This window comes from Lelliottia nimipressuralis (assembly GCF_004402045.1).
GTDB lineage: Bacteria > Pseudomonadota > Gammaproteobacteria > Enterobacterales > Enterobacteriaceae > Enterobacter > Enterobacter chinensis.
In genome coordinates this window covers 1-56,243 of record NZ_SOMG01000016.1, presented here as the reverse complement: position 1 = coordinate 56,243, position 56,243 = coordinate 1, and the positions used below count along the sequence as shown (strand labels likewise).

At 53.8% G+C, this 56,243-nt stretch carries 60 protein-coding genes, 1 tRNA gene, 4 pseudogenes and 1 riboswitch (1 of these 66 running past the window's edge); of the genes and pseudogenes, 30 read left to right on the top strand and 35 right to left on the bottom strand.

Annotated features, from left to right (window positions below; all coding sequences use genetic code 11):
- Positions 1-401, bottom strand: partial view of a 4,5-DOPA dioxygenase extradiol gene (gene ygiD, locus E3U32_RS10375; protein WP_134348723.1) — the 5' portion only. It extends 388 nt beyond the left edge of the window; the window shows 401 of its 789 coding nt (coding positions 1-401); the start codon lies at positions 399-401; its stop codon lies beyond the left edge, outside the window.
- A 196-nt stretch (positions 402-597) separates the two neighbouring features.
- Between ygiD and zupT the strand changes: the two genes are divergently transcribed.
- From zupT to E3U32_RS10350, 5 genes are all read left to right on the top strand, one after another.
- A complete protein-coding gene (gene zupT, locus E3U32_RS10370; RefSeq protein WP_134348722.1) occupies positions 598-1,371 on the top strand; it encodes a zinc transporter ZupT in 774 nt (257 codons plus the stop codon).
- Between the two features lie 201 nt (positions 1,372-1,572).
- Positions 1,573-2,130, top strand: coding sequence for a fimbrial protein (locus E3U32_RS10365; protein WP_134348721.1), 558 nt, complete (start codon positions 1,573-1,575; stop codon positions 2,128-2,130).
- Between the two features lie 73 nt (positions 2,131-2,203).
- On the top strand, positions 2,204-4,642 hold the full coding sequence (locus E3U32_RS10360) for a fimbria/pilus outer membrane usher protein (RefSeq protein WP_134348720.1): 2,439 nt from the start codon (positions 2,204-2,206) through the stop codon (positions 4,640-4,642).
- 5 nt (positions 4,643-4,647) lie between these two features.
- Positions 4,648-5,406 (top strand): fimbrial biogenesis chaperone, encoded by a 759-nt coding sequence (locus E3U32_RS10355; RefSeq protein ID WP_134348719.1) that lies wholly within the window; start codon positions 4,648-4,650, stop codon positions 5,404-5,406.
- A complete protein-coding gene (locus E3U32_RS10350) occupies positions 5,390-6,448 on the top strand; it encodes a type 1 fimbrial protein (RefSeq protein WP_134348718.1) in 1,059 nt (352 codons plus the stop codon). Before E3U32_RS10355 ends, E3U32_RS10350 begins: the two co-directional genes overlap by 17 nt.
- 43 nt (positions 6,449-6,491) lie before the next feature.
- Here E3U32_RS10350 and ribB read toward each other — a convergent pair whose 3' ends face one another.
- Positions 6,492-7,145 (bottom strand): 3,4-dihydroxy-2-butanone-4-phosphate synthase, encoded by a 654-nt coding sequence (ribB, locus tag E3U32_RS10345; RefSeq protein WP_023309208.1) that lies wholly within the window; start codon positions 7,143-7,145, stop codon positions 6,492-6,494.
- 106 nt (positions 7,146-7,251) lie between these two features.
- Positions 7,252-7,402, bottom strand: a riboswitch (FMN riboswitch).
- A gap of 119 nt (positions 7,403-7,521) precedes the next feature.
- Between ribB and ubiK the strand changes: the two genes are divergently transcribed.
- Positions 7,522-7,818, top strand: coding sequence for a ubiquinone biosynthesis accessory factor UbiK (gene ubiK / locus E3U32_RS10340; protein WP_013098757.1), 297 nt, complete (start codon positions 7,522-7,524; stop codon positions 7,816-7,818).
- A 95-nt stretch (positions 7,819-7,913) separates the two neighbouring features.
- Here ubiK and hldE read toward each other — a convergent pair whose 3' ends face one another.
- From hldE to E3U32_RS10325, 3 genes are read right to left on the bottom strand one after another with little or no spacing between them, the layout of a single operon-like run.
- Positions 7,914-9,344, bottom strand: coding sequence for a bifunctional D-glycero-beta-D-manno-heptose-7-phosphate kinase/D-glycero-beta-D-manno-heptose 1-phosphate adenylyltransferase HldE (gene hldE / locus E3U32_RS10335; protein WP_134348717.1), 1,431 nt, complete (start codon positions 9,342-9,344; stop codon positions 7,914-7,916).
- 40 nt (positions 9,345-9,384) lie between these two features.
- On the bottom strand, positions 9,385-12,240 hold the full coding sequence (gene glnE / locus E3U32_RS10330) for a bifunctional [glutamate--ammonia ligase]-adenylyl-L-tyrosine phosphorylase/[glutamate--ammonia-ligase] adenylyltransferase (RefSeq protein WP_134348716.1): 2,856 nt from the start codon (positions 12,238-12,240) through the stop codon (positions 9,385-9,387).
- Between the two features lie 21 nt (positions 12,241-12,261).
- The gene (locus tag E3U32_RS10325) at positions 12,262-13,563 is read right to left on the bottom strand and encodes an inorganic triphosphatase (RefSeq protein ID WP_134348715.1); all 1,302 of its coding nucleotides are present in this window, start codon (positions 13,561-13,563) and stop codon (positions 12,262-12,264) included.
- 229 nt (positions 13,564-13,792) lie between these two features.
- On the opposite strand from E3U32_RS10325, the gene E3U32_RS10320 reads away from it, so the two are divergent.
- A complete protein-coding gene (locus E3U32_RS10320; RefSeq protein WP_134348914.1) occupies positions 13,793-14,413 on the top strand; it encodes a TIGR04211 family SH3 domain-containing protein in 621 nt (206 codons plus the stop codon).
- A 60-nt stretch (positions 14,414-14,473) separates the two neighbouring features.
- Complete coding sequence (locus tag E3U32_RS10315) at positions 14,474-15,715, top strand: multifunctional CCA addition/repair protein (protein ID WP_134348714.1); 1,242 nt, start codon at positions 14,474-14,476, stop codon at positions 15,713-15,715.
- 10 nt (positions 15,716-15,725) lie between these two features.
- On the opposite strand, the gene bacA is transcribed toward E3U32_RS10315, so the two are convergent.
- A complete protein-coding gene (gene bacA, locus E3U32_RS10310; RefSeq protein ID WP_134348713.1) occupies positions 15,726-16,547 on the bottom strand; it encodes an undecaprenyl-diphosphate phosphatase in 822 nt (273 codons plus the stop codon).
- 105 nt (positions 16,548-16,652) lie between these two features.
- The gene (folB, locus tag E3U32_RS10305; protein WP_134348712.1) at positions 16,653-17,021 is read right to left on the bottom strand and encodes a bifunctional dihydroneopterin aldolase/7,8-dihydroneopterin epimerase; all 369 of its coding nucleotides are present in this window, start codon (positions 17,019-17,021) and stop codon (positions 16,653-16,655) included.
- 107 nt (positions 17,022-17,128) lie between these two features.
- Here folB and plsY point away from each other — a divergent pair, with 107 nt between their 5' ends.
- The 10 genes from plsY to ureG all read left to right on the top strand — a co-directional run bounded on the left by plsY (position 17,129) and on the right by ureG (position 24,924).
- On the top strand, positions 17,129-17,749 hold the full coding sequence (gene plsY, locus E3U32_RS10300; RefSeq protein ID WP_134348711.1) for a glycerol-3-phosphate 1-O-acyltransferase PlsY: 621 nt from the start codon (positions 17,129-17,131) through the stop codon (positions 17,747-17,749).
- Between the two features lie 84 nt (positions 17,750-17,833).
- Positions 17,834-19,300 (top strand): MFS transporter, encoded by a 1,467-nt coding sequence (locus tag E3U32_RS10295; RefSeq protein WP_134348710.1) that lies wholly within the window; start codon positions 17,834-17,836, stop codon positions 19,298-19,300.
- 144 nt (positions 19,301-19,444) lie between these two features.
- Positions 19,445-20,272, top strand: a complete 828-nt coding sequence (locus E3U32_RS10290; protein ID WP_134348709.1) for an urease accessory protein UreD — start codon at positions 19,445-19,447, stop codon at positions 20,270-20,272.
- Positions 20,273-20,282: 10 nt separating this feature from the next.
- Positions 20,283-20,585 (top strand): urease subunit gamma, encoded by a 303-nt coding sequence (locus E3U32_RS10285; RefSeq protein WP_134348708.1) that lies wholly within the window; start codon positions 20,283-20,285, stop codon positions 20,583-20,585.
- Between the two features lie 10 nt (positions 20,586-20,595).
- Positions 20,596-20,910, top strand: coding sequence for an urease subunit beta (locus tag E3U32_RS10280; protein ID WP_134348707.1), 315 nt, complete (start codon positions 20,596-20,598; stop codon positions 20,908-20,910).
- Positions 20,903-22,606, top strand: coding sequence for an urease subunit alpha (gene ureC / locus E3U32_RS10275; RefSeq protein WP_134348706.1), 1,704 nt, complete (start codon positions 20,903-20,905; stop codon positions 22,604-22,606). The genes E3U32_RS10280 and ureC overlap by 8 nt, the downstream gene beginning before the upstream one ends.
- A gap of 9 nt (positions 22,607-22,615) precedes the next feature.
- A complete protein-coding gene (gene ureE, locus E3U32_RS10270) occupies positions 22,616-23,074 on the top strand; it encodes an urease accessory protein UreE (RefSeq protein ID WP_134348913.1) in 459 nt (152 codons plus the stop codon).
- A gap of 9 nt (positions 23,075-23,083) precedes the next feature.
- Positions 23,084-23,623 carry a HupE/UreJ family protein gene (locus tag E3U32_RS10265; protein ID WP_134348704.1) on the top strand — a complete coding sequence of 180 codons (540 nt, stop codon included), beginning with the start codon at positions 23,084-23,086 and terminating at the stop codon, positions 23,621-23,623.
- Complete coding sequence (locus E3U32_RS10260) at positions 23,623-24,297, top strand: urease accessory protein UreF (protein ID WP_134348702.1); 675 nt, start codon at positions 23,623-23,625, stop codon at positions 24,295-24,297. Before E3U32_RS10265 ends, E3U32_RS10260 begins: the two co-directional genes overlap by 1 nt.
- Positions 24,298-24,306: 9 nt before the next feature.
- The gene (gene ureG, locus E3U32_RS10255) at positions 24,307-24,924 is read left to right on the top strand and encodes an urease accessory protein UreG (protein WP_014071813.1); all 618 of its coding nucleotides are present in this window, start codon (positions 24,307-24,309) and stop codon (positions 24,922-24,924) included.
- Between the two features lie 70 nt (positions 24,925-24,994).
- On the opposite strand, the gene tsaD is transcribed toward ureG, so the two are convergent.
- Positions 24,995-26,008, bottom strand: a complete 1,014-nt coding sequence (tsaD, locus tag E3U32_RS10250; protein ID WP_029741753.1) for a tRNA (adenosine(37)-N6)-threonylcarbamoyltransferase complex transferase subunit TsaD — start codon at positions 26,006-26,008, stop codon at positions 24,995-24,997.
- A gap of 236 nt (positions 26,009-26,244) precedes the next feature.
- On the opposite strand from tsaD, the gene rpsU reads away from it, so the two are divergent.
- The 3 genes from rpsU to rpoD all read left to right on the top strand — a co-directional run bounded on the left by rpsU (position 26,245) and on the right by rpoD (position 30,334).
- Positions 26,245-26,460: a 30S ribosomal protein S21 gene (gene rpsU / locus E3U32_RS10245; protein ID WP_001144069.1), complete on the top strand. Its 216-nt coding sequence runs from the start codon at positions 26,245-26,247 to the stop codon at positions 26,458-26,460.
- A gap of 115 nt (positions 26,461-26,575) precedes the next feature.
- Positions 26,576-28,321 (top strand): DNA primase, encoded by a 1,746-nt coding sequence (gene dnaG / locus E3U32_RS10240; RefSeq protein WP_134348700.1) that lies wholly within the window; start codon positions 26,576-26,578, stop codon positions 28,319-28,321.
- A gap of 165 nt (positions 28,322-28,486) precedes the next feature.
- The gene (rpoD, locus tag E3U32_RS10235; protein WP_023309228.1) at positions 28,487-30,334 is read left to right on the top strand and encodes an RNA polymerase sigma factor RpoD; all 1,848 of its coding nucleotides are present in this window, start codon (positions 28,487-28,489) and stop codon (positions 30,332-30,334) included.
- A 99-nt stretch (positions 30,335-30,433) separates the two neighbouring features.
- Here the strand turns inward: rpoD and mug are convergent, their stop codons facing one another.
- Positions 30,434-30,940: a G/U mismatch-specific DNA glycosylase gene (mug, locus tag E3U32_RS10230; protein ID WP_059310567.1), complete on the bottom strand. Its 507-nt coding sequence runs from the start codon at positions 30,938-30,940 to the stop codon at positions 30,434-30,436.
- 125 nt (positions 30,941-31,065) lie between these two features.
- On the opposite strand from mug, the gene E3U32_RS10225 reads away from it, so the two are divergent.
- The 3 genes from E3U32_RS10225 (at position 31,066) to E3U32_RS10215 (ending at position 32,987) form a co-directional block, all read left to right on the top strand.
- A tRNA-Ile gene (locus E3U32_RS10225) sits at positions 31,066-31,141 on the top strand.
- A gap of 167 nt (positions 31,142-31,308) precedes the next feature.
- Entirely contained in the window at positions 31,309-31,638 is a 330-nt protein-coding gene (locus E3U32_RS10220) for a DUF6388 family protein (protein ID WP_134348698.1), read from the top strand.
- A gap of 704 nt (positions 31,639-32,342) precedes the next feature.
- Positions 32,343-32,987, top strand: coding sequence for a hypothetical protein (locus tag E3U32_RS10215; RefSeq protein ID WP_134348696.1), 645 nt, complete (start codon positions 32,343-32,345; stop codon positions 32,985-32,987).
- Positions 32,988-33,046: 59 nt separating this feature from the next.
- Here E3U32_RS10215 and E3U32_RS10210 read toward each other — a convergent pair whose 3' ends face one another.
- Positions 33,047-33,343 (bottom strand): recombinase family protein, encoded by a 297-nt coding sequence (locus E3U32_RS10210; RefSeq protein WP_435659343.1) that lies wholly within the window; start codon positions 33,341-33,343, stop codon positions 33,047-33,049.
- 86 nt (positions 33,344-33,429) lie between these two features.
- Between E3U32_RS10210 and E3U32_RS10205 the strand changes: the two genes are divergently transcribed.
- Positions 33,430-34,535 (top strand): IS3 family transposase gene (locus tag E3U32_RS10205; RefSeq protein WP_134348694.1). Its coding sequence is split into 2 segments (ribosomal slippage): positions 33,430-33,691 and positions 33,691-34,535, totalling 1,107 coding nucleotides; the frame shifts between segments, so codons are not numbered across the junction.
- A gap of 16 nt (positions 34,536-34,551) precedes the next feature.
- On the opposite strand, the pseudogene E3U32_RS10200 reads toward E3U32_RS10205, so the two are convergent.
- Positions 34,552-34,719, bottom strand: a pseudogene (locus E3U32_RS10200) (phage baseplate assembly protein V); the annotation flags it as partial.
- A gap of 108 nt (positions 34,720-34,827) precedes the next feature.
- On the opposite strand from E3U32_RS10200, the gene E3U32_RS10195 reads away from it, so the two are divergent.
- A complete protein-coding gene (locus E3U32_RS10195) occupies positions 34,828-36,579 on the top strand; it encodes a hypothetical protein (RefSeq protein WP_134348692.1) in 1,752 nt (583 codons plus the stop codon).
- A 26-nt stretch (positions 36,580-36,605) separates the two neighbouring features.
- Here the strand turns inward: E3U32_RS10195 and E3U32_RS10190 are convergent, their stop codons facing one another.
- Both E3U32_RS10190 and E3U32_RS10185 read right to left on the bottom strand, forming a co-directional pair.
- Complete coding sequence (locus tag E3U32_RS10190) at positions 36,606-37,049, bottom strand: phage virion morphogenesis protein (RefSeq protein ID WP_134348690.1); 444 nt, start codon at positions 37,047-37,049, stop codon at positions 36,606-36,608.
- Positions 37,042-37,188, bottom strand: a pseudogene (locus tag E3U32_RS10185) (phage tail protein); the annotation flags it as partial. The gene E3U32_RS10190 and the pseudogene E3U32_RS10185, both read right to left, overlap by 8 nt.
- Before the next feature lie 164 nt (positions 37,189-37,352).
- Between E3U32_RS10185 and E3U32_RS10180 the strand changes: the two are divergent.
- The 4 genes and pseudogenes from E3U32_RS10180 (at position 37,353) to E3U32_RS10165 (ending at position 40,887) form a co-directional block, all read left to right on the top strand.
- Positions 37,353-37,958 (top strand): phage repressor protein CI, encoded by a 606-nt coding sequence (locus E3U32_RS10180; RefSeq protein ID WP_134348689.1) that lies wholly within the window; start codon positions 37,353-37,355, stop codon positions 37,956-37,958.
- A gap of 11 nt (positions 37,959-37,969) precedes the next feature.
- Positions 37,970-38,872, top strand: a complete 903-nt coding sequence (locus E3U32_RS10175; protein ID WP_134348688.1) for a hypothetical protein — start codon at positions 37,970-37,972, stop codon at positions 38,870-38,872.
- An 8-nt stretch (positions 38,873-38,880) separates the two neighbouring features.
- Positions 38,881-39,894: pseudogene (locus E3U32_RS10170) on the top strand (phage integrase).
- 81 nt (positions 39,895-39,975) lie between these two features.
- Positions 39,976-40,887 (top strand): DUF5677 domain-containing protein, encoded by a 912-nt coding sequence (locus tag E3U32_RS10165; RefSeq protein ID WP_134348686.1) that lies wholly within the window; start codon positions 39,976-39,978, stop codon positions 40,885-40,887.
- 294 nt (positions 40,888-41,181) lie between these two features.
- Here the strand turns inward: E3U32_RS10165 and E3U32_RS10160 are convergent, their stop codons facing one another.
- The 22 genes and pseudogenes from E3U32_RS10160 to E3U32_RS10055 form a co-directional block, all read right to left on the bottom strand.
- Positions 41,182-41,382, bottom strand: coding sequence for an ogr/Delta-like zinc finger family protein (locus E3U32_RS10160; RefSeq protein WP_134348685.1), 201 nt, complete (start codon positions 41,380-41,382; stop codon positions 41,182-41,184).
- 67 nt (positions 41,383-41,449) lie between these two features.
- Complete coding sequence (locus E3U32_RS10155; protein ID WP_134348683.1) at positions 41,450-42,604, bottom strand: phage late control D family protein; 1,155 nt, start codon at positions 42,602-42,604, stop codon at positions 41,450-41,452.
- Positions 42,601-43,065, bottom strand: coding sequence for a phage tail protein (locus E3U32_RS10150; RefSeq protein ID WP_134348681.1), 465 nt, complete (start codon positions 43,063-43,065; stop codon positions 42,601-42,603). The genes E3U32_RS10155 and E3U32_RS10150 overlap by 4 nt, the downstream gene beginning before the upstream one ends.
- 11 nt (positions 43,066-43,076) lie before the next feature.
- Positions 43,077-45,356 carry a phage tail tape measure protein gene (locus E3U32_RS10145; protein ID WP_134348680.1) on the bottom strand — a complete coding sequence of 760 codons (2,280 nt, stop codon included), beginning with the start codon at positions 45,354-45,356 and terminating at the stop codon, positions 43,077-43,079.
- Positions 45,349-45,468: a GpE family phage tail protein gene (locus E3U32_RS10140; protein ID WP_023616176.1), complete on the bottom strand. Its 120-nt coding sequence runs from the start codon at positions 45,466-45,468 to the stop codon at positions 45,349-45,351. The genes E3U32_RS10145 and E3U32_RS10140 overlap by 8 nt, the downstream gene beginning before the upstream one ends.
- 32 nt (positions 45,469-45,500) lie before the next feature.
- A complete protein-coding gene (locus tag E3U32_RS10135; protein ID WP_134348678.1) occupies positions 45,501-45,809 on the bottom strand; it encodes a phage tail assembly protein in 309 nt (102 codons plus the stop codon).
- A gap of 56 nt (positions 45,810-45,865) precedes the next feature.
- Entirely contained in the window at positions 45,866-46,384 is a 519-nt protein-coding gene (locus E3U32_RS10130; protein WP_047347797.1) for a phage major tail tube protein, read from the bottom strand.
- An 11-nt stretch (positions 46,385-46,395) separates the two neighbouring features.
- Complete coding sequence (locus E3U32_RS10125; protein ID WP_134348677.1) at positions 46,396-47,589, bottom strand: phage tail sheath protein; 1,194 nt, start codon at positions 47,587-47,589, stop codon at positions 46,396-46,398.
- Between the two features lie 124 nt (positions 47,590-47,713).
- Positions 47,714-48,178: a tail fiber assembly protein gene (locus E3U32_RS10120; protein WP_286164276.1), complete on the bottom strand. Its 465-nt coding sequence runs from the start codon at positions 48,176-48,178 to the stop codon at positions 47,714-47,716.
- Positions 48,138-50,414 (bottom strand): phage tail-collar fiber domain-containing protein, encoded by a 2,277-nt coding sequence (locus E3U32_RS10115; protein ID WP_134348675.1) that lies wholly within the window; start codon positions 50,412-50,414, stop codon positions 48,138-48,140. Before E3U32_RS10115 ends, E3U32_RS10120 begins: the two co-directional genes overlap by 41 nt.
- 11 nt (positions 50,415-50,425) lie before the next feature.
- Positions 50,426-50,956: a phage tail protein I gene (locus E3U32_RS10110; protein WP_134348674.1), complete on the bottom strand. Its 531-nt coding sequence runs from the start codon at positions 50,954-50,956 to the stop codon at positions 50,426-50,428.
- The gene (locus E3U32_RS10105) at positions 50,949-51,857 is read right to left on the bottom strand and encodes a baseplate assembly protein (protein ID WP_134348673.1); all 909 of its coding nucleotides are present in this window, start codon (positions 51,855-51,857) and stop codon (positions 50,949-50,951) included. Before E3U32_RS10105 ends, E3U32_RS10110 begins: the two co-directional genes overlap by 8 nt.
- 5 nt (positions 51,858-51,862) lie before the next feature.
- Positions 51,863-52,213, bottom strand: coding sequence for a GPW/gp25 family protein (locus E3U32_RS10100; protein ID WP_047347791.1), 351 nt, complete (start codon positions 52,211-52,213; stop codon positions 51,863-51,865).
- A complete protein-coding gene (locus E3U32_RS10095) occupies positions 52,210-52,851 on the bottom strand; it encodes a phage baseplate assembly protein V (protein WP_134348672.1) in 642 nt (213 codons plus the stop codon). The genes E3U32_RS10100 and E3U32_RS10095 overlap by 4 nt, the downstream gene beginning before the upstream one ends.
- A 112-nt stretch (positions 52,852-52,963) precedes the next feature.
- A complete protein-coding gene (locus E3U32_RS10090; protein WP_134348671.1) occupies positions 52,964-53,431 on the bottom strand; it encodes a phage tail protein in 468 nt (155 codons plus the stop codon).
- Positions 53,394-53,639, bottom strand: a complete 246-nt coding sequence (lysC, locus tag E3U32_RS23760) for an Rz1-like lysis system protein LysC (RefSeq protein WP_230122831.1) — start codon at positions 53,637-53,639, stop codon at positions 53,394-53,396. Before lysC ends, E3U32_RS10090 begins: the two co-directional genes overlap by 38 nt.
- Positions 53,527-53,940 (bottom strand): Rz-like lysis system protein LysB, encoded by a 414-nt coding sequence (gene lysB, locus E3U32_RS10080; RefSeq protein ID WP_435659342.1) that lies wholly within the window; start codon positions 53,938-53,940, stop codon positions 53,527-53,529. The genes lysC and lysB overlap by 113 nt, the downstream gene beginning before the upstream one ends.
- Before the next feature lie 8 nt (positions 53,941-53,948).
- Positions 53,949-54,458 (bottom strand): lysozyme, encoded by a 510-nt coding sequence (locus E3U32_RS10075; RefSeq protein ID WP_134348668.1) that lies wholly within the window; start codon positions 54,456-54,458, stop codon positions 53,949-53,951.
- On the bottom strand, positions 54,442-54,663 hold the full coding sequence (locus tag E3U32_RS10070; RefSeq protein WP_029741404.1) for an HP1 family phage holin: 222 nt from the start codon (positions 54,661-54,663) through the stop codon (positions 54,442-54,444). Before E3U32_RS10070 ends, E3U32_RS10075 begins: the two co-directional genes overlap by 17 nt.
- Positions 54,654-54,857 carry a tail protein X gene (locus E3U32_RS10065; RefSeq protein ID WP_042715252.1) on the bottom strand — a complete coding sequence of 68 codons (204 nt, stop codon included), beginning with the start codon at positions 54,855-54,857 and terminating at the stop codon, positions 54,654-54,656. Before E3U32_RS10065 ends, E3U32_RS10070 begins: the two co-directional genes overlap by 10 nt.
- 179 nt (positions 54,858-55,036) lie before the next feature.
- Positions 55,037-55,477: a DinI-like family protein gene (locus tag E3U32_RS10060; RefSeq protein ID WP_134348666.1), complete on the bottom strand. Its 441-nt coding sequence runs from the start codon at positions 55,475-55,477 to the stop codon at positions 55,037-55,039.
- Between the two features lie 109 nt (positions 55,478-55,586).
- A pseudogene (locus E3U32_RS10055) lies at positions 55,587-56,243 on the bottom strand (replication endonuclease); the annotation flags it as partial.

Here is a 56,243-nt window from a genome sequence, read left to right as displayed (position 1 = left end):
ATACTTAACTGCACCATCGGGATATCCGCATCAGGATACATTTTAATCAGCACGCCCCACGAGCCATGGTCAAAGCCCCAGGCTTCTTTATCGAGCGCGACCGGGACAGGTGCCAGCAAATCAACCAGCTTCTGTGCCAGCTCGGGCGAGCCGGGGGCCGGATAATGCGTGTCATACAGCGCCTGCGGGAAACCACCGAAATCATGAATCGTTTTTGGCGTTTCCATGGCGGTCACGCCCGTCCCACGGGTAAACCAGTGCGCAGACACCACCACAATCGCTTTTGGACGCGGCAGCGTCTCGCCCAGATGATGCCATGCGCGGGTATAGACGTTGTCTTCCAGAACGTTCATTGGGCTACCGTGGCCTAAAAACAGGGCTGGCATACGGGAAGAAGTCATGGTGATATCCTTACAGAAGGTGTCAATTTAATGGTGCTACATTACGCGCAATCAGGCAAAGATGAACGCTGATAAGCGTGAAGATCATCATCAGGAAATTTGAATGTAAGGAATGTGTAAAACAGAGCCCCCTCTCTCGCTTTGCGCGCAATGAATCATTACCATTAATGAGAATCATTATCATAAGGAGCAATGCATGTCAGTCCCCTTGATCCTGACCATACTGGCGGGTGCCGCGACCTTCATTGGTGCGATCCTCGGCGTGCTTGGCCAGAAGCCGTCTAACCGCGTACTGGCTTTTTCGCTGGGCTTTGCTGCCGGGATCATGCTGCTCATCTCCCTGATGGAGATGCTACCTGCCGCGCTGGGCACAGAAGGCATGTCTCCGCTGCTGGGTTACGGCATGTTTGTCTTTGGCCTGCTGGGGTACTTTGCCCTCGACCGAATGCTACCGCACGCGCATCCGCAAGATTTAATGCAGAAAAACGTAACGCCTATACCGCGGAATATTAAGCGAACAGCGGTTCTGCTGACGCTGGGCATCAGCCTGCATAACTTCCCGGAAGGGGTCGCCACCTATGTGACGGCCAGCAGCAATCTGGAAATGGGCTTTGGCATCGCGCTGGCGGTCGCCTTACACAATATTCCTGAAGGACTGGCCGTCGCCGGCCCGGTTTATGCCGCCACCGGTTCAAAACGCACCGCCGTGTTCTGGGCAGGAATATCAGGCATGGCTGAGATTCTCGGCGGCGTGCTGGCCTGGCTGATCCTTGGCAGTCTGGTCTCGCCGGTGGTGATGGCGGCCATTATGGCAGCGGTAGCCGGGATTATGGTCGCGCTTTCGGTAGATGAACTGATGCCGCTGGCAAAAGAGATCGACCCCAATAACAACCCCAGCTATGGCGTGCTATGCGGTATGTCCGTAATGGGATTCAGCCTGGTGTTGTTACAAACGGCAGGGATTGGTTAATATTATATTATGGCGCTTATTTTTTCATAAGCGCCCGTATTTCAAGCTTAATTAACCACTCATCCATTCAATACACACATATATATAAGCCATCTTAAATCTGGCTTAATAATTACTAACAACACATTGTTACATTTAGAATGTAAAATTTACCGAGAAAATTTTTGGCCGTTCAAAAATTCTCATGTAAAGGAAATTCTAATGAAAAATGGAAATAAAACCCTTCTCGCACTGACACTCGCCGCTTTCCTGTCTGCACCTGTTTTCGCCAACGATCAAGGCTCCGGAAAAATAACCTTCAAAGGGATAGTCATTGATGCGCCCTGTAACATCGCGCCTGACAGCGTTGATAAAGAGATCGACCTTGGTCAGGTGACTACTGCAGTTATGAATGCCAACAAGAAATCAACGGCGGTTCCGGTTGATATCAATCTGGAAAATTGTCAGCTTGATGCTGCAGATGAAACCGCAACCCCTGTCACCAAGGTTGATGTCACCTTCAGCAGCACCGCGACGGACGCAGCCGATACCAGCCTGATGAGCAACACCTATGCGGGTGGCGCACAGAACGTCGGTGTTCGTCTGCTGGATAACGCAGAATCCCCAATCACCCTTGGCTCCGCTGAAACTGTTGATCTGTCAGCAGGCTCCACCACGCAGACGCTGCACTTCAAAGCGCAGATGGAAGTGGCCAATGGTAAAACAGCGACGGCCGGTCAGGTTGAATCTATCGCAAATTACGTCCTGCTGTATAAATAAGCTAACACCGTTAGATCTATTTCGGCTGGCAATATATTTGCCAGCCATTGCCGTAATTTTATTTGAGAGCTGAATGATGAAATACAGTTCACTATGGATCATCATCGCAGGCTTTCTCACGCCCCCTCCTCTGCTCGCCGTTGAATTTAACATTAACGCCATCGATAAAGATCAGCGCAGCAATATTGATTTATCGCAGTTCAAAGATAAAAGCCGTATTGCTCCGGGAAACTATTTCGTTACCGTCTCAATAAATAAGACCCCGCTTGCTAACGGCTGGCAGTTGGCCTGGCAAAAAAAAGATGACACTACGGAAGTCTGCATTCCGGCAGATCTGGCGGATACGTTCGGTCTGGACGATAAGTTCCGCAGCATGCTTACGGAAAACGCGGGCTGCGTCGATTTTTCCGCGCTGCCTCAGATTCATTTCGAGTTTATCCAGCAGACGCAAACGCTGGAGGTGACAATTCCTCAGGCCTGGCTACTGTACCGTGCCACCAACTGGATGCCGCCCGCCACCTGGGATAACGGCGTCTTCGGCGCGCTGCTGGATTACAATCTCTTCGCCAGTCGCTACCAGCCTGATGAAGGATCAAGCAGCGATAACGTGAACACCTACGGAACCGCCGGAGCCAACCTGGGCGCCTGGCGGCTACGGGGAGATTATCAGTACGCCCTCAATCGTACCGATGAGGGTTCGCAGAGCGAGGGACGCTTATCCCGCGCTTACCTTTTTCGCCCTCTGCCAGCATTTGGCGCAAAGCTGACGCTGGGTGAGTCTGATTTCCAGTCTGATATTTTCGACGGTTTTTCATATACCGGAGCCTCACTTGTCAGCGACGAGCGTATGCTCCCCTGGTCACTGCGCGGCTACGCACCGCAAATCACCGGTATCGCCCAGACCAATGCAACCGTGACCGTCAGCCAGTCTGACCGAATTATCTATCAGACCAACGTGCCGCCGGGCCCCTTTGTGATTCAGGATATCAACCAGTCCGTGCAGGGCACCCTGGACGTCAAGGTCGTTGAAGAAGATGGACGTACCAGCACATTCCAGGTTGCTGCGGCGTCAGTGCCATTTCTTACCCGCAAGGGCCAGGTTCGCTACAAACTGTCGGGAGGGAAAGCCCGTGAGGACAGCTCGCACCGCATTGAAAGCGATGCGTTTTTGAGCAGCGAATTTTCATGGGGCATTATGTCCCAAACCTCGCTGTACGGCGGCGTGCTGAATAGCGGCAATGATTATCGCTCGCTGGCCGCTGGCATCGGACAAAACATGGATGTGCTGGGGGCGCTCTCGTTTGATGTCACTCAGGCCACCAGCCAACTAACCGGTAAAGATCAACAAACGGGCTACAGCTACCGCATCAACTACAGCAAACGTTTCGACACGACCGGCAGCCAGCTTACGCTTGCCAGCTACCGATACTCCGACAGCCATTTTCTCAGCTACGCCCGTTTCCTTGAAAATGAGCAGGACAATCAGGAGACGGAAAAGCAGACGCTGAGCATTACCGCCAGCCAGTATATTCCCGCCCTGTCTTTGAACCTGTATCTCGGCATGCTGCGCCAGACGTGGTGGGACAGATCCCCCTCCACCACCGGAACGCTAACAGCAGGATACAACTTCGACTTTGGCCGCTGGAAAAATCTCGGTGTAACGGTCTCGTGGAGCAAAACACATTATCAGGATCAGAGCGATGACACGCAGGCTTACCTCTCGTTAAGCATTCCCCTCGATCCGGAGCATCGCCTCAATTATGACCTGAGAAGCAGTGACAATACGCGTCAGACGCTTTCCTGGTACGACACCTCAGACAGGAATAACACCTGGGGGATATCAGCGGGTACGGAAAGTGAAAAACCCGACGCCGGTGCGCAACTCAGCGGTACCTATCAGCACTATGCCGGGACGGGAGACCTCAACCTTTCCGGAGGCTATAAGGCCAACGAATACCGTTCTGTTAGCGCAAGCTGGAATGGCTCGTTCACCGCGACCGCCCACGGTGCCGCACTGCATCGCCGAAGCTATGGCAACGAGCCGCGCGTCATGGTCAGCACGGAAGGCATCGGCAATATCCCATTAAATATGTCCCGTGACGCCACCAACGCGTTTGGCATTGGCGTTCTGCCTGCCTTTTCGAGCTATTTACCCGCCAGTGTGCAGGTCAATCTCAATGCTCTGCCGGAGGGTGTTGATGTCGACAATCGCATTATCCGCGCCACATGGACCGAGGGGGCCATTGGTTATCGAAAAATCGCGACCCGTAAGGGGCAGGATGTTGTTGGCATTCTGCGCACGCCCACCGGCATGCCGCCGCTCGGCGCGCGGGTTCACGACCAGGAGACCGGCGTCGAGGTTAGCATTGTTGCCGAAAACGGCCATCTCTGGCTGGGAGCGGTAAAAGCGGAACAACATTTTACGGTGACGTGGGGAGACGGCCAGCAGTGCCGCTTCTCCCTGCCCGCTTCTCTGGAAAACACGACGCAGCTTATGCTGCCCTGCCAGTAGATATCATGATGAAATCACACCTCTTAGCAGCAATCCTTTTTCTCTTTGGCTCCTGCGCCTCATTCGCGGCGATCAATCTGGATCGCACGCGGATTGTCTTTCCTGAAAACGACAAAGCCAGCAGCCTGACGATTGAAAACCAAAGCCATGCGCTTCCCTACCTGGCGCTCGCCTGGATTGAAGATAGTGAGGGTCGCAAAGAGAACAGCCATTTTATGGTGCTTCCTCCCGTGCAGCGCATTGAACCAGGCACCTCATCACAGGTGCGGGTGGTAAAACAGCTGGCAACACGCGAGCTGCCTAAAGACAGGGAGACCCTGTTCTTTTTCAACCTGCGCGAAGTGCCGCCTAAAAGTGACAGCCTGAACGCAGAGCACAGCGTCATGCAGGTGGCGATGCAAAGCCGAATCAAGCTTTTCTGGCGCCCGGAAGCCATTCGCAAGAAAGCAGGCGAAAACGCGGAAATGCGGCTGGCGGTCACGCTATCTGGCAAAACGATGACGATAAAAAACCCCACGCCGTATTTCATCACCCTGGCGTGGCTGAGCAATAACGGTAAAACCATGCTCCCGGGTTTCGACAGCCTGATGATTAGCCCTTTTGAAACCAGCTCCCTCTCACTAAGCGAAGCTGAAGGGAGTGGCTACGGCATTGGATATATTGATGATTATGGTGCGCTACGCAAGGTCGATTTAACGTGTTCCGGGTCAACCCAATGCACACTGACGCCGCGCAAGGCAGGGCAACATGCGACATCTCGTTAAGCTTTTCTTTCTGATGTTGGTGATGTTGCCGCTTAAGCAGGCGCTGGCTCTGAACTGCTACCTTGCCACACAAAATGGTCCGGTTGAGCAAACCAAAACGGTGTCTGAATTTTCGATCCCCAGCAACGCAACGGTAGGTCAAAAAATTTGGGAATCCAACGACATCAAGATCCCGGTTTACTGCGACAGAAATACCGCTTCGAATCATGAGAATGAAGATGTATTCGCCTGGGTGAACCCTTACCCGTCGGTATCAGACCCTTATTACGAGTTGGGTGTGACCTACGAAGGTGCGGATTACGATGCTATCGGACAAAGTTTCGGCGTGGATACCCGTCAGTGTCTGGACAACAACAGCCTGAGCAATTACACGGCTGAACAGCTAAAAGCGATGGGCTGGGAGAAATACGTATGTTCGGGGAATCCGTGGGACGTACATACCTCCCGAACCTTTGTGGCGCGCTTCAGGCTGTACGTCAAACTCAAAGCGGTGCCGCCTCAGGGGTACGTCAGCACGCTGGGAGATTACATCGTGGTGCAGTTTGACGGCAAAGGGGGTGTAAACACCCTTTCTGATGCGAAAAACCTTAAATATCATATTAATGGACTGGAAAATATTAAAGTGCTGGACTGCGGGGCAACGTTCAGTATTTATCCTGAAAATCAGGAGATCGATTTTGGCACCTTCAGCGCGCGAGACATAGTGAATCAGGGCACGCGAACCCGCACGTTTTCGGTAAAAACGACTAAGGTGCAGGATGCACAATGCTCTGACGGGTTTAAGATTGACTCTTCGTTTTATACCGATAAAACGCTCACGGCCAATGACACGGCACTGCTGATCGGCAACGGCTTAAAGCTGCGTATTCTTAACGGCACACAGCCCTATACCTTCAATCAGTATGACGAATATGCTGATTTTACCGGTTCGGTGCTGCAGTTCGAGACCACCTACACCGCCGAGCTTTCACATGCCGAAGGTTCGGGCATTGACTCAGGCCCTTTTGAAACCGTCGTACTGTTCAAAATTAACTACCACTAGATACAAAAAAGCCGGGTTTCCCCGGCTTTTCACATCAGCACTTTCAGCTGGCTTTACGCTCGTGCGCCTGGCGATACTCCACCAGATCTTCAATCGTCACCACCGGCATATTGTGCAGACGCGCAAAGGTGATGCACTCCGGCGCGCGCGCCATGGTGCCATCATCGTTGGTCAGTTCACACAGCACACCAGCAGGTTTGAAGCCTGCCAGCGTCACCAGATCGATAGTCGCTTCGGTGTGGCCGCCACGGGTCAGCACGCCGCCCGCCTGCGCGCGCAGTGGGAAAACGTGGCCTGGACGATGCAGGTCGGATGGCTTCGCACCATCGGCAATCGCTGCACGTACGGTAGTCAGACGGTCAGCCGCAGACACACCGGTAGTCACGCCGTGCGCCGCTTCGATGGTCACGGTAAAACCGGTACCAAAAGCGCTGGTGTTGTTTTCGACCATCATCGGCAGGTCAAGCTGCTTACGACGGTCTTCGTTAATACACAGGCATACGATGCCGCTACCGTGACGGATGGTCAGCGCCATCTGTTCAACGGTCATGTTTTCGGCGGCGAAAATCATATCGCCTTCGTTTTCACGGTTTTCATCGTCAAGCACCATCACACCGCGGCCTTCGCGCAGTGCATCCAGTGCATGTTCAACACGTTGAGTTGAAGTGCCAAAAGAGGAAAGTAGCGTCTGATTCATGGTAAAAAAACCTCATTAACATTATGGTTACCAGAATCAGGGCAGTCTTAGGAGCGCCGTACAAGCGGCAAAAAGATAACGTGAGCGGGCCCATGCCCGACTGGATCGTTACTCTCTCCCATCCGGACTCTAACCGTCGGCCCCGGAATTACACCGGATCTGCTGACCTTTGAGTATTCACCCAAAGCGCTCGCGGGCTTTCAGCGTCACGCTGATTTACCGCCGGTGGGGAATTTCGCCCCGCCCTGAGAATAAGCGAGATAACTATAACGCTATTGATTATCCTGGGCAATGCATAAGCATCAAACAATTTTGTTTACCCCGGGGATGACGCGCTACAATGGACACTAACACCTTTCCATCAAGGGAAACGACAATGATTGACCCAAAGAAAATTGAGCAAATTGCGCGTCAGGTTCACGAGTCCATGCCAAAAGGCATTCGTGAATTTGGTGATGACGTTGAGAAGAAAATCCGCCAGACGCTGCAGGCACAGTTAGTTCGCCTTGATTTAGTGAGCCGCGAAGAGTTTGACGTGCAAACCCAGGTTCTGCTGCGCACCCGCGAAAAGCTGGCGCTGCTGGAACAGCGCCTGACCGAGCTGGAAAACCGCAATACCCCGGAAGAAGTGAAGCCGGCACCGGCAATTCCACCGGTGGATGACCAGGCCTAAAATCAATGCAAAACGGCAACCTCGGTTGCCGTTTTTTAGATTTGCGCCCTCTCCCTGTGGGAGAGGGTTGGGGTGAGGGCATCAGCCCGCACGGACTACTGACTGTCTTTCTGGATCTTCTTGATGATGTTGGTGGTTGAACACCCGTCTTCAAAATTGAGCACCATCACTTCACCGCCGTTGGCCCAGACCTCTTCGCTACCCGCGATTTGCTCCGGTTTGTAATCCCCGCCTTTTACCAGCAGATCCGGCAGAATACCGGCAATCAGGCGCTGCGGTGTGTCTTCTTCAAACGACACCACCCAGTCCACGGCTTCCAGTGCGCCAAGAACGATCATACGCTGTTCCAACGGGTTCACCGGACGCGTTTCACCCTTCAGGCGTTTCGTCGACGCATCGCTGTTGACCGCCACAATCAGGCGATCGCCAAGCTTGCGCGCATTCGCCAGATAAGAGACATGGCCCGCATGCAGGATGTCGAACACTCCGTTGGTCATCACCACTTTTTCACCGCGCTTGCGCGCAGCGGCGACGGCCACTTTCAACTCGTCTTCGCTCATGACGCCAAAACCGGTATCGGCACGACCGCGCACGGCGTTTTCCAGCTCGATTGGCGAAACGGTAGACGTCCCGAGTTTACCGACCACCACGCCCGCCGCAGCGTTCGCAAAGTAGCACGCTTCTTCCAGGGAATTACCCGCTGCCAGCGTTGCCGCCAGGACGCCAATCACCGTATCACCAGCACCGGTTACGTCGTACACTTCCTGTGCCTGGGTTGGCATATGCAGCGGCGCTTTACCCGGCTGCAGCAGCGTCATCCCCTGCTCGGAGCGGGTCACCAGCAGCGCAGACAGCTCGAAGTCAGCAATGATCTTCATGCCGCGCTCAACCAGCTCTTGCTCGTTTTTACACTTGCCCGCCACCGCTTCAAACTCTGACAGGTTTGGCGTCAGCAGCGTCGCGCCGCGATAGCGCTCAAAATCAGTCCCTTTCGGATCAATCAGCACCGGCACGCTGGCTTTACGCGCCAGCTGAATCATCGTCTGCACGCTGGCCAGCGCGCCTTTCGCATAATCAGAGAGCACCAGCGCGCCGATATTGCCCAGCGCCTGGTTAATACGCTCGTGCAGCGGCTCAGGATCAACGCCTTCGAACCCTTCTTCAAAATCGAGGCGGATCAGCTGCTGGTTACGCGACAGCACGCGCAGTTTCGTGATCGTCGGGTGGGTCGGAACAGAAACGAAGTCGCACTTTACGTTCACGTCCGCCAGCGACTTGCTCAGCGCACGCGCCGCATCGTCAATGCCGGTCAGGCCCACCAGACGCGAATGCGCGCCCAGAGAAGCAATGTTCATCGCCACGTTTGCCGCGCCGCCGGGACGCTCTTCAATGGTGTCGACCTTAACCACCGGTACCGGTGCCTCCGGAGAGATGCGGCTGGTCGGCCCATACCAGTAGCGATCCAGCATCACATCCCCAACAACCATTACCCCAGCACGTTCAAACTCTGGCAGTGTTACTTTCATTCCTGACTCCAGAAAGATTCACAATTTGCGCGCGATAATATCACACTTGATTTGTTACGCACGGTTCCACCAGCCACTTCTGCCAGCTGGCCGTTACCTGAGCGCGTTCAGCGGTGAAACAGTCCAGCGCCACGTGTCCCGGCTGCTCCTGTAACGCCAGATGGTGGAGCTCATCGCGAAGCGTTGTATAGGCACGGGTTAAGGCCTGCGCCTCTTGTTCATCCATAATGTCGTTTTGCGCCAGCAGTTCCAGAATGCGCACGTTATCCGACCAGCGCGTCAGCTTCGGCTTGTCGTGCGCGTGCAGCAGCACCAGATACTGGGTAATAAACTCAATATCGGTAATACCGCCCTCATCGGCTTTAATATCAAAGCGATCGCGATGTTTATTGCCTAAGTGCGCGCGCATTTTCTCGCGCATTTCGCGCACTTCCGTTTGCAGCGTGCTGCCATCGCGCACGGTGGTCATGACTTCCTTACGAATCACGTCAAACTGCGTTTTCAGCAGCGGATCGCCATACACCACACGAGCGCGCACCAGCGCCTGATGCTCCCACGTCCAGGCTTCATTCTTCTGGTAATCAGCGAAGGACTCCGTCGAGGTGACCAGCATGCCCGCCGCGCCGGACGGTCGCAGGCGGGCATCCACTTCATACAAAATGCCCGACGAGGTGCGGGTGCTGAACAGGTGCATGATGCGCTGCGCCAGGCGCAGGTAGAACTGACGCCCGTCAATCTCGCGCTCGCCGTCGGTCATCACATCAACCGGGCAGTCGTGGAGGAAGATTAAATCCAGATCGGAGCTATAGCCCAGCTCCCAACCGCCGAGCTTACCGTAACCCACCACCGCGAAGCCGCGACCATCACGGTCGGCCAGATGTTTCGGCTGGCCATAGCGCGCCACCATCTGCACCCAAGCCTGATGCACCACCGCGTCGATAATCGCTTCCGCAAGCCAGGTTAAGTGATCGCTCACTTTCATCACCGGCAGCGTTCCGGCGATATCTGCGGCCGCCACGCGCAGCATCTGGGCCTGCTTAAACTGACGCAGCGCCTCCAGCTGTTGCTCTTCGTCTTCTTCCGGCACGCGCAGCAGATACTGACGCAGTTCGTCCCGGTAGGCGTCGGTCGCCGTCGGTTGATAAAGGGTATTCGGATCGAGCAGCTCATCCAGCAGCAGCGGGTAACGCGCCAGCTTGTTGGCCACCATCGGCGACGCGGCGCAGAGTGAAATCAGGTGCTTAAGCGCGCCGGGGAACTCGCTCAGGAGTTCAAGGTAGGTGGTACGGGTGATAATCCCGCTCAGCAGGGGCATCATCCGCGACAGCGGCACCGGCGCATCGGCACGCGAGCAGACTTCGCTCAGCAGGTGCGGCATCAGGTGATCCAGCACCTGGCGACCACGCGGGCCGATGGCGCGTTTGTTCAGCTCAAGACGGAAATCAGCGATCAGCGCCACCACGCGATGGCGCGCGTCGTCGGTTAAGTGCGTCAGCACCGGCGTGGTGTCATCTTCCTGAAGCGCGTCCTGCCACAGCTCGCGCCAGTGCTCGGAAAGCGCATCGTCCTGCGACTCACTTTCGTCATCACCGATCAGTTCGTTAAAGATTCGGCGCACGCCTGCCATATGGGCATCGAGCCGTTCGGTCAGCGTTGACCAGTCTTCCACGCGCATTCCCCAGGCCAGACGCGCCCGGTTAAGGTCGTCGCCCGGCAGGGTTTGGGTCTGTTCGTCATTAATGCTTTGCAGCAGGTTTTCCAGACGACGCAGGAAAAGATAGGCCTCGCGCAGGGTTTGCGCGTCGCCGTCCGGCAGGAGATGCAGCTGCGCAATGGCGCTCAGCGTCGGTAATAAGGAACGGGACTGCAGCGACGGCTCGCGTCCGCCGCGAATAAGCTGGAAGACCTGGACGATAAATTCGATTTCGCGGATGCCGCCCGCGCCGAGCTTGATATTGTCTTTCAGCCCACGGCGGCGCACCTCGCGGGCAATCATCCCTTTCATATTTCGCAGGGACTGGATGACGCTGAAGTCGATATAGCGACGGAACACGAACGGACGCAGCATGGCGCGCAGCTCGTTGGCGTAAGCGTCGTCGCTGTCGCCCATGATCCGCGCTTTGACCATCGCGTAACGCTCCCAGTCGCGACCTTGCTCCTGGTAATAATCTTCCAGCGCCGCAAAGCTCAGCACCAGCGGCCCGCTGTCGCCAAACGGACGCAGGCGCATGTCCACGCGGTAGACAAAACCGTCCTGCGTGGGCTGATCCAGCGCTTTAATCAGGCGCTGGCCGAGACGGGTAAAGAACTGCGCGTTGTCCAGCTCGCGACGCCCGCCGCGCGTGGAGCCGTTCTCCGGCCAGGCAAAAATCAGGTCGATATCAGAGGAGAAGTTCAGCTCGCAGCCGCCCAGCTTTCCCATCCCCAGAATCAACAGCGGCTGAGGAACCCCTTCCTCGCTGCACGGCGTGCCCCACTCTTTACAGCAGGCGGCATAGAGCCAGTCTCGCGCGGCGACAATCAACGTTTGCGCCAGCTCGCTTAACTGCTGCAGCGTACTCTCTTCGCTCACCAGTTCCAGCGCCTGAGCCCAGGCAATGCGCACCATCACCCGACGACGGAACTGGCGCAGGACGCGCATCAGCGTGGCCTCATCCGTAACGTCTTCGAGTGCAGTTTGCAGCCAGCCAGCATAGTGCCGCCACTCTTCTGCCTGCGGTGGTGCGTTCTCAAGTTCCGCCAGCCAGTCCGGGTTGGCGGTGATACTTTCCTGCACAAAATCACTGAAGACGAGCACGCTCTTTGCCTGCTCGCTTAACGATGACGCCGGTAATGACTCAGGCAGACGTTCGCAAACGGTCTGCCACTGCTGCTGTAACTGCGAAGAAAGCGGCATTATTGGGGTTCCTTGCCAGAGTTATCGTTTTCCGCTGTGCAGCCAGAACGGCTCCTGCGAAATAGCTTCGTTACGGAAATGCTCAATCTCAATATGCTGACGGGTTTCAATGGCATGCTTCAGCCCCTGCCAGTTTTCCAGCCAGGCCTGGGCTTTCACGCCGTCATAAGCGCCGGAAAGCAGCAGCATGCTGTCGACGTTGCGCGAAAGACGGGGAAGCTGATCGCCATACTGGTCGCCCAGCGGATACGCAAAGGTGGTCTTCAGTTCAGCGGCATGGCGGGAAAGATGAATATCCGCGAAACGCTTAAAGTTTTCCGCGATTTTGGTTTGCGCTTTCGCATCCAGGAAGGCACGCCAGCCTCGCGTCACCAGGAACTCGGTCAGCGCCAGTTTTGCCGTCGCATTTTGCGGGCTGTAGATTGCCGTTTGCGCAGAGACGTCGGAGAGCATCAGCGTTTCGGTTTGCGTCAGCAGATCACGTAAGTGAGCGCTCGCTTTGCGAGGAACGATACCGCCGAAGAGCGTCAGGGCATGGCGCACCAGAGCAATGGCCGCCAGCACGTGGGATTTCGCGTTTTTCACATTTCGCACCCACAGTTCTTCGTGGTACTGCCACTGAGAAAGCGCCAGCTCGAGCGCGGCTTCCAGACCCTCTTCAACGCTGGCTTTCGGCGCAACGTGCAAAATGGTCGTCTCTTTCAGCACGCGCGGCGCATTCCCGGCGGCCAGATGGTAACCCCGCGCGGCTTTGCTCAGGCTCCCCTGACGTAATCCGGACTGGTTCACCAGCTTGCGCGCCAGCTTCAGCACGTCATTCGCATCACCTTCCAGCAGTTCAAGCTCCAGTTCACAAATCGGCTCCTGGAATTCCCCCGCCTTCACGTCGCCCAAATCCAGGGCGATTTCGATGCGGCTTTTGCCTTCCGTCACCAGCCATTTCTCGCGCCAGAAATCAGTGCTGAACAGCGGTTGCACCTGCTCCGCCAGCGTGGAAGGCAGCTCGCCTTCCGGCCAGACTTCCGCCGGGAAACGTTCCAGCTCAAGTTCTGGCTTACTGATGTCGATATTGTATTCCGGACGCTGATGTAAACCGCCGACCACGCGGCCGGCAATTTTCATCGTCATCTCGTAGCGACCGCTCACGCCACGGATGCGCAGCCCCATATCGTGGCGGCGCAGCCAGTTGTCCGGCGTTTCGTAATAGATATTAAGCAGTTGTACCGGTGCATGGTGTTCGCCGGAAAGCGTGTGCAGACGCTGGCGGAGTGCGTCAACGCTGTCTTTTTCGACGATAAATTTTAATTCGATTTCCTGAGCCATAGCCTTGTACTTTTGCGGGCGTCACAGACGCGTCAATGAGGGCGAACTTCCTCGCCATTTGTTTGTCAGTACATAGTATTTTGCGCCAAATTGCCATGCAATGAGCAATTTGACGGGCGTAAATGTATAGAGTCGTGACACAGATGATTCTGATTGCTGACGAATGCTTTGCGTAGAGACACTGTTGCCACTACTATCGTTCCACTATTTATGAAAATAACGACTAATGATGCTTAAATTACGCCTGATTGGACTTACTTTACTCGCTTTTAGCGCCGCAACCGCAGTGCACGCTGAAGAGAAGCGTTACGTTTCTGACGAACTGAACACCTGGGTACGCAGTGGCCCTGGAGATAATTATCGCCTCGTGGGCACGGTGAATGCCGGCGAGGAAGTGACGCTGGTGCAGACCAACGCGGACACCAACTACGGCCAGGTGCGCGACAGTACCGGTCGTACCTCCTGGATCCCGCTGAAAGAGCTAAGCACCGTGCCTAGCCTGCGCACCCGCGTCCCGGACCTGGAAAACCAGGTGAAAACCCTGACCGACAAGCTGAACAACATCGACGGAACCTGGAACCAGCGCACCGCTGAAATGCAGCAGAAAGTCGCGCAAAGCGACGGTGTGATTAACGGTCTGAAAGAAGAGAACCAGAAACTGAAAAACGAGCTGATTGTCGCGCAGAAGAAAGTGAATGCCGCCAATCTGCAGCTTGATGACAAACAGCGCACCATCATCATGCAGTGGTTTATGTATGGCGGCGGCGTTCTGGGCGTCGGTCTGGTACTGGGTCTGGTTCTGCCGCATCTGATCCCAAGCCGTAAGCGTAAAGACCGCTGGATGAACTAATTCGTCTTCTCTGCCAGACTTACGTATTATCTTGCCAAAAGAGAAAACGGGAGTGTAGGCGTGAAGAGCTATCTGGTCGGTGGTGCGGTACGTGATGCGTTGTTAGGTCTGCCGGTCAAAGATAAAGACTGGGTGGTGGTTGGCGCCACCCCTGAAGAGATGCTCGACGCGGGCTACCAGCAGGTAGGCCGCGATTTTCCCGTGTTTTTGCACCCGCAAAGCCGCGAAGAGTATGCCCTGGCGCGTACCGAGCGGAAATCAGGTTCGGGCTATACCGGCTTCACCTGCTATGCCGCGCCGGATGTCACGCTAGAGCAAGATCTCCTGCGCCGCGATCTCACCATCAACGCGCTGGCGCAGGACGAGAACGGCCAGATCGTTGACGCTTATGGCGGCCAGGACGATCTACGCAACCGTCTTTTACGTCACGTCTCCCCGGCGTTTTCTGAAGATCCGCTCCGCGTACTGCGCGTGGCGCGCTTTGCCGCGCGTTATGCCCATCTCAGCTTCCGTATTGCCGATGAGACGATGGCGCTGATGACCGCCATGACCGAGGCGGGCGAGCTTGCACACCTGACACCAGAGCGCGTCTGGAAAGAGACGGAAAATGCCCTCACCACGCGTAACCCGCAGGTCTTTTTCCAGGTCCTGCGCGACTGCGGCGCACTGAAGGTGCTGTTCCCGGAAATAGACGCGCTGTTTGGCGTTCCTGCTCCGGCGAAATGGCATCCGGAAATTGATACCGGCGTGCACACGCTGATGACGCTCAGTATGGCGGCCATGCTCAGCCCCGACGTGGACGTGCGTTTTTCCACCCTGTGCCACGATCTCGGCAAAGGCTTAACGCCAAAAGAATTCTGGCCTCGCCACCACGGACACGGCCCGGCTGGGGTGAAGCTGGTCGAAGGGCTGTGCCAGCGTCTGCGCGTCCCGAACGAGATCCGCGATCTGGCGAAACTGGTGGCCGAGTTCCACGACCTGATCCACACCTTCCCGATTTTGAAGCCGGCCACCATCGTCAAGCTGTTCGATAACATCGACGCCTGGCGCAAACCCCAGCGCGTGGAGCAAATTGCGCTCACCAGCGAAGCGGACGTGCGCGGTCGTACCGGGTTTGAAGCGTGCGATTACCCGCAGGGACGTTTACTGCGTAAAGCCTGGGACGTGGCGAAAGCGGTGCCGACGAAAGACGTTGTTGATGCGGGATTCAAAGGACCGGAGATTCGGGAAGAGCTCACGAAACGGCGAATTCAGGTGGTATCGGACTGGAAGGAACGGCATTGCCCTCAGCCAAAAGACTGAGGGCAATCGGTCAGAAGAAGACCACGTACACCGCAGCCGCCACGATAAAGCGATAGATCGCGAACGGAATAAACGAGATACGCTTAATCAACTGCAGGAAGGTTTTGATGGCAATCAGCGCCACGATAAACGCGGTGATGAAGCCAACGGCGAACATTGGAATATCGCCAGCCGTCAGGAAGTGATAGCTCTTATAGACGTCGAGTACGGTTGCACCCATCATCATCGGCACCGCCAGCAGGAACGAAAACTCGGATGCGGCGTAACGGCTTACGCCCATCAGCATCCCGCCGGAGATGGTTGCGCCTGAACGCGAGAAGCCCGGCCACAGCGCCAGACACTGGAAGCAGCCAATGATAAATGCCTGACGATACGTCATATCGTCCAGACCTTCCGCGCGCGGCGTTTTTGGCTTCAGCACTTCTGCGGCGATCAGCAGGAAGCCCCCCACCACCAGCGCGTACATCACGTTAATCGGGTTAAACAGAGATTTAATGGCGTCGTGGAAAACCAGACCCAGCACCACTGCAGGGACCATCCCGAGCAGAATATGGATCAGTGACAAACGCCCTTTACCGGCCCCTTCGTGCTGAGGCGGACGACCAAAATGGATGCCGATCAGACCAAACAGGCGACGCCAGAACATCACGACTACCGCCAGAATAGACCCCAGCTGAATCACCACTTCAAACGTTTTAGCGGTATCACCTTCAAAGCCCAGCAGATGGCCAACGATAATCATATGGCCCGTACTGGAAACCGGTAAAAATTCCGTCAATCCTTCGACCACACCCAGTATTGCCGCCACCAGCAGCGAGTGCATATCGCTCATCTATAAACCCCTAAAAAGATATAAAAAAACGGTGTCCCTACAGACAACCGAGAAAGATACAGCCTTAAGACCGGTATAACCTACAATGGTTTAGCTATTATGACGTTAAATCTTTCCTTTCAGATTTGTGCCACGCTCGATGATAACGCCCACATTGGCGGCACGCGCCACCGCGCCCGGCTTGCTCAGCTTGATGCGCACCCACGGTGAGTTGAATTTATTCAGCAGTAATTCTGCGACTTCTTCAGCCACCCGTTCGACGAGCGCAAAACGTTGCCCTTCAACGTGGGCGATGACCGTTTCACTGATGTCGGCATAGCTCAGACAGTCATTCACGTCATCGCTTTTTGCCGATTTGCGGTTATCCCAGCCCATTTCGATATCGAACACCAGCTTCTGCTCGATGGTCTGTTCCCAGTCGTAAACACCAATTGTGGTGATTACCGAAAGTTGCTCTATAAATACAATATCCATCACGACCTGCCTGCTTTTTGGCTAAACCGGATACCACTTCCGGCGAATTATGCGTATTATCCACAGATGCTGAGAATACAGATACATTTTCAAAACGGAACAGCGTTATGAGTGCAATCGCGCCTGGAATGATCATCCTCGCCTATCTTTGCGGCTCAATCTCCAGCGCCATTCTGGTCTGCCGCATCGCCGGGTTACCTGACCCGCGTGAAAGTGGTTCCGGGAATCCGGGGGCGACCAACGTACTACGAATTGGCGGCAAGGGAGCAGCCGTAGCGGTTTTGATTTTTGATGTTCTGAAAGGAATGCTACCCGTCTGGGGCGCGTATGCGCTGGGCGTCACGCCGTTCTGGCTGGGGCTCATTGCTATTGCTGCCTGCGTCGGTCACATCTGGCCCGTATTCTTCGGCTTCAAAGGTGGCAAAGGCGTGGCTACCGCTTTTGGCGCCATTGCGCCTATCGGCTGGGACTTAACCGGCGTTATGGCCGGTACCTGGCTGCTGACCATTCTTCTGAGCGGCTATTCGTCGCTGGGCGCCATTGTCAGCGCGCTGATCGCCCCGTTCTACGTCTGGTGGTTTAAACCTCAGTTTACCTTCCCGGTATCGATGCTCTCCTGCCTTATCCTGCTGCGCCATCACGATAATATTCAGCGCCTGTGGCGTCGTCAGGAGACCAAAATCTGGACGAAGCTCAAGAGGAAGAAAAAAGACGCTCCGAAAGGTTAGTTATGCCTTATAGCCAAATGTGATTTTGGCCATCTTCTGCCTGTGGTAACTGTTAGAGACACAACACAACCACATTAGAAGAAAATGGCAGACATTACAGACACCACTCCCCTTTCAACACCACAACATTCAGCGGATGGCGACGTCCATTGGGTACGCAGCGCCGCTGACGTCTCGCGGCTGGTCAATCATGGTTCTCAGGGACGGGCGAATGCGCGTATCGTCATCGGTATCGCGCTGGGCGGTATTTTCCTCGATGCCTACGACCTCGGCGCGCTGGCCTTCGGCATAAAAGACATTACCCGCGAATTTAACCTCACGCCAGCAGGCACCGGCATGGTGGCCTCGGCCATTACCTTCGGGGCTATTGTCGGGGCGCTGCTCGGCGGATATCTTACGGACAAGATTGGCCGCTACCGGGTCTTTATGGCCGACATGCTCTTCTTCGTGGTGGCCGCCATCGCCTGTGCGCTGGCGCCCAACGAATACGCGCTGGCGGGCGCCCGCTTTGTGATGGGTCTCGGCGTGGGGATCGACCTTCCCGTGGCGATGGCGTTTCTGAGCGAGTTTGCCAAACTCAAAGGCCCGGGGAATAAGGCCTCCAGCGTCGCAATGTGGTGCCCTACCTGGTATGCCGCCATCAGCATCTCCTACCTGCTGGTGCTCTTCTTCTACGCCGTACTGCCGGAAAGCCACAGCGACTGGCTATGGCGTTTGATTCTGGGCTTTGGCGCGGTGCCGGCGCTGGTGATTATCGCCATCCGCAGCCGCTATATGAGCGAATCGCCGGTCTGGGCAGCGAATCAGGGCAACCTGAAAGAGGCAGCCTCGATCCTGCGCCAGTCCTATAACATCAATGCCCACGTGCCGCAGGACGCGCTCAGCCAGCCAGCGCCCGTGGTCAACAAGGCAAAATGGTCAAACTACCTGAACCTGTTCCGCGGAATCTATTTACGCCGCACGACGCTCGCCACGCTGCTGTCTGTCGTCTCTTCCTTCGCCTATAACGCCGTGGCGTTTGGTCTGCCGGTGATCATCTCCAGCTTCTTTGTCCAGTCGATGCTCACCACCATTCTGATTTCTCTGGTACTTAACCTGCTATTTGCCTTCGTCGGCGGGCTGCTGGCGGTACGCTACGTGCCTCGCTTCGGTGCCTGGCGGATGTCACTTGCGGGCTATGCCTGCCAGCTGGTTGCGCTGCTCGGGCTGGCGCTGGTAGGACGACCTGAAGGCGCAGCGGAAGGTGTGGTTGCCGTCGGGATGCTGGCGTTATTCCTGTTCGGCCAGGGCTTTGGGCCGGGCGCGCATACCATGACGTTTGCCTCGCTGAGCTACCCGACCTCGCTGCGCGGCGTCGGCGTGGGCCTCAACCAGACGCTGATGCGCAGCAGCTCGACGCTGTCGCTATTCCTGTTCCCGCTGCTGGTTGCCTCGCTGGATACCGCCGTGTTCTGGGTGATTGCGCTGGCGCCGTTTATCGGCCTGGCGTCGCTGCTGGCGATCCGCTGGGAACCGTCCGGATATGATGTGGATGCAGAGGATTACCGCTAGCCTTTCTTGCCGGGTGGCGCTGAGCTTACCCGGCCTATATTACTGAAACCGTCCCGTTTTTTATCCATAAGCGACTCATATGACAGCCTTCAATTCTGCCAGGGCATACTGAAACGACCCCGATGATGAGCAGATGGATGCAGCATGTTAGCAGCTCAGGTCACTGATAATACGTATAAAGGCTGGCAGGCGTCGCTTGCCCTGCAGTTTTGTCATACCCCTGAGAAAACCCTCCTGCACTCTGCTCATCACCTCGGGCCGCTTACCGTTCAGCGTCCGTTTTATCCAGAAGGTGAAACCTGCCATCTCTATCTGCTGCACCCACCTGGTGGCGTTGTGGGCGGCGATACGCTGGATATTTCTGTCCGGCTGGACGCCAACAGCCACGCGCTCATCACCATGCCCGGCGCCAGCAAGTTCTATCGCAGCAGCGGCCCGCTGGCACGCCTTAATCAGCACTTTTATCTCGATGATGGCTCCACGCTCGAGTGGCTGCCGCAGGACACCATTGTCTTTCCCGGCGCGAATGCCGCGCTGCGTTCCATCTTCCACCTGAAGGCGTCCAGCACGCTGCTGGCGTGGGAGCTGTACTGCCTGGGGCGCCCGGTGATCGATGAGACCTTCAGCCACGGCACGCTGGAGAGCCGTCTTGAGGTCTGGGTCGACGACGCGCCGCGCCTGATTGAGCGCCAGCATCTCAGCGACGGCGATCTCACGCCCGTTGCCGGGCATCCGTGGCTTGGCACGCTGCTGTTTTATCCAGCCGGGGAAGCGCACCTCGACACGGTGCGCGAACTGCTCGCCCCGCTGGGTACCTTTGCCGGCGCAACGCTCACTGACGATCTGCTGTCGGTGCGTTTTCTCTCCCACGATAACCTGATTTGTCAGCGGGTGATGCGCGACATCTGGCAGTCGCTTCGCCCGCTTCTCACCACAAAAACCGCCTGTTCGCCGCGTATCTGGCAGACATAAGAGAAACGTTATGGAACTGACCCCCAGAGAAAAAGACAAGCTGTTGCTGTTCACCGCCGCGCTGGTTGCCGAACGCCGCCTTGCGCGCGGGGTAAAGCTCAATTACCCGGAATCGGTCGCGCTGATCAGCGCTTTCATTATGGAAGGCGCGCGCGATGGCGAAACCGTCGCCTCACTGATGGAAGCGGGCCGCCACGTTCTGACGCGCGACCAGGTGATGGAGGGCGTGCCGGAGATGATCCCGAATATTCAGGTCGAAGCGACCTTCCCGGACGGATCCAAGCTCGTCACCGTCCACAACCCGATCGTCTAAGGAGCGCGTGATGATCCCAGGCGAATACCAGATCAAGCCCGGCAATATCGCCCTCAACGTCGGGCGAGAAACCCGGCGCGTCATCGTCGAAAACCACGGTGACCGGCCGATCCAGGTCGGATCGCACTACCACTTTTACGAGGTCAACCCGGCGCTGAAGTTTAACCGGGAAACCACCAAAGGCTACCGGCTGAATATTCCGGCGGGCACCGCCGTACGTTTTGAACCCGGCCAGAAGCGCGAAGTGACGCTGGTACAGGTTACAGGGGCGCAGCGCATAGTCGGTTTTCGCGGCGAGGTAATGGGAGAGGTGAAAAATGGCTGAGATTTCGCGCCAGGCTTACGCCGATATGTTCGGCCCTACCACCGGCGATAAAGTGCGGCTGGCCGACAGCGAGCTGTGGATCGAAGTGGAAGACGATCTCACGATCTACGGTGAAGAGGTCAAGTTCGGCGGCGGGAAAGTGATCCGCGACGGCATGGGTCAGGGGCAGATGACCGCAGACGACTGCGTGGATCTGGTGCTGACCAACGCGCTGATCGTCGATCACTGGGGGATCGTAAAGGCCGATATCGGCGTGAAGAACGGGCGGATCTTTGCCGTCGGTAAAGCCGGTAACCCGGATATTCAGCCCGGCGTAACGATCCCAATTGGCGCCGCGACGGAAGCGATCGCCGCCGAAGGGAAGATCGTCACCGCCGGCGGGATCGACACCCACATCCACTGGATCTGCCCGCAACAGGCGGAAGAGGCGCTGGTCTCCGGCGTCACGACCATGATCGGCGGCGGTACCGGGCCCGCGGCGGGCACCAACGCCACCACCTGCACGCCGGGGCCGTGGTATATCGCCCGCATGCTACAGGCTGCTGATACCTTGCCGGTCAATATCGGCCTGCTCGGCAAGGGCAACGGTTCAAACCCGGAGGCCCTGCGCGAGCAAATCGCAGCCGGCGCCATTGGGCTGAAGATCCACGAAGACTGGGGCGCGACGCCTGCGGCAATCAACTGCTCGCTGGAGGTGGCTGAAGAGATGGATATTCAGGTGGCGCTGCACAGCGACACGCTGAACGAGTCCGGATTTGTGGAAGACACGCTGGCCGCCATTGGCGGGCGCACCATCCACACCTTTCACACCGAAGGGGCGGGCGGCGGCCATGCGCCGGATATTATTACCGCCTGCGCACACCCGAATATTCTGCCCTCTTCCACCAACCCGACGCTGCCCTACACGGTGAATACCATCGACGAGCATCTCGACATGCTGATGGTGTGTCATCACCTCGATCCGGATATCGCCGAAGATGTCGCCTTTGCCGAATCGCGCATTCGCCGGGAAACCATCGCCGCCGAAGACGTGCTGCACGATATCGGCGCGTTTTCACTCACCTCGTCAGACTCTCAGGCAATGGGCCGCGTAGGGGAAGTGATTATCCGCACCTGGCAGGTGGCGCACCGCATGAAGGTCCAGCGCGGCGCCCTGCCGGAAGAGACTGGCGAAAACGACAATTTCCGCGTGAAGCGCTATGTCGCCAAATACACCATTAACCCGGCGCTGACGCACGGCATCGCCCATGAAGTGGGTTCCATCGAGGCGGGCAAGCTGGCGGATTTAGTGGTCTGGTCCCCGGCGTTCTTCGGCGTCAAACCCGCCACCATCGTCAAGGGCGGGATGATCGCCTGCGCGCCGATGGGCGATATCAACGCCTCTATTCCCACGCCGCAGCCGGTGCATTATCGCCCGATGTTTGGCGCGCTGGGTGCCGCGCGCCACGCCACCCGGCTGACGTTTGTCTCGCAGGCCGCCAGTGCCAACGGCATCCCGCAACGGCTTAACCTGCAGAGCGCCACGGCGGTGGTGAAAGGCTGCCGGACGGTCAAAAAAGCGGACATGATCCACAACGGCCTGCAGCCGAATATCACCGTCGATTCGCAAACCTACGAGGTGCGCGTCGACGGCGAACTGATTACCAGCGAACCGGCTGACGTTCTGCCGATGGCGCAACGCTATTTCCTGTTTTGAGGAGTGATGATGATCTATTTAACCCAACGCCTGGACCATGCGCACCCGATTACCGCCAGCGTCACGCTGCCGATTGACGTGCGGGTGAAAAGCCGCGCCCGCGTATCGCTCAACGACGGCCGCGAAGCCGGGCTGATGCTGCCGCGCGGCCTGCTGCTGCGCGGGGGCGATCTGCTAACCACCGACGACGGCAGCGAAGTGATCGAAGTGATCGCCGCCCCGGAGTCCGTCTCCGTGGTGCGCTGCGCCGATCCGTTCCTGCTCGCCCGCGCCTGCTACCACCTGGGCAACCGCCACGTGCCGCTGCAGATCATGCCCGGCGAGCTGCGCTATCACCACGATCACGTTCTCGACGACATGCTGCGCCAGTTCGGGCTGGAAGTGGCCTACGCCAGCCTGCCGTTTGAACCGGAAGCGGGCGCTTACACCAGCGATGCCCACAGCCACTCTCACGCTCATTCACATTAAGGATTAATCATGCGTAAGTATTTACCTCTGCTGCTTCTGGCCTTTTCCGTTCCGGCGCTCGCCCACCCCGGCCACGGCGCCGACAGCTTTCAGGCCGGTTTTCTCCACCCGCTGACCGGGCTCGATCACCTGCTGATGCTGGCGGGCGCAGGCGTGCTCTCGGCGCTGAGCGGTCGCAAACTCCTGCTGCCGTTTGCCACCCTCGGGATGATGCTTGTCGGCGCCGTTGCGGGCAGCCTGCTCGGCGGCTTTAGCGGCATGGAGATGCTGATTATCGCCTCGCTGGCGGTCTGCGGCGTGATGATGTTTAAAACCGAAAACCGTCTGCTGCTGGCAGTGCCCGCGCTGGCGATGTTCCACGGCTGGGCGCACGGCGTGGAGATGTCCGGCCATAGCTTCTGGCTCTTCACCAGCGGGTTTATGCTCGCCAGCGCCACGGTGCTGTGCGTCAGTTTCGCCGCAGGATTGCTGCTGCGCCGTCACGACGGCCTGCGTAAAACCTTCGGCGGCGGGCTGATCGTCTCTGCCCTTCTGGCGTTGATGAGCTGATGGAACGCTCCCGCCAGTGGCTGCGCCTGATGCAGCTCTCGAGCAGCAGCCTGCCGGTTGGGTCGTTTACCTGGTCGCAGGGGCTGGAATGGGCTGTTGAAGCAGGCTGGGTTACCGACGCCGAGGCCTTTAAACTCTGGCAAATCCAGCAGATGGAGCAGAGCTTTTTCTGCGTCGATCTGCCGCTGTTTCACCGTCTCTGCCAGGCCTGCGTGCAGGACGATCTGCCGGCGGCCACGCGCTGGACGTCCTGGCTGCTCGCCTGCCGGGAAACGCGCGAGCTGCGCGACGAGGAGCGCAACCGTGGAGCGGCCTTTACGCGTCTCATCAAAAGCTGGGAGCCTGACTGTTCGCCCGCGTGGTTAGCGCTGTGTCTGCAAAGCCAGCTCTGCGGCATGGCGTGGCTCGGCGCACGCTGGGGCATTAGCGTGCGCGAGCTGGCTCTGAGCCTGGGCTACAGCTGGATTGAGAGCGCGGTGATGGCGGGCGTCAAGCTGGTGCCGTTTGGGCAACAGGCCGCACAGCAGCTGATTATCGCGCTGAGCGACCATTTTGCCGCGGGTTTTGAACAAGCATTTTTGCGCAGTGATGACGCGCTGGGGGCTGCTACGCCGCTGTCCGCCATCGCCTCTGCGCGGCACGAAACACAATATTCACGACTATTCCGTTCCTGAGGAAGCAACATGGCTGATTACAAACATCCCCTGCGCGTTGGCGTGGGCGGCCCGGTAGGGTCGGGCAAAACCGCACTGCTGGAAGCGCTCTGCAAGGCAATGCGCGACACGTATCACCTGGCGGTGGTAACGAATGACATCTACACCAAAGAGGATCAGCGCATCCTGACCGAAGCGGGAGCCCTGGAGCCGGAGCGCATCGTCGGCGTGGAGACCGGCGGCTGCCCGCATACCGCCATCCGCGAAGATGCCTCGATGAACCTCGCGGCAGTGGAAGCGCTCAGCGAGAAGTTCGGCAATCTGGATCTGATCTTCGTTGAAAGCGGCGGCGACAACCTGAGCGCGACCTTCAGCCCGGAGCTGGCGGATCTGACCATTTACGTGATTGACGTGGCCGAAGGGGAAAAAATCCCCCGCAAGGGCGGACCGGGGATCACCAAATCCGATTTTCTGGTGATCAACAAAACCGATCTTGCGCCGTATGTGGGTGCTTCGCTGGAGGTGATGGAGCGCGATACCAACCGCATGCGCGGCGAGCGTCCGTGGACGTTTACCAACCTGAAGGCGGGTGACGGTTTAGCGACGATAATTGCGTTTCTGGAAGAGAAAGGGATGTTGCGGGTGTAGTGCGGGTTATTGCACGTTGGCACATGTGGATGTTGTAGGCCCGGTAAGCGCAGCGCCACCGGGCAAAAACTCACGCCTCCGGCAGTTCCGCCAGCGGCCAGCGCGGACGCACGGACACGCTCAGGTCGGACGTTGCACCCGCATTCAGGCGCACCATCCCGGCGTAGGCGATCATCGCCCCGTTATCGGTACAGAACTCCGGACGGGCATAGAACACTTCTCCGCGACGCTTTTGCATCATCTCGGCAAGCTTCGCGCGCAGCGTGCGGTTAGCGCTCACGCCACCGGCCATCACCAGACGCTTAAAGCCGGTCTGATCCAGCGCGCGCTTGCACTTGATCATCAGCGTATCGACTACCGCATCTTCGAACGCACGGGCGATATCAGCACGGGTCTGCTCGCTGTCGTCATTATTGCGGATAGTATTGGCCGCGAAGGTTTTCAGCCCGGAGAAGCTGAAATCCAGCCCTGGACGGTCGGTCATCGGGCGCGGGAAGACAAAGCGCCCTTCCGTTCCCTGCGACGCCATTTTTGACAGCATCGGGCCACCCGGGTAATCCAGCCCCAGCAGCTTGGCGGTTTTGTCGAACGCTTCGCCGGCGGCATCGTCGATCGACTCACCCAGCAGCTCGTACTTGCCAATGCCCGTAACGCTAATCAGCTGCGTATGACCGCCGGAGACCAGCAGCGCCACAAACGGAAACTCAGGCGGATTCTCTTCCAGCATCGGCGCCAGAAGATGCCCTTCCATATGGTGAACCGGAATGGCCGGAACATCCCACGCGAAGGCCAGCGAACGACCAACCGTAGCGCCGACCAGCAGCGCGCCGACCAGGCCCGGACCCGCGGTGTAGGCCACGGCATCAATATCGTTTGAACTCAACCCGGCCTCTTTCAGCGCCGCCTGAATCAGGGGAACCGTTTTACGCACATGGTCACGAGAGGCCAGTTCAGGCACGACGCCGCCGTAGTCAGCGTGCAATTTCACCTGACTATACAGCTGGTTGGCCAGAAGGCCTTTTTCGTCGTCGTAAATGGCGATGCCGGTTTCATCGCAGGATGTTTCAATACCCAGTACACGCATGACTTGTTTTACCTCGTTTCAATACCGCGCAGTGTAGAGCCTGGGCGGGTTGATGTAAAACTTTGTTCGCCCCAGGAAGAAGGCTCGTGTATACTCCTCACCCTTATTAAAGTCCCTTTCAAAATCGCATCGGTGCTTTACAAAGCAGCAGCATTTGCAGTAAAATTCCGCACCATTTTGAAATAAGCTGGCGTTGATGCCAGCGGCAAACCGAATTTATTAAAGGTGAGAGTTACATGCCGGTAATTAAAGTACGTGAAAACGAGCCGTTCGACGTAGCACTGCGTCGCTTCAAACGTTCATGCGAGAAAGCAGGTGTTCTGGCTGAAGTTCGTCGTCGTGAGTTTTATGAAAAACCAACGACCGAACGTAAGCGCGCTAAAGCTTCCGCTGTGAAACGTCACGCGAAGAAACTGGCTCGCGAAAACGCACGCCGTACTCGTCTGTACTAATTGGTTGAGGGCCAAAGCCCTCAATTGACAGACAGAGTAATAGTCGTAAGGCCGTGCTTCCGGAAGGAATGCGCGGCTTGTTTTCGTTTATAAGTCGCTTAAAATTTTGGGGCATATGGCCGGAAGAATCCCACGCGTTTTCATCAATGACCTGCTTGCCAGAACCGACATCGTCGATCTCATCGACGCGCGGGTAAAGCTAAAAAAGCAGGGCAAGAACTACCATGCGTGCTGTCCGTTCCATAACGAAAAAACCCCCTCCTTCACCGTAAACGGTGAAAAGCAGTTCTACCATTGCTTCGGCTGTGGCGCACACGGTAATGCCGTCGATTTTTTGATGAACTACGACAAGCTCGAGTTCGTTGAAACCGTCGAAGAGCTGGCGGCGATGCATAACCTTGAAGTGCCGTATGAAGCAGGCAGTGGGCCAAGTCAGATCGAGCGCCATCAACGGCAAACGCTGTATCAACTGATGGATGGCCTGAATTCGTTTTACCAACAGTCTCTTAAGCACTCTGCGGCTGAGCCTGCGCGTCAGTATCTGAACAAGCGCGGACTGAGCGACGATGTCATTGCGCGTTTCGCTATTGGTTACGCCCCGCCCGGCTGGGACAACGTGTTAAAGCGTTTTGGCGGCAATAGCGAAGATCGTAAGTCTCTTATCGATGCAGGCATGCTGGTCACCAACGACCAGGGACGAAGCTACGACCGCTTCCGCGAACGGGTGATGTTCCCGATCCGCGACAAGCGTGGCCGGGTAATTGGTTTTGGTGGTCGCGTGCTGGGTGATGCCCTGCCGAAGTACCTCAACTCCCCGGAAACCGATATTTTCCATAAGGGCCGTCAGCTGTACGGTCTTTATGAGGCGCAGCAGGATAATGCGGAACCTCCGCGTCTGCTGGTCGTCGAAGGCTATATGGACGTCGTGGCGCTGGCGCAGTACGACATCAACTACGCGGTTGCGTCGTTAGGTACGTCCACCACGGCGGATCATATCCAGCTGCTGTTCCGCGTGACCAACAACGTGATTTGTTGTTACGACGGAGACCGCGCCGGACGCGACGCCGCCTGGCGAGCGCTGGAAACCGCGCTGCCGTATATGACCGACGGCCGTCAGCTACGCTTTATGTTCCTGCCCGATGGTGAAGACCCGGATACGCTGGTGCGTAAAGAGGGCAAAGCGGCGTTTGAAGCGCGGATGGAGCAGGCACAGCCGCTCTCCACGTTTTTGTTTAACAGCCTGATGCCGCAGGTCGATTTGAGTACTCCTGACGGGCGCGCGCAGCTCAGTACGCTGGCGCTGCCGTTAATCAGCCAGGTGCCCGGCGAAACGCTGCGCATCTATCTGCGTCAGGAATTAGGCAACAAGCTCGGCATTCTGGATGACAGCCAGCTTGAACGTTTAATGCCTAAACACGCTGAAAACGGCACGGTTCGCGCCGCGCCTCAGCTAAAACGCACAACCATGCGTATACTGATAGGGTTGCTGGTACAAAACCCCGAGCTTGCACCTCAGGTGCCGTCGCTGGCGGGTTTGAACCACGAAAAATTGCCCGGACTTGGCTTATTTTCAGAACTGGTCAACACTTGTTTGTCTCAGCCAGGTCTGACCACCGGACAACTTTTAGAGCATTATCGCGGCACAAAAGAAGCCGCTACCCTTGAAAAATTGTCGATGTGGGACGATATAGCAGATAAGGACATTGCAGAAAAAACGTTCACCGACTCACTCAACCATATGTTTGATTCGATGCTTGAGCTGCGCCAGGAAGAGTTGATTGCTCGCGAGCGCACACACGGTTTAAGCAGCGAAGAACGCCGGGAGCTCTGGATGATTAACCAGGAACTGGCGAAGAAATAAGTCAAAGACAACAGTATTTAACGGCTTAAGTGCCGAATATCGATCGGGAAGCCCCCGGCAGCCGCACTGAGAGGCAGCGGCAAAAATATAAGTACGCCCTCGCTTTAAATGTTGGTAGCCCCATCGCCGACACCAATCAAACGAATTAAGTGTGGATACCGTCTTATGGAGCAAAACCCGCAGTCACAGCTGAAACTTCTTGTCCAACGTGGTAAGGAGCAAGGCTATCTGACCTATGCCGAGGTCAATGACCATCTGCCGGAAGATATCGTCGATTCAGATCAAATCGAAGACATCATCCAAATGATCAATGACATGGGCATTCAGGTGATGGAAGAAGCACCGGATGCCGATGATCTGTTGCTGGCTGAAACCTCCAACAACACTGACGAAGATGCGGAAGAAGCTGCTGCACAGGTACTGTCCAGCGTGGAATCTGAAATCGGGCGTACTACTGACCCGGTCCGCATGTACATGCGCGAAATGGGTACCGTTGAACTGTTGACCCGCGAAGGCGAAATTGACATCGCAAAACGCATCGAAGACGGGATCAACCAGGTTCAGTGCTCTGTTGCCGAGTACCCGGAAGCGATCACCTATCTGCTTGAGCAGTACGATCGCGTTGAAGCGGAAGAAGCGCGCCTGTCTGACCTGATCACCGGTTTTGTCGACCCGAACGCTGAAGAAGATATGGCGCCTACCGCCACTCACGTCGGTTCTGAACTGTCTCAGGAAGAGATGGATGATGACGAAGACGAAGATGAGGAAGAGAGTGACGACGACACCGCGGATGATGACAACAGCATCGACCCGGAGCTGGCGCGTGAGAAGTTTGCCGAACTGCGTACCCAGTACGAAGTGACGCGTGACACCATCAAAGCGAAAGGCCGCAGCCATGCCGCCGCTCAGGAAGAGATCCTGAAACTGTCTGAAGTGTTCAAACAGTTCCGCCTGGTGCCAAAACAGTTCGACTACCTGGTAAACAGCATGCGCGTGATGATGGATCGCGTACGTACCCAGGAACGCATCATCATGAAGCTGTGCGTTGAGCAGTGCAAAATGCCGAAGAAGAACTTCATCACCCTCTTCACCGGCAACGAAACCAGCGAAACCTGGTTCAACGCGGCTATCGCGATGAACAAGCCGTGGTCTGAAAAACTGCACGACGTGAAGGACGATGTGCATCGCGGCCTGCAGAAACTGCATCAGATTGAAGAAGAGACTGGCCTGACCATCGAGCAGGTTAAAGATATCAACCGTCGTATGTCCATCGGTGAAGCGAAAGCCCGCCGTGCGAAGAAAGAGATGGTTGAAGCGAACTTGCGTCTGGTTATCTCTATCGCCAAGAAATACACCAACCGTGGTCTGCAGTTCCTGGATCTGATTCAGGAAGGCAACATCGGTCTGATGAAAGCGGTAGATAAGTTTGAATACCGTCGTGGCTACAAGTTCTCCACCTACGCAACCTGGTGGATCCGTCAGGCTATCACCCGCTCTATCGCGGATCAGGCGCGCACCATCCGTATTCCGGTGCATATGATTGAGACCATCAACAAGCTCAACCGTATTTCCCGCCAGATGCTGCAGGAGATGGGCCGCGAGCCGACGCCGGAAGAGCTGGCCGAGCGCATGCTGATGCCGGAAGACAAGATCCGTAAAGTGCTGAAGATCGCCAAAGAGCCAATCTCCATGGAAACACCAATCGGTGATGATGAAGATTCGCATCTGGGTGATTTCATCGAGGATACCACCCTCGAGTTGCCGCTGGACTCTGCCACCACCGAGAGCCTGCGTGCTGCAACGCACGACGTGCTGGCTGGCCTGACCGCCCGTGAAGCGAAAGTACTGCGTATGCGTTTCGGTATTGATATGAACACCGACCACACGCTGGAAGAAGTGGGTAAACAGTTCGACGTGACCCGCGAACGTATCCGTCAGATCGAAGCGAAGGCGCTGCGTAAGCTGCGTCATCCAAGCCGCTCTGAAGTGCTGCGTAGCTTCCTGGACGATTAATCAGTCCTGACAGTGAAAAAGCTCCCAACCGGGAGCTTTTTTTTTGTTTATTCCCTCTCCCTGTGGGCTGAGGGTCAGGGCATCAGGCTGCAGAGGCCCCTAAAGCCCCCGCACCATCAGCGCCTCATCGAGTTCCCGATACGCCTCCACCAGCTTATCCAGCGTCGCCCTGTTGAGCCCACTCGGATTCGGCAGCACCCACACCTGCGTCACGCCGATGGTGATGGCCTGCTTGCCCCACTGCGCCCCGCGCTGGCTGAACGCCTGCTCGTAGGCCTGCTTACCGAGGATCGCCAGCGCGGCCGGCTGATAATCTTCTATCTTTTTGACCAGCTCTCTCCCGCCGCTTCGCAGCTCATGCAGGTTAACCTCGCTCGCCTGCACCGTAGGCCGCTCGACCAGCATGGTGATCCCGCAGCGCGTATCCAGCAGATGCTGCTCCTCTTCGGGCTTGAGTAGCCTGTCGGTAAACCCAGCCTGGTAGATCACCTTCCAGAAGCGATTGCCCGGATGGGCGAAGTGAAAGCCGGTGTGCGCCGAGGACTTGCCTGGGTTAATTCCGCAGAACACAACCCTCAGGCCAGGGGCCAGAATATCGTTGATCATCTTTACTCCCGATCGATACATCGTGAGTGAAGTATAAAGGATTGATTATGCGTTGTTTATAAAAACAGCAGGCAGGTGTGAATGGCTGGATTGCTGCGGGGAGTTACTTTATAATTCACCGCCACGGCCCCTTAGCTCAGTGGTTAGAGCAGGCGACTCATAATCGCTTGGTCGCTGGTTCAAGTCCAGCAGGGGCCACCAGATATACCAAGGGCTGGAGAGAAATCTCCGGCCCTTTTACTTTTTATCGGGGATACTTCGGGGATACCGTAGTAAGGGTAGATTGGTGACTCAGAAGTAACTATTTTGCTCCGACATTGCTTTACCTCTGGCATAACGTAATTATTTTTTTTCAGAGGACACACACAGTGAAAACACGGAATGATTGTTTTGCAGAACTGCGTAAACTTTTTGTTGACGCTAACCCCGCCCATATCCGGCAGACTGAAAGAGAAGCTGATCACGAAGCGGCGGCACTGGGGCTGGAAAGAAACCAGTTTATAAGCGAACAAATTAACCTGGCTTTCGGGCACTACCTTAACACCCTGCCCGGCGATACCACCGTAAGTGTTATTGAAATGGTGACAACGGACGAACACACCAAAAAGGCATTGCTGAGAGAATATTACCAGGAGATCGCGGAATCGCTTGGCATGGATGTAGAGGATTTTTTAAGAGAGAACCGAATCGTTCTATGATGCTGGTCGTACCCACCAGTATTTAAAACTGGTGGGTACGACTACGTCATACACCAAAGCTCTTCTCACCAACCCACCCCGTAGGGGACAATATAGGTTTTAACTTTCCAGTCACTAGCCCGCACCATGCAAAACGACTATCAGTGTCTTCCTGGCACAGGCTCTCAATATAAGTAAGTGGAATCCAACTCACCAAATCACCTATATTCAGCTTCGGCCCCCTTGGACCGGATGTTTCTGCAACAACCATAAACCCCCCATCGTTTGAGGATACCCTCAAAATCATGCGTTGGATGCCAGATTCTGTGCACACAGGATCTGTTCCATTCGGTCCAGGCATTACAAGAGCGATTAGTGGGGCGTTTTTTTTCAGACTGCAATCCAGATAAATGCACGCATAGAAAAAAGCGGCTTCATTATCCGTGAAAATCAAATCTGAAGGAGATGCCTTATCAGCACGCCTATTTATAAGTTTGCTGAATAATTTATTTAACATAAAACCTCACAATAAAAATAAAAATCAATGTTTTATACCTTATTCATTTTATTTTTATTTGAGTAAGAATGGCATGAAGCATTCATAACAATGGATGTAAATTTTCATCCATTCTCACTGTTAGCGCTTAGATCGCACTTTTACACATAGATTAATGACATTCACTGATCAAAAATTAGCGACAAACCCTACAAGTAAGGAAGTGAAAATGTCCCGCATTAACAAGATAATGTCTGGAGATAAGGACATAACTGAAGATGTCTTAAGTGTAATCACAATTACTGGTATCACCCCCGATATTCTTGATAGATTTAGTTCACTTTTAGTAATGCAAATCTATACGGCCTTTATGTCTAGGACTGAAGATCCTTTCCGCATTTGTCATGAAATTCTTTGTTTAGAAGGCAAGCCTTTACATGGAGGAAGTCACACTAAGCCACCAAAAATGTTCAACCGTAAACCTTATCTAAAAGGCCTGTGGCATAAGCACTATCAGGGAGTTGGTGTTCCCTCAATGGCTCAAAATCTACGTAACTCCTTGCAGAAATACGGAATTCCTTACTTGCAAGAGATTTTGGATGAATCAGAACGTACAGGAGTAACCCACTACTTGACTGAGGAAGATGCAAAAAAAATTGCCCATCAAGTAGTCACAGAACACTACATGAGGCGGTCGTCTGACAGGGAAATGACAGGACATTGGATTATTTATACTACTTTTGAAGAGAAAAACTATTACCTCAGTTTAGGAAAGCATACTGATGATGAAGCAGAACTGAGAAAAATGATTGAAATCAGTTGTAGTTATGAGTTTCAGTTTCTCAGCAGTATTTTAGAAAAACTACCAGAATAGTTAATTTACTCAGGCAATAGCAGGGGCTTAATTAAAGCCCCAATAACTCCATAAACAATTCATTTTTTGAACCTATAAATAGTAGTTTTTCCGGCAGTAATACCACGCCCAGCCAGCTCCGCCGCAATCTGCGGGTAACTCAATCCTTTTGACCACAGGCTAGCAATCAGATCACCGTGTTCAAACTGCGGGCGGCCACAATGCCCCCCTTCGGCTTTAGCACGGGCAATGCCAGCTTCACGGCGTTCTGCAATAATACTTTTCTCCATTTCCGCAAAGCCCGCCATCATATGAAGCATCATTTGCCCGGCTGGTGTGCTCAGGTCGAAACCTTCACACAGGCTTATCAGCTTCACGCCTTTGTGTAAGCATCCCGGTAAACCGGACCATTCACTTTTAGAGATCTTCCGACATACTGATTATTTCCCCTGAGGAGATCACCATGCGTAAAGCCCGATTCACCGAACACCAGATCATTGCCGTTCTGAAGTCCGTCGAAGCCGGACGTACCGTCAAGGATGTCTGCCGTGAAGCCGGTATTTCTGAGGCCAGCTATTACAACTGGAAAGCGAAGTTTGGCGGGATGGAAGCCTCTGAGATCAAAAAGATGAAAGACCTGGAGGATGAGAACCGGCGCCTCAAACAGATGTTTGCTGATCTCAGCCTTGAATGCCGGGCCCTGAAAGACGTCATCGAAAAAAAGCTTTAACACCAGCGATAAAGCGTGAGCTGGTCAGCTATCTGATCGCGCAGTTTGCCATGAGCTTACGCCAGGCCTGCAGGACATTGTCGCTGAGCAGGACGGTATTTCGTTATCAGCCGGATACGCGACGTGATGAACCGGTGATTATGGCTCTGACCGTGGCGGCTGAACGCTATCCGCGATACGGATTTAAAAAGCTTTTTCAGGTCCTTCGCAGGCAGGGCAATAGCTGGAATCATAAAAGAGTTCACCGTATTTACTGCCTGCTGAAACTGAATTTTCGCCGTAAGGGAAAACAGCGCCTGCCGGTACGTAATCCGGCTCCGCTGGCAACGCCGGAGGCGATGAACCAGAGCTGGTCCATCGATTTTATGCACGATGCGCTGGTCTGCGGCAGACGCTTCAGGACCTTCAATGTGGTGGATGACTTTAACCGCGAAGCGCTGGCAATTGAAATCGATCTGAATATCCCGGCACAGCGGGTGGTCAGGGTGCTGGAAAGGATCGTGGCAAACCGGGGTTATCCGCTGAAACTGCGGATGGACAACAGCCCGGAACTCATTTCGCTGGCGCAGTGGGCAGAAGAGCATGGAGTGATACTGGAATTTATCAAACCTGGCAAGCCAACACAGAATGCGTTTATCGAACGTTTTAACCGGACCTACCGGACAGAAATACTGGATTTTTATTTATTCAGAACGCTGAATGAAGCACGGGAAATTACAGAGCGCTGGGTGGCTGAATATAACAGCGAACGGCCTCATGAATCCCTGAACAACCTGACGCCGGAAGAGTACCGGCTGATGGCTGAAACACCGGAAATCTCAAAAAGTGCGTGGAACTAAAACGGGTGTGCTTACAATCCGGCGACGGGCACCATGCGCGCAGTGTCAGCCAGTTAATCCAGTTGGTTTCAAGCTCGCCCACTTTCACCCGGCACAGCCAGTTTTCCCGGTCCGCTTCGGTTACGGTTCCAGTGCGGATCAGGTTGGTGATAAGACGCATGATTTCGGTTAGTTGTGCGTTCATTCTCCAATTTTCAATCAAACACTTGAGGTCACAAACAAACCGTGTTTGTATGACGCAACAAACAATGTGCAAAAAATGTATTTAAGGCTCAAAAAATAAGGTTTTAAAATGAAATTTAGAAGACTACATAATTGGAGCAATATTGAAAAATGCACTTCACTTATTTATTTTACCGAGTTAATGGAGGAACTTCTCTTTGATTACACCCATAGTACGTATAAACCCTCTATAATGAACACACCAAGTTTATGTATAGAGGCAATATCAACTATCGATGATATTGAAAAAGGTAGCATAAGTCCCGCACACATATCCCATGTCATTGACGAGTTAACCAAAAACATTAAAAATGATGATATCGCAGTCAGCCTTCTAAAAACTCCTTTAGGTTCATTTTTAGATCAACTTAACAACAATCCGTTAGGAAATAAAAATCTGAAGATAACTCTTGAGTTACTGAAGGTACACCTTAATATTGGTAATTATGAAAACAGACTCATCAGTGAACTTTGTTCTACAATAACTTCAGAATACAATCCCGATAAGATCCGAAGACTTACAAGACTATTAATTACCCATTTTATATCCAAAGGCCTGAGTCAGGAATATTTAATGGAAAGTTTAAAGAAACACTTCTTCCAAAGAGAACGAGAAATTAGTTCAAATCAAGAGATTATTCCGTTTCTAGAAAATATCCCCACAAAGACTCAAACATATTCTGTTTATTTTAATGCTGATAAATCATTTAGCTACATCACTCCATGCTTATCACAATTAGAAATTGAGGTTGTTCTTGCAACTCCAGAACATATCAATGAACAAGAATTTTTCGATAACCATGAGCAACGAACTATTTTAGTTAAGCAAGTTAAAGCACTTGATCCATTTACTGCAAGAAGGAAAGCTGAAAGAAACTTAAAACTAGCATCAACTTTGCTATCACTCTATCATCATAAACAAGAAGCATCATGGTCTGCAGAGAATATTGTAGTGAATGAGCGCAGGGAAATTTTCAATATAAAAAATAGCATCAACCCAATGCACCGCTGTAAAGATCTGGTTCAAGAATACGCAAGCAGAAGACTTGAAGAATTCATGAACAACTTCAGAATGCGTGAGGATTCTTTCAATAAGTTTATAAGAAGCGCACAATTACATTCAATGGCACTCCGGACAAATGCTGTTGAAAACCAGCTTCTAAATTTATGGATTGCTATCGAATCACTCATCCCTGACGAATCTAAAAAAGAAGATCAATCCACAATAGAACATATAGTTAATTCAGTTATACCATTTTTAAACCTAAATTACATTGAAGACCTAGTAAGAAACCTTATAAAAGATTTGCAACGATGGAACTACCCACGCACTATGTCTCTTCTAAGACTGATTGGAAATGACGACATAGCTAAATCACTAGTGATTCTTATTGTTTCTCAAGAACACGCCCCTAGCATCAATCAGTTTAAGATAGAATTAGCACAATTCCCATTATTGAAAGAGAGATTTGAATATATTAGCAACTTAATATCCTCAACTGAAACTATTTCTCAAGCACTCAAAAACCATGCAGAAAGAATTAATTGGCAAATAAAGAGAATTTATAGAACAAGAAACTTAATAGTTCACACAGGGCAAACCCCATCGAAAACAAATATTTTAGTTGAACATGCCCATATCTACTTAGACACAATCATTAACTCTTTAATAAAGCTATCCTCCCATCCGGTAGAGATACTTTCTGTGGCACAAGGTTTCCGAAGCGTTGAAATGAAATATAAAATGCACCTTCAAAAAATTGATAAAAGAAACACCACCCTCACCCCTGAAAATATCATTAATTTCATATTCAACCAATAGACTTCAATTTACAACACACTGAAGTACTAAACTAGCCAGTACATCAGTGTGTTTCGAACCAAAACTGCCATATCTTTATTTACGCCAAGAAGACGTCGTTGCGGGTATTTCACTTTAAAACTATGGCGACTTACCTTATCACGTAAGCCGTAATGATGAACACGGGCAATACGCTGGACCTTTCCATCAAAATACACGCTGGAAGAGTCCGAAGTGGCGTCTGTTTTAAGATATTTAGTGGTGCGCAATTTGGCGAACATCTGGCGCTTGATGCGCCCCTTTTTACTTCTGGTCGTCACCCGGCGCGCCTCAAAGGCGGTGCCGTCTGGATTGCGCTGCAGCCTGATGTTTTGCTGTTGCGACCGGCGCAACTCCTGCGACAGTTGTCGCATCATACGGTTGCGGGCTGCCGGTTCCAGATTCGCCAGCAGGGCCGCCAGCCAGTCATCCACCCTCTGCAGGTCATCCACGTTTCACCGTCCACATTTCTTCGGGTACGTCGGGTTCCGGCACCGCTTCAACGCTCGATACGGTGCCGTCTGTGCTGACAATCACACGCTCCGTGAGCTGCAGATTGAGGCTGAGATCACACAGATCGTTACGGCGGCAAAACTCTTCGACAGTGATGTACGGTTCAGAAATTACGAGATTGATTGATGGACGCATTGAAAGTTTACGGGTCATGATGCACTATCCTCTGTTGAGTTCTAGCCAACTCTATTTATCACTATTAAACATGTCTTGATACGATAAGTGAATATTAGGATCACAAATTGGAAAGCTCAACGAAATATTTTACGAATCGTAAAGCACCAGCTTTACCAAAGGGTGGAAAAGAACCCATTGAGCGTATCGTTCAAGCATATGGCTTTTCATCCCGACAAGCGCTGTGCCGCCATTTAGATGTGTCACAGAGCACGATGGCTAACCGCATAATGCGTGGGAATTTTCCTGCTGATTGGATTCTGATTTGTTCGATGGAAACAGGCACTTCATTAGAGTGGCTGACGTATGGTCGCGGTGATTCGAACATCACAAAGCAAGATGAAACACCAACCAAAATCGAACTAAAAAAAATCACAAATGGAAAGTTTTCATCATCGGATTGGGTTGACTATGACGCTCAGCTCTTACCAAGTGATGTAAAAGCACCTCTGTTAGTACATTTCGAGAAGCAAAATTACCTAGTAGATATGACTACCGCTGAGATCACTGATGGGCTGTGGCTTATCGAGATTGATAAGCTCATTAGCGTTAAAGAGTTGTACCGTTTTCCCGGCAGACGCATTCATGTAGAGAATGGCAAAGCATCATTTGAATGCAAAGCAGATGATATTAAAGTTCTTGGAAAGGTTGTTGCCAAGACTGAGTTTTTATAAAGGAATCTAGAATGGACAGTAGCGTTGAAAGAAATGAAGAGATATCCGCCTCAGTTGTTGCTGAAAACACGAGTTCAGAATCTCTTAAGACATGTTTCGTAATAATGCCAATCGCGGATATGAATGGTTATGAGACACGCCACTTTGATAGAGTCTATAGCCATATCATCAAACCTGCCTGTGAAAAAGCAGGGTTCTCTCCCATTAGGGCTGATGAGGTTAGTAGTTCAAATTTAATCGTACTTGATATTTTGAGAAGAATTGTTGAATGTGATATTGCCATCTGTGATTTAAGCGGAAGAAACCCTAACGTTATGTATGAACTTGGGCTAAGGCAGGCTTTCAATAAGAAAACAGTTTTAATTAAAGATGACAAAACTATAAGCCCTTTTGATGTTCAGGCCTTTAGATATTGTGAATATGACATTAGTCTTAGAATCGATAATGCATTTAATAACATATCATCAATCGAAAAGGCGTTAAAATCTACTTCGGCTGCTGATGAAAGTGATGTAAATTCAATTGTTCAACTACTGAAAATACAACCAGCACAAGTTGGTGAAAAGACAATTTTAAGTTCAACTGACACACTTATCTTAGATGCAATCAACGATTTAAACAGTCGTTTTAATAGTCTATCAGATAAACAACTCTCACCACAAAAAATAATAAAGCTGATGGATGGCCCAACAAAAACGGGGGAGTCTTTCTTGTATCAAATCAATACTTATAAGCGAGATGCATACTATAAAAACTCATACTTTAAAGCAGGCGAATTTCTAGGTGATTATGTAGGGATGGATAAAGACCCATCAGGAAAACTGTGTCACGTTTTTAAAAATAAAAACAAACTTACTTTCTTTGAAAAAGAATCTCCTGATTTGGAATTTATAACAGAAGATCTGGATTTTTAAGTAATATTATGGCGACAAGCAAGTTACCAAACGGAAAGTGGCAGGTACAGATTTTCCCTAGTGGCCGTGACGGCAAAAGAATACGCCGTCAATTTGCCACCAAAGGCGAAGCATAGTCTTATGAGAAATTTGTGAGAGATCAGGCTCACGACAAACCGTGGCTGGGAGAGAAAACAGATAAACGTCGGGTAATTGAGCTGGTTGAATTATGGTTTAACACGCATGGCATCACGTTGGCGGATGGCCAAAAGCGACGAACCACTATGGCTTTCGCCTGTGAGGCAATGGGAAATCCACTTGCTACCGAATTCAACGCGAAGATTTTCGCGTCATACCGTGAGCAGCGGCTAAGTGGCAAAATCACTCGTTCAAGTCGAGTTAAGGCGGTAACACCACGTACGGTGAATTTAGAATTGGCTTACTTCCGGGCGATGTTTAATGAGCTGCGACGATTGGATGAATGGACTGCACCCAATCCGCTAGAAAATGTTCGAGAGTTTAAAATCAGTGAATCGGAAATGACATATCTCACCATTGAGGAAATAAGAACCCTCCTCTCTGAATGCGAGAACAGCCGCTCCAAAGACCTAACTACCATTGTAAAAATCTGCCTAGCAACTGGAGCACGGTGGAGTGAAGCGGAAGGGTTGAAGGGAAACCAAATCCGAGAAGGCCAGATCATCTATGTAAAAACTAAAGGCAAGAAAAACCGAGCGGTGCCGATAACTGAAAAGTTGCAGGCTGAACTGCCATCAAGCAGGAAAGCGCAATTGCTCTTTAAACCTTGTTACTCCGCATTTAGAAAGGGTATGCAACGTGCAGGCATCGAGACACCTACTGGACAGTTAACACACGTCTTGCGACACACCTTCGCATCTCATCTCATGATGAACGGGGGTAATGTTCTTGTGCTTCAGCGGATATTAGGGCATACGGATATCAAAGTTACGATGCGGTATGCACACTTTGCTCCTGACCATTTGGCTGAAGCTAAGTTACTAAACCCCCTTGAACGTCTGTAAGCATGATGACATATATCTTTACGACATCTTGTCATGATAATTATACGTAAACGCGATAACAACAAACCAAAAGGATGATTCATGAACGTAAGCGAAATTGATAAATTAGTTCACAATATAAGAGAACATCGTCAAAACCTTGAGAGCACGGCAATTCCTTTTAGAACACAATCAAAAATAGCCAGCTTTGATAAATCAAACTGTGATGATTGGTGCAACTCTGTCTATGGGGATAGTTTGATTAAGCTGAGGCTGATTACTGATAACAATTTCATTGTAATAGAGACTCTCAGTTTAGTCTCAACAACTAGATATATATTAGAACTTAGCATCTGGCTAAATCTTTTTATGCAAGACTCTCGCTACGGGCTTGTTTATTATGATCAGCTAATTAAAGGCAACATACAATATTGGGAAAGATTCAAAAATCAGATGGAAAGAGAAATTACCTTCCTAAAAAAAACTGAAAAAGAAGAAAAGCAACTATTAGATAAAGAGATAATAGCACTTTCATCTATCACTGATGAAAAAGAGATGCTTGAAGCAGCAAGTTCATTAAGCACAAAGGTACAAAATACAATTGACTCTAATGCAGCAAGATACTTTTCCATTCACGCAGAACAAGCCAAACATAATGGATATGGTTTCCAGGCTAGTTTAGTTGAGAGAAATCAATTAACTTCAATCACAAAAAACATTTCTGAACTACAGCAAAACCAACTAGAATTCAACTCATCAATTCCACCTCAGATAAAAAGCCTAATACCTAAAAAATGGAATTGGTTCGAAATGGCAAAATCAGTCAATATGGAAGATGAATATGACTTCATCTATTCATTCACAAGCAAACTACTTCATGCTACGCCAATGAGTATAACTACAAACCAAAAGAACCTTGAGTCGCAAGAGATCATCATCTTCCTAAAATACATTGACGTTAAAATAAGAGATATAATTGAACTAAGCAATTCTTATTTAATTAAGAGCGCATAACTTCCGATATTATATAATTACGTTCAGCTTACTTATTAAAGCACTCTAGGATGAGCGGTTCATTCTAGCTGATGATTGGCAGCAAAGTGGCAGCAGAGCGCAACGCTATCTGCCACTTTTCATCACTATACGTCTTAGTTAAAGCTTTAAAAAACATTAAATTACTGATTTTTCTAACATCATATTGGGACTCATAATCGCTTGGTCGCTGGTTCAAGTCCAGCAGTGGCCACCAAATTTTAGCTTTAGAATCAAATAAATAAGCCACTCATTGAGTGGCTTATTTATTGGTTTTTAAACAACTGGTAGCGAAGCTGTTCGGGCTTTCCCAGCCTCGCCAGGGGTCGCAATCAGACGCTCCACGGACTCCATCGTCACGAACGTACAGCTGCAGTCCACATTGGTGCACTGGTGATAGCGCTCTTTGGTATTTTCACTTAAGTAGCGACTGGTACGCGCATGCGCTGAATGCTTGCACTTAGGACAATGAAACATGTACCCCTCCGTTTGATTCACAACTTGTGAATCAATAATACTCAAAAACAACGTAATGGCAAATGAATTACTCACTGTCGACAGAAAATTTTTCCTCAGCGACGTTAAGCTCAAGGTTCAGCTTCGTGGTATATCCACTCCCGCTGAGGGTATGAACCACCTCGCTGATGATCCAGGCCTGCTCGTCAATAACGCGTTTAAAGCCGTTGACCAGCACCGGCGTCTCGGGGAACAGATCGGCGCGTCCCAGCGCCAGCTGGATGGAAAAATTCACCGTACCTCGCTGCAGCGCGCGCCACTTCGCCTCCGCAGCCCTGAGTGCCTGCTCTTCGGAGGCATACACCGTGGTGAGCTCAAATACGTTCTCCGCAGAGCCCACCAGCATCTCTTGCGGCTTCTGTTCCTTGCCCCCGGCTCCCGCAAACGGCGCAGCGGCATCCGGGTGCGGCAGTCCCTGTGTCGCCTGCCCCTCAGGCAAACGAAAAATACTCAATTGAGTATTTTGTTTTTTAGGGTCGCGCGTTTGCAGCCATTTGGCCGTCACGCCGGAGTAATTTTCACGGTCAGCGACGGAAAAAAGATGCTTATCGCCATCCCCGCGTTCAATCATCATTAGGGGAATCGATGTGCCGCCAGCCGTCACGGCCTGGCCCGCCTTCATAAAAATAACCTTGCCGGCTTTGATTGAAACAAAGGCACCGTTACGCTCGGCCAGGCGGGTGAGAAACGCCGCGTCTGTCTCCTGAGACTGATCGATATGCGAAATAGCATTAGATGAAAGATCCGCCGCAACGCTGGCGGTCAACTGGTTACGCTGAGCAATCGTATTAACGATCGCGCCGATCGTCGTGTCATGCCACGACTGTTCGCGCCGAACGTTTAGCTTTCCGCGAAAATCCGCGCTGCATCCCCGAATGGTCAGCGTGTCCGGCGCCCCCCGAAACTCAATGGTATCGACCGTAAAGTTCCCTTTCAGCTCGAGCGGGGTTCCCGTCCATCCCAGCCATAAGGAGAGCGTTGCCCCCCGGGCAGGCAGGTCTAACAGCCCGTCGGAATCATCCAGTTGAATATCCAGCTGATCGGCTTCCAGCCCACGCTTGTCGGTCATGGTCAAACTGATAAGACGATGGCTGAAATTTTGCGTGATATCGCGATCGTCAAGCTTAAGCATAAAATCAGGGGCGATTTTCCCACCCGCCTGGATATTCATTTCAGCGATCATCCCACCAGCCCTCCAATGCTATTACGTGCGCTTTCCACCAGCTCTGAGGCCTGCGTTCTCAGGTCGCCAAACATCGTCATCAGCGATTCGTCCACGCGTTTTAGCGACAGGGTAAACTCGATTTTTCGGGCGGCACCATCGCTGTAAAAATCCGTGTGCGTGTGCGTGACTTTCTCAATGACAAACATGCCGTGAATGATGCCGGTGCCGTCTATCAACGGCCACGCCCGCCCTTCATTCGCCATCAGCTCAATCGCCTTCAGGGAGAGTCGCCCGCCGGTGATTTCCGGATAGAGCGTCCCTGTAAGCAAATGAGAAGTCTCGCCTTCGCCAAGATACTGCCAGGCTTTGGGTTTTCCGATGCGCTCGTTGGACACCCAGCGGTAGTCCTTTGAAAATTGCATTGACTGATACGGTAAGGTTCGTCGTTCAAAGACAAACAGACCCAGCACCATTAACATTTTCTCTCTCCTCAAACATACAAAAAGCTGGATTGCTGCCGTCTCGCTTTATCCTGTTCACTGCTCTCTATTGCCTCCCGGATTTGACGGGTCAGATCCGTTCCGGAGGCCGTGCTCCCCTGCAGCGTGATGTTGTATTCGCTTTTACTCTGATCGACGTAAGAGCGTCCTCCCGTCGCGAGGGCTGGCTGATATCCCTGGTAGCCGCCATAGGTCCCCGTCCCCGGAATATACGAACTGCCCGCAGGAGAGGATGCCACGTCGGCTTTTGCCGCAGCGGAGTCGAGATTGCCCGACTCGTTTTTGATCAGTCCGAGTTTTTCCAACAGCCAGCTGGCCTTGCCGCTCAGGCTGTTAAAGAGATTAAGCGGTGCCATCAGCGCATCGCCCAGCGCCTGACCGAACGCCACGCCGACATTTTTGCAGCTGTCGAGCGTTTCCTGCGTCGCCTTGATCGGCGCAATAAGATCGGTAAACCATTGCCAGATCCCGCCCAGTTTTTCTGCGATGAAACCAAAGGCCTGTAACAGCGGAGCGAACAGCTCGCCCAGCGGCGCGAAGGCTGCAGAAAGCCCCTCAATCACTCCACCAAAGAAGGCGCTGATGGGCTCCCAGTATTTAAAAATCAGCAAAGCACCGGCGGCAATCGCCGCGCCAAGGGCAATAACCGGCCAGCTAAGGGCGCCCAGCACCGTCATGATGGCACCACCCACCACGCTGAATACCGTTCCCAACATTCCTGCGGCGGTCATGACCAGATTCAGGCCAGACAACACCGGCGCGACGACCATCCCTAAGGTGCCCAGTACGCCGGCAAATGCCTGTGCGCCGATAATCACGCTAACCAGGGTTTGCGTCAGCTCAGGGTTAGCGTTTACCCAAAGCGAAAGCGTGCCGACCCACCCCGTCGCGGTAGTGGTCAGATTGCGCAAAGCGCCATCCGATTTATCAAACACATCAATCTTTAACCCGTTCAGCGCGGCCTGGAACCGGCTGATATCGCCGTCAAGATTATCGGTCTGAACGGAAGCCACGAGTGCGGTACTGCCCTTTGCCCCCTGCAGCTGCTGGCGTTTTTCATCAAGCGATCCATCACCCGCAGCGGAAGCCAGCACCCCCGCGGCTTTTATGGCATCCGGAGTCTGAACATGGCGCAGCATCGCGCTGAGCGCATCCCCGGCGGCGGCACCTTTCATCCCTTTTTCCGCCAGGACGCCAAGCAGCGCGGTGGTCTCTTCAAGCCCCATACCGAAAGCATCCGCAGCGGGCGCGGCGGAGGTGACGGCGGCCTCCATCTCAGCGAGGGTGGTATTTGAAGAGGTAAAACCGCGCGTAAGAACGTCTGCGATGCGCCCCGCATCCGTATTCGCCAGGTTATACGCGGCCTGCGTGCTGGCGATCGTATCGGCCGCTTTCGCCGCGTCGACATTCCCCGCCAGGCTGAGGTTGACCGCTGGCGCGGTGGCCGCAAGCAGCCCATCGGCGTCATAGCCTGAACGGGCCAGCTCGTTCTGAGCCTGGACAACCGTATCCGCAGGTACGCCGGCGCTGACGCTAACCTCCCGCGCCTGCTGGCGAATGGCCTCAAGCCGGACGTCGCCCTTCTCCAGGCCAAGATTTGCCTGAATGGCCGACATCTGTTTTTCAAAACTGATGCCAGGCGCCATAAACCGGGACGTCTGGTCAAAGCCCGCTTTGGCCATGCCCACGCCTGCATTAGCCAGCTGATGTACCCGCGCGGCCACGCGTTTGCCTGACTCATAGCGATTCTGAACGGTACTCAGCCGCTCCTGCTGCTGGTTGACGCGGGCCAGCGCATCCCGCTGTCGGTTAAGCTGCAGCGTTTTATCGCTGATGTGGGTGCGTAAACGACGCTCATCCGACGAGAGCGTGCGCGTGTTTATTCCCGCCTGGGCGAGTTCGGTGCGCTGGCGCTGTACCGAGTAGCGCAGGCTGTTGTACTCAAGCTTAAGGTCGGCTGCCGATTTTCGGGCTGCGGACAGCGCATCAGCCTGAACCTGGGTGGGGTTTTGCGTGTTCTTAAGCTGCACCGCCAGCGCCGCTGCCTGCTGTTTCGCCCGGGCAAGCGACTGCTCCGTCACGGTGAGCCGGGCATTTGCTTTCCTGAAGCCGTCAATACGCCCCGCCTGCTCATCGAGCGCTCCCAGCGACGTCTGCGTATTGCGGATATCGCTCGCGAGGGTGAGGCTGGCGTTATGGAGAGCGTTAAGCGGTCGGGTTGCCCGGTCGACTGCCTTAAGCAGCTCCTGAAGACTGACATTATTACTCATGGTGGTTTCCGCTTCGCTGCAGCGCTTTTTCGCGCCATAAGAGGAGTTCGGTCACGCTCAGGGAGTACAGTTCTGACGGCGGCCAGTGAAAGATCACCGCGATATCCGCCATCAGATCGTCGACCGACAGTTTTTCGGGAAATTTCAGCGAGCCGAAGCCGGTGACAAAAAACCGATCACCTTACCTGCAAAAGAGAGCAGATCGCAGGCATCCAGGCGCGCAACCTCATGCTCGGTCAGCGCCGGCGAGGTCATTCGCGGCAGCACCTTAATCAGCGCATCGACGTCAGATTGCGCAAGCGAAGCCAGCGATACCCCGCGCAGGGTCCCCGCATTGGGTTTTGCGACGGTCACTTTTTCGATTTTTTGCTCGCCGCGCATAACGGGGCTATCCAGCGTGACGATATGTGGGTTTTCACTTTCGTTCATGGCAGTCTCGTTGATATTGTTCATTTCGTTACTCTTCAGAAAGTTAACTTGCCGGCCGGTAGTCCCGGCCGGTTAAAGGGTTACAGGCCAATCGCCTTACGGTGTTCCGCCAGACGATCGACGCCGTCGACTTTCAGCACCATGTTGATGATGTCGATTTCGACGATCTCTTTGCCATCGATGGTCAGCTGGTAGTAAGCGCACTCGGTGGACATCTTGGTGGTGCCGCTCTCGCCCTGCTTGTTTTCACCGCCATCAAACTCTTTGTGACGGCCGCGCATGACGATTTCGACGGCGGAGATTTCGCCGGTGTCGTCACGCTGGAAAGAGCCGGTAAAGCGCAGAGGCACGCTGTCCGCGCCCGGAGAGGCATACTGCGCCCATAGCGCCACGTCCGGCAGACCGCCAATGGTCCACTCCAGCGCCAGGGCATCATCGTCCAGGCCGAGGTCGATAGAGACCGAGCCAGGCATACCGCCACCGCGATACTTCTCCAGCTTGCGGGTGAGCTTCGGTAAGGTGACAGACTCAACAACGCCCATATAGCTCAGGCCATCGTTGAACATATTCAGGTATTTAAGTTTGCGTGGTAACGCCATGCTTCAGCTCCTTAGCTATTAACCGAATCTGACAGGTCTGCCAGATAGGTATCGGTGATGCGCTGGCGCAGGGTCAGGTTTTCCAGCGGCGGGACAGGGGTGTAGTCGTAATCGATATACAGTTTCCCCGCTTTCAGGGTGGATGCATCGTTCGATTCAGGGTCATACCAGCAGGTACCGTCGACGATATAGCCGTTGGTTTTCAGCTCGCGGAACTTGGCGTTAATACCGGAAACAATGTCGCGGATAAGCGTTGGGGTGATAGGTTTATCCATCGCCCACGCATGCGCTTCCGCCATGGTATCGGCCAGCACCTGTGCGGTACGGGTGTAGTTTTCAAAGACGAATAACGGATCGTCTGAGCAGGTACGGTTACCCCAGAATTTGAAGCCGTCGTTGCGAATCAGCGTGGTGACGCCAGCCTGGTTAAGCAGGTTCGCATCGGTGGCCTGTTCCTGAAGATCCCAGGAGACAGAAGCGCTTACGCCAGTAACACCGTTGACGCCAACGTTTGACAGGGTTTTATGCCAGCCGATTGTCTGGTCGATTTTGGCGCGCAGGCCAAGCGCGCGGGCGGTTGCCCAGGCCGTTGTCGTTGCGTTCGTGGTGGTATCCCAAGCCAGAAAATCAGGATGGATAACCATCAGCTCGCGCTGGCTGAAGTTTTTGCGGTAGTCGATTGCTTCCGAAATGGTTTTACAACCCCATGCGCTGACATAGCCGAATGCGCGCAGGCTCTGGCACATGGCGGCCAGTGCAGTCGCTACTTCCTGAGAATCCAGCCCCGGTACGCCGAGAATACGCGGCTTAACGCCGGTCACCGTTTTCGCGGTCAGAAGCGCCTTCAGACCGGTGTATTTGCCGTTTTCATCAGTGGTACCGATGATGTTGGAGATAGTCTTTTTCTGTGCCGCTTCCGGATCTTCCGGGTCGTCGATACCTTCAGCCACGCGCACAACAACGACAACCGGTTTGCACTGGTCAGCGATAGCCTGCAGAGAAGCGGACAGCGTCCCCGCCTTGCCGGCTTTCGCAATCGCATTTTGCACGTTGGTAATGAGCACAGGCTCGTTTAAAGGGAATGTCTTGTCGTCAGCATCGCTGGCCGTACAGACCATGCCGATGATTGCCGTCGAGACGGTGGAAATGGTGCGCGTGCCATCGTTGATTTCGATGACTTCCACGCCGTGGTGATAGTCGCCCATCCGGTTAACTCCTTCGTTTAGTGGTGAAGCTATTGTCTGTGGAGTGCGTGATTGATGCGACGTATTGGGGTTGGGGAAAGGATTACACAACAAACGAAAAACCCTCCGGATGGAGGGTTTGGGGTCAGGCAGGGAGTGCGGGCCATTGAATGTCCGGGGCGGCGCTCACATCTACCCGGTTAAGCATGACCCGGTATCGCTTCCAGCCTAAAAGCGAGGCTGCCTCTTCGTCGGTAGCTATACCGAGTTCAGCTGCATCCTCAAGTGGAGTAATAATGTCACTTGCCGTTTTCATTAAGGCGTTTTTTTGCATCGTTGCCTGGCTCACGCGCTCTTCATAGGTTGGTGCGGGAGGTTCCGCTAATACGGGATAGCCATTTTTATCTGGAATAATTATTTTCCCGTCTGCTTGCCCCTCCATCAGCGACACATAGTCTTCATCAAGCACGCTGACATAATTATCCGGCCACGTTTGGGCGGAACGATAATCAGCCTCCAGATCATCATTATAAAAAGCCCCGTTTTCAGGAGAGTATATATAACTCATATTAATAGCCTCGCGCTTCAAAATAAGCTTTAACTTCGCCACTGCCCGCTACGTAGGTGAAACCTGATCTATCAGGGTTTTGCACGTAAATATTTTGGTCGTGGAACCCATTGGTAAAAAGCAAGGTTAACTGCACGCTGAGACAGGCGTTAGGAAACGCCGTTGGGAAGGTAATACGCGTCGAATCAGCACTACGCGTTGCCACCCCCCACTGCTTTATCACGCCCGTAGAGTTATCCTTCTCCCAACCGCTCGCTGCCTTACTGGCTGCATTTTTCAGGTTATAGCGCGCATCGCTTTCGGCTTTTGTATAAGCAGAGACTTTAGGCATATAACCAGCGTCTGACTGGCTTTTAGTGTAATAACGCGCATCAAAATTGGCATAATCAGTTAACGCCAATCTACTCATCGTTGGATAACCCGTTGCCAGATTTACAGCAAATGGTCGGAGGTTGTTATATGCACCATACTGATCACCCGAGTTAGTGATCATCAGGTATAAATTAGAACCATCATTTCGCCAGAAAGTACCATAACTACCGTAAACAGAACGATAACCATTGGCAGACGTTGACTGATATTCATCTGAATTACGCAACGTACCCGTTATATTCTGACTGCCAGACAGTTTGATAAAGCGCCCGTCAAAGTTGCCGTAATCACCGGGAATAATTTGCCCTTTCATTTGCAAAAGGCCATTACGGGTGTTGATGTAGCCCGTCATTCCAGTTTCTTTACCAACTGAATCCAACAAGGTCGAATAAAAACCAATGCCATACCAAGATTTTAAAATCATATTAGCACTGTCAAAACTGGCTGCATCGTTCCCGCTCGTAATTCCCGTACGGCTTCGCACCTCAAGTCCTTCACTAAAACTAACTAATTTCCTGAATGTTCCTCCGTTCGAGGCGGATACCGAATCAACATCATCTGCAGAAGGTCTGTTCGCAGTATCGTATTGTTTTGACCAGGCAGACCATGTTCCATTATAAAGGGTACGAATATAGGACCGCGAGTTACTATAAATTCGATAAATTTGAGTGATACCTGCATGCTTATAAACCTCAAGTGAACCCGCAACCGCCTCAGGATAATTTTTACCCGTTTGTGCCTGAGCGTTGGCAGGTTGATAATAAAGACCCGGAGCAGTATAGGTGTTAAGGTCTGCACTTCCACCTATGCCTGATGTTGTCCCGAATATCTCCTGAGATGTCGGCTTATTAAATTCGCTATAGAGCTTTACCCATGAAATATCAACATTACCCTTTTTCCGGCCTACATAGGCATGTTGATTGGCACCATCTACTGCAAGATATGAAATCGTTGGGGTACCATCATAGGGGATGGTAATACCTGATTTTCCAATACTGGTATCACGCCAAAAAGAAGCAAAATTTTCATCTGCTACTTTCGTATCTCTTACACCGCCCAGACCCATCCAGCCGACCACTGGCAGGCGACCCGTCGTTAAGTCAATCGCGGATGTAACAATATTCAGTTTTGATGCAGTGCCAAGACTATCTTTTAGTTTTACCAGGTCATCACTAACGCTCTTTATCGCCTTCGGCGTCGCCGCCAGCACTTCAGACACACTGTCGGTAGCACTGCTAAGTTGAACAATCCCCTTGCGTGCAGTCGTCGCATCCACCGCCGTATACTTAGCGTTTGCCAGATCGTAAACCGCCTTCACCGCTTTCGGTGTTGCAGCGAATATCTCAGATACGCTGTCGGTTGCACTGCTTAATTGGGTAAAGCCCTTTGCGGTAAGCGTGGCGTCCGGATGGCGGCGCGACTGCTCATGCTCCGTCAGCTTCTCGTCGACATAATCCTTCGTCGCCATCACCGTTGACGCGTCAATAGAGAGTTCAACCGAAGCAATATCACTCACCATGATAACCATGCGTAAGGTTTGAGCACGCCCCGAACCTTCAGCAAGTGCAGGTTTGTAACTATCAGCCATATTCCCGACCGCAATCAGCGTCCCGGCATCGTCATACAGCCCCATCTCGCGCATCCAGAAACCGCCGACCTCAGGAGGGATCAGCAGCTCCGCCACGACATAGTTTTTATTCTTTTTGTCCTGGCTGATTTTATTCAGCGCATGACGCCAGACTTCATTGATGAGTTTCGTCTGGTTTGCGTTTGGCACCGGCAATGTGCCCCCACCGTCCCCCACGGCCATCGCCGTAAAATTGACTTTCTTACCGTTCGGGATGGTTGCTGCAGCCAGTTTTTCGGCACCGGCTTTGGTGATAACCGTTTTATATTTCACTGTCATTGTGCTCTCACTTATCCGGGATAAACCGTGATGATGTCGCCGTCATAGCTCAGGGCGCCGGTATAGAGATAACCCGGTATGTCCTGGATGATATTCAGGCCAATAAGGTGGCGGCTGGCAGGCTTCGCATCGGCGATAAGCCTCTCCATTTCGTAATACATCTCCTCGGTGATGCCCGTGTCTAACACACCGATATCAAGGCGGAAGGTGCCGGGCGGATCGTTGGTTTGCCACCACTCGGTAACGTTGATCAGATAGCCAAGCGGTTCCACCACGCGACGCACGGCGCCAATCGTTCCCTTGTGGGCATGAATAAACCACGCGGCGCGGATCACCTCCCGCTTGGTGGCCTCCGGCCAGTTCTCATCCCAGCGATCAACCGAAAACGCCCATGCCAGCCAGGGCAGCAGATCCGCCGGGCAGGTGTCTGCATTCCAGAGATGGCGCAGCGGAACAGGCGTCTTTTCGATATCCGCACAGGCCCGCGCCGCAGCGACCTCAAGCGGCGATGAGCCAACCGGTAAAAGGCGGGTATTACTCATCGTTTCCCCCCACGGTTACGCTGTAGTGGCTGCACCATGAGGCCTGAGTTTCATCAAGCACGATGTCAGCAGCAGGTGCGGTCAGTTCCACCCGCTGCACCCCTTCCACGTGAAGTGCTGCGTAAATGGCTGACTTGCGGATATCGCGTCCAAGCCGATGCTGGGCCGTGATATAGGCCTGTAGCCGGGCCCTTGCCGCGCTAAGCACAGGTTCACTTTCAGGGCCGGGGAAGAGAAATAGCGAGGCGGCAATGCTGTAGTCGACAATCCTCGCCGACTGGACGGTCACGCGGTCGGCGACGGGCCTGACGTCCTCATCGTTCAGCGCATTGCGAACAACGGCGAGCAGTTCCTCAGACGCCACGCCGTTATTCTCCCGGGAGAGCACGGAGACCGTGACGTTCGCCGGCTGTGGGCTGATCACAGAAATGTCCGCCACCCGGCCATCTGCACTGCGACCATGGAACTGATACGCCCCTGTTGAACCGGCCACGCTCAGCCCTTCCGGCGCCTGCTGGATGCGCAGACGAAAATCGGTATCGGACTCCATCACGGCCGACGTGGGCGGAAACGTGGTGTCGTCGGCAGGCGTAATCACCAGACGCTCAAGATTAGCGTTTGCCCCAATCTGGTCCAGATCGCTGCCCGCGGCGTAGGCCAGCATGACCGCACGTGCGGCCTCATTAACGCGCTGGCGCCAGATAACCTCCCGATACGCGTTCTCCTGCAGCAGCTTCACAATCGGCTCTGACTCCAGCGTCAGCGTCCGTGCAATCGCCTCTCGCTCCTCTTCCGGATAGAGCGAGACAAAGGTGGCCTTTCGTTCTGCCAACAGCGTTTCATAATCCACCTCCTCCACGACATCAGGCGCGGCGAGCTGGCTCAGATCAACAATAGCCATAGCGTTTAACTCAGTGAAATGGTGATAGAAAAGGATTGTCCGGAGGTCGGACGCGTGCCGGTGATATCGACATACAACGTCCCGTCGTTCTCCGAACGCTCGAAAGTGATGGCCGTCAGGCTTATCCGCGGCTCCCATTTCTGGATGGCGGAATAACAGGCGGCCATGATTTGCAGGCGCAGCGCCGGACTCTGCGGCCTGTCGATCATCGCCGCCAGCAGCGAGCCGTAATCCCGGCGCATGACCCGCGAGCCAATCGGCGTGACCAGAATGTCGCGCACGCTTTGCCGGATGTGGTCCGCCTCTGAAATGCTAAGCCCGGTCTGCCTGTTCATTCCCCTGTAACGCACCGTCATTGTGTCCCCTTAGTCCAGCTTCCGCCGCTTTGCACACCGCCGTGCGCATGGTTGTCCACCTGCACCCCGTTGGAGGTGAATTTGCCGCCGGAATGCTCAATATTTCCGGCCATCACACCGCCCTTCTGCACTTCAAGAGAGGCGGTAATTAGCTTGTTGGTACACACCACCTCAGGCGTATCCAGCGTGATGCGGGACGTTGACGTCACCCGCACTTCCGGCACGGTGGCGGTCAGCGATTCAGAGGCGGTAATGTCGGCCGTTTTAATGCCTGAAACCGTCAATGCCCCGCGCCCGGGTTCGTACTCAATTACCGCGCCGTCAGGAAACGAGACGTGGAACGCGTCAGGCGACCCGGACGGCGCCGGATGGTCGTCCGAGAAAATGCCGGGCAGCACGAAGGCGGTATCAAGCTCCCCGCCGATGGCCAGCAGCAACACCTGCTCTCCCTCGGAAGGGGCCCACCACACGCGCGAACGTCCCGCGCGGCAGGTTAGCCAGTTCAGCCAGGTGGTTTTCATACCGCCGGTCTGGACACGACAAAGCCCTCTGTTGAGGTCAACATCGGTCACAACACCGATACGAATCAGATTGCGGATCGCGCGAGCGATACCGTTCATGGAAGTTAATGTATTCATGAGAAGAGAATGCCGTTCAGGAAGAACGGCAGCAACGAGACGGGGTTTTCTGCGGGATGAAACAACAAGCTGTCCAGACAGCAGGCCGCAGGCGGCCTTCAGCGTGGGGAAGTTAGTCCTCCCACTGGCTGACGAGCTCACCGTTGATGTACAGCGCCTTCGGACGCGTGACGGGCTCCGGCAGCGGCGGCTCCGGGGAATACGTGGCGTGCAGAACGCCCTGCTCCTGGGAAACAAGAATGCGCTCGGTTACCTGCACGCTGATGCTGATGTCCGTCGTATCGTCATCGTTCAGGACGATCGCGAAGGTGTATCCGTTTTGGCGTCCCTCATCGAGGGTAAAAATGTCCGGCTGGTTTTCCCGAAGCCAGGCCAGCACCGGAACGAAAAATCCCTCGCTGTCTCCGGTAAAACCGCTGACCTTCGCGTTTAGCGCATACCGCTTTTCAAAGGAGAGCGAGGTGGCCAGCCGGGCGTCAATATTGCCGCTGCCGACCGACATCTGCAGGCGCTCCGGGTGAGCATTCAGCTGGGGGATCGCGTCAATTAATGCCTGACGCAGGCTCTTGAGTTTGTGCATCGAGTTTATCCTGACAGTCTTTAATGGTTTCCACCTGCAGCGCGCAGGCGATAAGGGCATACTCAAGCCTGCGAATATCTGCGCTGAGATCGCCGTTAGTGGCGGGTTCGCTTCCCGGCATCGGGCAGCGGCTCACCTTCGGGCAGGCGTTGTAAACAATGTGCTGCGGAGGCGCAGGCGGTGCGGGTGTGCAGCCTGCGGACAGCATCAGGCAGCTGAGCGGTATACCAGCGGCGTAACGCTTCATTTTCATTGAGTAATTTCCCGATAGTCGCTTCCCGTCTCGCCCTCTCCTCACCCGCAGTGAGCAACTCCTCACGGAGCCTGACCTGAGCATTTTCGTTGGCTCTGGCTATCCGCTGTGACAGGGAAAGCTGTTGATTAAGCGCGGCGAGAGCGTTTTTTTGCTCGCTGGCGACCCGGTTAGCGGTGGCTAAGGAACGGGACAGGGTCAGGTTGTCATGACGAAGCCACAGCGTGATAGCCAGCAGCCCGGCCAATATCAGCATGAGGCCCCTCACGGCAGCCTCTTCATGCACCAGGCCTTCTCGCGAACGCGGCGATTTTCCAGCCCGGCATTTTTGACGCCGTTGACGTACACCCAGCGGGTAAGTTCGCCGCATGCCTGCGGCCACTGTTTACGCTTAATAAACGACACCAGGGTCGAACGGCAGGCGGCGCCCGTGCCGACATTAAAGGTAAAGCTCACCAGCGCGTCGTAGACCCGGGGTGGCATCTCCACCGGCGCACACGCCGCCAGCCGCCGCTCAACGTTGAGCACATCAGCGACCAGGTTTACCGCAGCCTCACGCTCGGTAATGTCCCGCGTCGGCACGACGTTTGCCGTGTGGCCAATGCCTGACGTCCATACCCCAGCGCTACACCGGTAGGGCGAGAGGCGACATCCTTCAAGATCGGCAATCAACGCCAGCCCTTCCGGGGACGTTTTCAGTAGCCGAAAGTCAGGCATCAACACCGCCAGGGCCAGCACGCCGGCGACGCTGCAACGCTTAATGATTGAGTTCACGAATGCTCTTCTTATCGAGGCCCAGAGACTGGAGATAGCGCCAGGTTTTTCGCTTAAACCAGTAATTCGTCAGCGCGGTAAAAATGGCGCAAAGACTCCCCACGTACAGCGCGACTTTTTCAGGAGACATCGCCCCGAACCAGGCCAGCGCCACGGCCAGCCAGTAGGCGATAAACGTGGTGATTTTCTCCAGGCTCAGTCCCATAGGTTTACGGATTCTTTTGTGGGGGCGCTATCCACCTCCGGCATCTCTACCGGCGTGCCGTGAGGCAAGATAACGCCTAACTCCGCGAGGCCAGAATTGGCCTTCAGAACGGCTTCAACCACGCCTGCCGTGCGCCCATAAAAGCGGGCGCAAACCGCATCAAGCGTGTCCCCCTGCATTGCATAGATTTTCATCAGACGCTCCCAACATCCGGTTTTCCAGGTACTGTAGAGTTTCCCGGGCCGGCAGCCTTTTCGCTATCGCTGAGAGATGGACAATCGCGGACACAACAGGCCGTCCGCGAGCAGCGAAGCGTGGTTCAACGAAAGCGCAAAATCTGAATGAGGGTGTGGGTTCGGGTAATGAGCCGGGGCTAGCGCCAGCTCTCGTCTTCCCAGACTTCCCGGAGAATAGCGTCCAACGCCTCGCGATCGACCTCTCTTTCAAGCCCCTGGAGCTCGACCCCCGTCACAGACCCTATTTTCACGGTCACCCGGGATGACGGAAAAAGGGACCGTATTCTGCGGGTCAGCTCGCACTGGAAGGCCTCGACGACGGCAGGGTCAATCTGCCGATCTTTATCGAGCGTAATGTTTACCCGAACGTTGTTCTCTTTTTTAATGCGTTCCGGAACAGGCGATGCTGAGAAAACAACGGTAAACGCGTTGTTCTTGATTAAATTTCCCCGCGCAATCTCAGCGATCAAATTCAGGGCAATTTCACGATCTCTTTCCTGACACGTTCCTTCTGTCGTCAGTCGCGCAATCATCTCGACTCGTTCAATCATGACCTGCTCGTTCAACTCTCTGTTCACACACCCTCCACCACGAGATACTGTATAAACATACAGTAGCACGTATTCATAAAAAGAGTGAAGCGAAAAATCAGAACTCATCACGGTATGTGCATGATATCGATGGAGATTAGCGTGCTCGCTGGGTTAACAGATTCGTTAAATGCCCAATACGTTCAAGGATTTTCCGCGCCTTTTCCTGATAAGAACGCGCCGCCGGAAAGAGCGATCCGTCAGCTGCGCCCCGGCACCATTTGTCGTTAAAACGGCTGACGCCACCCGCCATAAGATGCAGGGCCTCTCCCCGGCTGATGGCTATTCCGGTGGCAAGCCGGATCTCGTCAATCACCCTCTCCGGAACCCCGTTCTGCGGATCCCTCTCATAGACAAAGGGCGCCGCTGCACCGGGCTGGATGCGTTTGATGCGCTCGGTTAATGCCCGTCTCGCACGCCGGTTAAGAGGTTGAGAGAGATCGCTCAGCGTACAGTTATTGACAGAACTCCGAGGAGGCACAGGCACATCCTTCAGGTCCACGGCCCGCTTCGGTACAATTTTCCACTGCGTGAGTCGGGTTATAATCGAGCTGCCCGCACCAACGGCGGAATCGTACACGCCGCGAATGCGGACAGTTTCCTCGCCATACTGGTTAAACCCGGCGCGCGGCGCATACAGCGTGCGCACCTGTAAATCATCGCGACGCACAAACGGCCCGCCCTGCGCGGTGACGTAACCCCCGACGCCGGGGACTGGGCGGGTTACGTCACCGCGCAGGGCGGGCCGTTTGTG

Coding starts and splice junctions, on each gene's coding strand:
- E3U32_RS10140 (WP_023616176.1), bottom strand. CDS start 45,468: ATGGCGGATATCGCGGTGATCTTTCACTGGCCGCCGTCAGAACTGTAC.
- plsY (WP_134348711.1), top strand. CDS start 17,129: ATGAGTGCAATCGCGCCTGGAATGATCATCCTCGCCTATCTTTGCGGC.
- glnE (WP_134348716.1), bottom strand. CDS start 12,240: ATGCCGCTTTCTTCGCAGTTACAGCAGCAGTGGCAGACCGTTTGCGAA.
- mug (WP_059310567.1), bottom strand. CDS start 30,940: ATGATCAACGATATTCTGGCCCCTGGCCTGAGGGTTGTGTTCTGCGGA.
- E3U32_RS10325 (WP_134348715.1), bottom strand. CDS start 13,563: ATGGCTCAGGAAATCGAATTAAAATTTATCGTCGAAAAAGACAGCGTT.
- ureE (WP_134348913.1), top strand. CDS start 22,616: ATGATCTATTTAACCCAACGCCTGGACCATGCGCACCCGATTACCGCC.
- E3U32_RS10355 (WP_134348719.1), top strand. CDS start 4,648: ATGATGAAATCACACCTCTTAGCAGCAATCCTTTTTCTCTTTGGCTCC.
- zupT (WP_134348722.1), top strand. CDS start 598: ATGTCAGTCCCCTTGATCCTGACCATACTGGCGGGTGCCGCGACCTTC.
- E3U32_RS10135 (WP_134348678.1), bottom strand. CDS start 45,809: ATGAACAATATCAACGAGACTGCCATGAACGAAAGTGAAAACCCACAT.
- E3U32_RS10215 (WP_134348696.1), top strand. CDS start 32,343: ATGTCCCGCATTAACAAGATAATGTCTGGAGATAAGGACATAACTGAA.
- E3U32_RS10295 (WP_134348710.1), top strand. CDS start 17,834: ATGGCAGACATTACAGACACCACTCCCCTTTCAACACCACAACATTCA.
- ureC (WP_134348706.1), top strand. CDS start 20,903: ATGGCTGAGATTTCGCGCCAGGCTTACGCCGATATGTTCGGCCCTACC.
- tsaD (WP_029741753.1), bottom strand. CDS start 26,008: ATGCGTGTACTGGGTATTGAAACATCCTGCGATGAAACCGGCATCGCC.
- E3U32_RS10195 (WP_134348692.1), top strand. CDS start 34,828: ATGAAATTTAGAAGACTACATAATTGGAGCAATATTGAAAAATGCACT.
- E3U32_RS10160 (WP_134348685.1), bottom strand. CDS start 41,382: ATGTTTCATTGTCCTAAGTGCAAGCATTCAGCGCATGCGCGTACCAGT.
- ribB (WP_023309208.1), bottom strand. CDS start 7,145: ATGAATCAGACGCTACTTTCCTCTTTTGGCACTTCAACTCAACGTGTT.
- E3U32_RS10290 (WP_134348709.1), top strand. CDS start 19,445: ATGTTAGCAGCTCAGGTCACTGATAATACGTATAAAGGCTGGCAGGCG.
- E3U32_RS10280 (WP_134348707.1), top strand. CDS start 20,596: ATGATCCCAGGCGAATACCAGATCAAGCCCGGCAATATCGCCCTCAAC.
- rpsU (WP_001144069.1), top strand. CDS start 26,245: ATGCCGGTAATTAAAGTACGTGAAAACGAGCCGTTCGACGTAGCACTG.
- E3U32_RS10145 (WP_134348680.1), bottom strand. CDS start 45,356: ATGAGTAATAATGTCAGTCTTCAGGAGCTGCTTAAGGCAGTCGACCGG.
- E3U32_RS10150 (WP_134348681.1), bottom strand. CDS start 43,065: ATGTTAATGGTGCTGGGTCTGTTTGTCTTTGAACGACGAACCTTACCG.
- E3U32_RS10175 (WP_134348688.1), top strand. CDS start 37,970: ATGGACAGTAGCGTTGAAAGAAATGAAGAGATATCCGCCTCAGTTGTT.
- ubiK (WP_013098757.1), top strand. CDS start 7,522: ATGATTGACCCAAAGAAAATTGAGCAAATTGCGCGTCAGGTTCACGAG.
- E3U32_RS10350 (WP_134348718.1), top strand. CDS start 5,390: ATGCGACATCTCGTTAAGCTTTTCTTTCTGATGTTGGTGATGTTGCCG.
- E3U32_RS10365 (WP_134348721.1), top strand. CDS start 1,573: ATGAAAAATGGAAATAAAACCCTTCTCGCACTGACACTCGCCGCTTTC.
- E3U32_RS10130 (WP_047347797.1), bottom strand. CDS start 46,384: ATGGCGTTACCACGCAAACTTAAATACCTGAATATGTTCAACGATGGC.
- E3U32_RS10070 (WP_029741404.1), bottom strand. CDS start 54,663: ATGGGACTGAGCCTGGAGAAAATCACCACGTTTATCGCCTACTGGCTG.
- rpoD (WP_023309228.1), top strand. CDS start 28,487: ATGGAGCAAAACCCGCAGTCACAGCTGAAACTTCTTGTCCAACGTGGT.
- hldE (WP_134348717.1), bottom strand. CDS start 9,344: ATGAAAGTAACACTGCCAGAGTTTGAACGTGCTGGGGTAATGGTTGTT.
- E3U32_RS10165 (WP_134348686.1), top strand. CDS start 39,976: ATGAACGTAAGCGAAATTGATAAATTAGTTCACAATATAAGAGAACAT.
- E3U32_RS10100 (WP_047347791.1), bottom strand. CDS start 52,213: ATGACGGTGCGTTACAGGGGAATGAACAGGCAGACCGGGCTTAGCATT.
- E3U32_RS10285 (WP_134348708.1), top strand. CDS start 20,283: ATGGAACTGACCCCCAGAGAAAAAGACAAGCTGTTGCTGTTCACCGCC.
- lysC (WP_230122831.1), bottom strand. CDS start 53,639: ATGCTGTCCGCAGGCTGCACACCCGCACCGCCTGCGCCTCCGCAGCAC.
- E3U32_RS10105 (WP_134348673.1), bottom strand. CDS start 51,857: ATGGCTATTGTTGATCTGAGCCAGCTCGCCGCGCCTGATGTCGTGGAG.
- lysB (WP_435659342.1), bottom strand. CDS start 53,940: ATGCTGATATTGGCCGGGCTGCTGGCTATCACGCTGTGGCTTCGTCAT.
- E3U32_RS10090 (WP_134348671.1), bottom strand. CDS start 53,431: ATGCACAAACTCAAGAGCCTGCGTCAGGCATTAATTGACGCGATCCCC.
- E3U32_RS10065 (WP_042715252.1), bottom strand. CDS start 54,857: ATGAAAATCTATGCAATGCAGGGGGACACGCTTGATGCGGTTTGCGCC.
- E3U32_RS10360 (WP_134348720.1), top strand. CDS start 2,204: ATGATGAAATACAGTTCACTATGGATCATCATCGCAGGCTTTCTCACG.
- E3U32_RS10115 (WP_134348675.1), bottom strand. CDS start 50,414: ATGACAGTGAAATATAAAACGGTTATCACCAAAGCCGGTGCCGAAAAA.
- E3U32_RS10125 (WP_134348677.1), bottom strand. CDS start 47,589: ATGGGCGACTATCACCACGGCGTGGAAGTCATCGAAATCAACGATGGC.
- E3U32_RS10260 (WP_134348702.1), top strand. CDS start 23,623: ATGGAACGCTCCCGCCAGTGGCTGCGCCTGATGCAGCTCTCGAGCAGC.
- dnaG (WP_134348700.1), top strand. CDS start 26,576: ATGGCCGGAAGAATCCCACGCGTTTTCATCAATGACCTGCTTGCCAGA.
- bacA (WP_134348713.1), bottom strand. CDS start 16,547: ATGAGCGATATGCACTCGCTGCTGGTGGCGGCAATACTGGGTGTGGTC.
- folB (WP_134348712.1), bottom strand. CDS start 17,021: ATGGATATTGTATTTATAGAGCAACTTTCGGTAATCACCACAATTGGT.
- E3U32_RS10110 (WP_134348674.1), bottom strand. CDS start 50,956: ATGAGTAATACCCGCCTTTTACCGGTTGGCTCATCGCCGCTTGAGGTC.
- E3U32_RS10155 (WP_134348683.1), bottom strand. CDS start 42,604: ATGATCGCTGAAATGAATATCCAGGCGGGTGGGAAAATCGCCCCTGAT.
- ureG (WP_014071813.1), top strand. CDS start 24,307: ATGGCTGATTACAAACATCCCCTGCGCGTTGGCGTGGGCGGCCCGGTA.
- E3U32_RS10320 (WP_134348914.1), top strand. CDS start 13,793: ATGCTTAAATTACGCCTGATTGGACTTACTTTACTCGCTTTTAGCGCC.
- E3U32_RS10265 (WP_134348704.1), top strand. CDS start 23,084: ATGCGTAAGTATTTACCTCTGCTGCTTCTGGCCTTTTCCGTTCCGGCG.
- E3U32_RS10095 (WP_134348672.1), bottom strand. CDS start 52,851: ATGAATACATTAACTTCCATGAACGGTATCGCTCGCGCGATCCGCAAT.